Source organism: Dyadobacter sp. CY327, from assembly GCF_021390415.1.
GTDB lineage: Bacteria > Bacteroidota > Bacteroidia > Cytophagales > Spirosomataceae > Dyadobacter > Dyadobacter chenhuakuii.
Genome location: NZ_JAJUXJ010000005.1, coordinates 115344 through 173014 on the forward strand (window position 1 = coordinate 115344; position 57671 = coordinate 173014).

A 57671-nucleotide genomic window follows, 5' to 3' on the forward strand; every position below is an offset into this window, starting at 1 on the left:
AAGAGCCAGGAAGACGATATCATTTATGGTGACCTGTATATGATCACCCCGGATGACGAAGTGACAGAAATCCTGAAAACAACGTCATACAGCTTTGAATGCCAGATTTTGGAAGGAATGCAGATTCATAACCAAACGCTATTTTTCAAAAGGGCATTGGTAGAAAAATACGGCAAATTCGATGAATCTTACCGGTTTGCCTTCGACTATGAATTTATCACGCGTTACACATACCAGAAATCGACAAAAGTGCGAAAAGTGGAAGGCTTAGGCGGGGCATTGCGCGTGCACCCTGATGCAAAGTCATCTACGATCGCATCTGTTGGAAAAGAGGAACATGCCAAAATCCAGAAATTGTACATTTCAACGAACGGTTCAGCAGCTCTCAACAAAATAAGGTATCTTTGGTGCCGAGTTCGTAAAATTCTCTATTTCGCGGTGCGATTAGATTTACAATATATCCGTTTCAGATTTTCCAGATGAATTGGAGTCTACTAAACATAGCCACAAACTTTAATAATCTCAGATATTCCGTTGGCATCGCGATGATGTTCAACGGTTTTCCGCTGATATTTTTTATCCGCGATACACTGGGTATAGGGCCGGCAAGTAGCGTTTTCACCGCCATTTTCTTTTCATTGGCGCTCACGATGATGGTGCCTATGCACCTATTCAAAAGGCTTTACAAGCCAAATGTGATATTGTTTAATCTCGGTCTTGGCTTCCTGCTGCTTACATTATATTATTTCTTTTTTATTAATAAACAGGGGAAAGCGGTTGCGGATATTGGCAACTACGTGTTCATTTTCGGCTTTCTCGTTCTGCTGCTGCATGTTCCCAATGATGTCAAGGAAACTTTGGTAATGATCCTGTTTCTGATGTCATTATTTACCAATATAACCCTTGTCTACTCCATTTTGACGGACCCCAACTGGACGCCGGGAATGCGTGCTGCGGTAAATTTCGCCAACGAAGGAGCGCAACCCGGTGGAAATCCGCACATTACGGCCCGAAATGGCATCATTTGCATGTTAACCGGGATGGTCATGCTCAACCGGACACCGGGGATCATTACGAAATTATTTCTATTCTTTTCGGTCCTGTTTGGCCTTGGTGTTATTGTTATTTCACTTGCCAAATCCAGTTATCTGGCTGTCGGGCTGATGATAGGCGCTTATTTTGTTTTGCATTTCAAGATTTCCAATGTGTTTACTGCCATAGGAAGTGCCTTTAAGCTGCGGAATATGGCCTTCATTATCTTGATATTGATCGGGCTCAGGTATTTTTTAATCCGCTACGGCAACATTCTGGATATGCTCCTGGGTTATTGGGACATGTTCCAAAATAGGATTATGGACGTAATTTTTACTTCAACCGGGGTCCGGATAACGGATACAGCTGATACGGATGCTTCCGCAATGGGGCGCGTAGGCGGTTTTGCTGAGTTTACAGAAACATTCTTTTCCTGGGATGTTTTCCTCGGCCGGGGCTTTAAATCGGATTACCTGGATATTCCGCTTCTTGAATCCTGGGTTAGTCATGGGATTTTCGGGTTTGTATTTTTCGCAGGATTCAATTTCTTCCTGTTCATTTACGCCATGCGCGAAATCAAGAGATATACCAATCCGCTAACAACATTCCTGGCCTATTTCTTTCTGTCTTTAATGGTGCTGCTGTTCACCGGCGGGAGGCCTTTCGACATTGCATTCTGGTTTCCTTACCTGGTCATGATCCGTTTTTTGGGAATCAAATATCTCGACAGTATTTCCAGAAGGCCGGTTGCAGCCCAACTTACAACGGTTACCAGCTAATTCCCTTTTTTACAATAAATCGTCATGCTGCTTTTTCATAGCCATGTAACGAGAAACCCTGCTCATGAGAGACCGCGTTGAACAATTAGATGGATTAAGAGGCATTTTTTCTATTCTCGTAATCGCACACCATCACAATGCGTTCAAGGAATCGGTTTTTTACAACAACTTTTTTGTCATCAATTCCAGCCTTTTTGTTGACTTTTTCTTTGTATTAAGCGGTTTCGTGATTGCGATGAATTACGTGAACAGGATCAGCAATGCCAGAGACTGTGGCACATTCCTGAAAAAGCGATTTATAAGGCTCTTCCCGCTGCTGTTTTATACAGAGGTCATTTTTATAATCGCGAGTCTGATCGGCGAAAACAGCCCGATGAAAAATGTGGGCGAACTTGGCTTGCGTTATTACGCTTATACGGCCTTTGACACCCTTACTTTCATGGGTTCCGCACCTGTTTTCGGCTCCTGGGTCAGCAATAATTATCCCGCCTGGTCTATATCGTCCGAAATGATCTCCTATGCGGTATTTGGGCTGGTTATTCTGTTGTTACCAAAAATAAAATACCTCTCCTTTGCCGTAATCGCCTTGCTTTCGGGCCTTTTTATTATTTCAAAAGGTGAATATTTGCTGGCTTACGACTATGGCTTTGTCCGGGGATTGCTGTGTTTTTCGCTGGGCATCTTTACAAATCTGTTGCTTAGTAAGCGAACATTCAGCCTGTCTGCGTTCGAAATCCCCTTCCTGATATTCCTTATTGCTGCCATGTATTTGGTACATCATTGGGATTTGAATTTATGGAAGCTTGTTTTTCCTTTCATATTCGCCATCGGCATCATTATTTTCGCGAGCTCCAAAGGCGTTGTTACGCAAGTGCTTAAAAGTGAGCCATTTCAGTATTTGGGTAAAATATCCTATTCCATTTATCTCAACCACGCCATTGTACTAATTCTCGTGAATGTAGTGCTTTTTCGGGCACTGAAATCGCCCGTTAATGAGGGCATGATCGCCATTTCACTAGTGACCTCTATTTCCCTGACGATCCTTTATTCTCACTTTACATATGAATTTATCGAGAAAAGGGCTGGGAAACTTTTGAAGAAAATCCTGGAATGAAAATTGATGACGGCAGGTAAACCTTTCATGCTATTGAATGGTTATTCTAACAAACCAAAGCAGAAATCATGGCCACATTTTCAGAACTTATCCAAGGTAACAAGCCTGTATTAGTCGATTTTTCAGCCGAATGGTGCGGACCTTGTAAAATGATGAAGCCGATTTTAGAAAAGGTGAAATCAGAACTCGGCGATTCCGCAACGATCATTAAAGTGGACGTTGATAAGAACAAATCAGCCGCTAATGCTTACAAAATCCAGGGCGTTCCTACATTGATCGTTTTCAAACATGGCAAACCCATGTGGAGACAATCGGGCGTTGTTCAGGCAGACCAGCTGAAATCCATTATCCAGAAATACATTTAGTTATTAACCCAACTCCGCAAGATTTTGAGAGGCAGTAATTTAGAAGTCATTGAAAACAAAGATTTCAGCATTGAAGAATTAACTGAAACCAGTTATGAACAAGTCAAATTCCTCAACTGCACATTCTCCGATCTTTCAGGCATAGACTTTATTGATTGCGTTTTTCAGGATTGCAATATGAGCAATGCAGGCGTTAAAAACTGCAAGATCTCTGACATTGAATTTATTAACTGCAAGTTGTTGGGAATCAATTTTTCAGAATCCAAAGATTTTGCCTTTGCAGCTAAATTTGAAAGCTGCATCCTGGATTATGCGATTTTTGAACAAAAGAAATTGAACAAATCCGCGTTCAGCAATTGCAAAATACACGGTGCAGATTTCACGCAAGCCGACCTTTCAAAATCAAAATTCCATAATTGCGACTTCTGGGACGCTGTTTTTGCCAACACCAATCTGGCAGGCGTCGACTTTTCCAGCAGCAAGAATTTTACCATTGACCCAACCAGCAACAACATTCGCAAAGCCAAGTTCCTTTCCTCCGATCTGGCTGGCTTGCTAACCAAATTTGACATTATTATTAAGTAGCATTTTGACCGCCTGAGCATTTTTTGTTTCTTGACGCTTCAAAATGACCCTTAACATTATGTCACTTCAATTGTTTGCCGAAACCGTTTACACCGGCCAGGAAATCCTAAGAAACCAGCTTATACAAATCCTCGACGGCCAGATTGCCGGCATGGAATACGCAGAACCAGACCCGGCCATCACACGCGTCGCCAACCTGGCACCCGGCCTTTTCGACAGTCACATTAACGGCGGGGAAAAATTCTATTTCACCGAACGTGCTGACGAAGAGACGATTGACGACATTTACCAAGCCAGCGTCAAAACCGGAACGGCCTATGTCCTGCCAACGCTCATCACATCGCCTCAGAATAATATCTTAAAAGGAATCGAAGCCACCAGAAATTACATCGCTAAAAACCCGACTTCCGGCGTTTTGGGGATGCATTTGGAAGGCCCGTTCCTGAATCCAATCAAACGCGGCGCGCATTTGGCTGGCTACGTGCGCAAACCCACGGACAATGATTTACAGGAGATTATCACCCACGGAAAGGACATTATCAAGCTCATCACGATCGCGCCTGAAATGTTCACGACAGATCAGATCCAAATGTTGCTGGAATCCGGCATAACCGTCTCTGCGGGCCATTCCAATGCCACTTATGACGAAGCTACGGCTGCATTTAACCAGGGAATTCAGTTGGTAACACATTTATACAATGCGATGTCAGCATTCGGTCACCGCGCACCTGGTTTGGTAGGCGCTACATTTGACAACGAGAATGTATACGCCCCATTAATTATCGATGGCGTGCATTGCGATTTCGGCGCGGCGAGTGTAGCCTATAAGATTAAGAAAGACAAGCTGTTCCTGATTTCGGACGCATTGTTTCTAGGAGAAAAAGTGACCGAATTCAAGTGGGGTGAATTTGATGCCTATTTGAAAGATGGCCGCTATACAAATTCGGACGGTAACCTGGCAGGAGCCACCATTTCACTGCCGGATGCAGTTCGTAATGCAGTGAATGTGATTGGAATCCCCTTGCAGGAAGCAATTGAAATGGCCACAATCAGGCCAGCGCGTGCATTGGGATTGGAAAAGCAGATTGGCAGCATTGCCATCGGTTACCCCGCAACATTCACAACATTTGACAACAATCTCGAAAATTTCTCGGTTTTGAAAATGTAATGTTACAAAACCAGCATGCCACCGGCGCGAAGCTGCGTCCAGGTCATGGAAATCATAAATTCCTCGAAGCTGCCCAATCCGGCGGCTTCGAAATCATTTCTCAATCGCTCCAATGGGTAAGCTTCTGCATTGCAAGACAGTAGCTTAGGCATCATTTCCACCAGCCACTCTCCTATCGCCACGTCGGTTTCAACGGCCCATTCTTTTTTCTTATTATAGAAAATCAATTCAGCGATCTCGTAAACCTTTTTGCCTTTTTTCTCCTCAAAAACAGACATTTCAGGCAGGCTTCCCAGCCAGGTAACTACGGCATTGGGCCTGTTTGCCAGGTCAGGCAGCTCCCTAATGCTCTTTTCAATGTAATTGGGCGGAATGGAAGTGGGCGGCACTTTGAAATCGAACCACCGGGAATGTGGAAAATCAAGGCAGACGCCGTGCATATAATTGAACAGCGATTTCCGCAAACCCTCGCCAAACAAATCGTGGTTCGCGCCCGAAGGATTATCGTGTTCCAAATCATTATTCGCGAAATCACCAACATTCGGCCCGATCCGCATGACATCAAAGGCCTCCGGGTGCAGTCCCACAGGACTATGCGCCGTCATCGCAAACCGATGCCAAAAGCCTGATTGCACGATGCCCGCCTGAAATAACTGTCGCACCATTTCCAGCGAATCAATCGTTTCCTGCGCCGTTTGCGTCGGAAAACCATACATTAAATATGCATGCACCATAATCCCCGCCTGCGTAAACGCATCCGCCACGCGCGCAACCTGCGCAACGGTAACGCCCTTCTTCATGCGCTCCAAAAGCCGGTCAGAAGCCACTTCAAGCCCGCCGGAAATGGCAATGCAGCCCGAAGCTTTTAACAGCAGACAAAGGTCGTGGGTAAAATTCTTTTCAAAGCGAATGTTCGTCCACCAGACAACGGTGAGTTTCCGTCTGATAATTTCCAAGGCCAGATCCCGCAGCAATGCCGGCGGCGCGGCTTCGTCTACAAAATGAAAGCCATTTTGCTGCGTTTGCGCAATGATCTCTTCGATCCGATCGCAGAGTAAAGCGGCCGTCATGGGTTCGTAACGTCTGATGTAATCGAGTGATATGTCGCAAAACGAGCATTTGCCCCAGTAACAACCATGCGCCAATGTCAGCTTGTTCCAGCGCCCATCGCTCCAAAGCCTGTGCATGGGATTAACAATTTCAATCACCGACAAGTAATCGTGCAGAGGCAGATCGCTGTAATCCGGCGTGCCCGTATCGCGCTGCGGCACATCCTTTTCCTTCGCGCCATTATGATAAACGACCACGCCATCGACGCGCGAATAAACACGTTTCAGCTGCGAAATTTCCCTTTCACCATCCAGATATTCCAGCAGCGAAAGCAAAGGCGCTTCACCGTCATCAAGACATATAAAATCGATGTAATTAAAAACCCGGGGTTCTTTCAATGTGCGCAGTTCCGTGTTCGGAAAGCCGCCGCCCATAACGATTTTAATGTTGGGATAATGCTTTTTTAAGTATTGCCCACATTTAAAACCACCGTATAAGTTTCCCGGAAAAGGCACAGAAATGCAGACAATGTCAGGCTGGTATTTTTGTATTTTCTGTTCCAGAACATCGGTTAAGGTCCTGGACAACAGCGTATCCGGCGATTCTAATGCCGCTTCCATTTCATCAAAACTCGTTGCAGACCTCCCCAACCGCTCTGCATATCGGCTGAAACCAAAATGCGGATCAACAGCTTCCTGGATCAGATCGCCGAGATCTTCGAGATATAATGTTGCAAAATGCCGCGCCTTATCATGGATTCCCATCGTCCCAAATGCCCAATCCATATCTTCCAATTGCTGAAAACGGCCCGCTTCCGGCAAATAACTGCGGTCACAAATGCTGTGGGCTAATGTTGGGTTTTGGTTTTTGAGAAAGCGGATGACGGGATCAATGGTTGTGATATAATCATCTTTCAGCGAATAAATCCGGAAACTATTCTCCGTAAGCGCTATGTCCGAATCATCGAGCTGCGCAAAAAGCGTCTTTAACCCCTTCGAAGAAAACAACTCTAGAATCACATCAATCCCCAGATCCGCCTGATACGACTCCCTACCCAAAGTGTTCAAAAACCCTTTCAGATAAGCCGTAGCCGGATAAGGCGTATTCAACTGCGTAAATGGCGGCGTGACAAAAAGCGTTTTCTGCTGCAAGGTGACTTTTAGTTATTAAGCGGTGCAAAGGTACGACTGTAAAAGAAAAATCGCACCTTCCTGGATTAGTTGCGCATCCCTGATAGTTTCAGTAAGTTCGGCCCTCAATGGCGCAACGACTTATGGAGATTTTATCTGATGTTCTATTCCAACAATATCTTGATCAAAATAAATCTGATCTGGATCATGATTTAGAGGCCATTACCAACACGCCTTTCACAACAAGCGCATTTGATTTTTACACTTCCGTTGCCGTTATATCGTCATCCAAGATCGAAGGGGAACAACTTGAAGTGGACAGTTACGTCAAGCACAAAATCCAGCACATTGAATATTTGCCTGAACTGACTCAAAAACCGAACGATTTATTTCGCGCCTATCAGTTTGCCAAAGAGAACAGATTGACCCGTGCCAACTTTCTCGAAAGCCACAAACTTATTTCCGAACATTTGTTGCCTGAGCAATGGCGTGGCGTTTTAAGGCAAAATAATATGCTTGTGATGGAGCATAACACTGGTAAGATTCAATTTGAAGCTGTGCATTTCGAGCAAGTGGAGGAAGAAATGGATAAGTTATGGTCTGACATTAAATTACTTGCACAAAAGACGTTGACGGTTGCTGAAACGTTTTACTATGCATCATTTATTCACATGGTTTTTGTCGCCATACATCCTTTTAATGATGGGAATGGGAGAGCAGGAAGGTTGTTGGAAAAATGGTTTTTGGCGGAAAATTTAGGAGAAACAGCGTGGTTCATTCAATCTGAAAAATATTACTATCAGCATGTTGACCAATATTATAAAAACCTGAATCGCCTCGGTGTCTTCTATGATCAGCTGGATTATGGTCAGGCAATGCCATTTCTATCCATGCTGCCTCAGGCAATCAAATTGTAATAGCCTGATTTTGTCGCCCCCGAGTAATTTAAGTATCTCAACCATTCATATTTCACATGCGTGCCGTTTTTTCAAGCTCATTCGCCGGATTCTTCTTACTTATTTTAATCAGCACCAATTCCACCCTTTTCGCCCAGAAAAACAAAACATACCCTCCATCCCCTTTCCCTGACCGTGTTATCCTGGGCTATAAGGGTGCCCCGGCAACTTCGCAGGCTGTGAACTGGCGGACGGATTCGACGGTTGCGAAGGGAATTGCGGCGATTCATGAGGCGGATCCTTCACCGGATTTTGTGCCAAATGCAAAGATTGTGAATGCGCTGACTCAGGCAGTTAAGTTGGATGGAAAGCTCGTGCATTATCATGAGGTGAATTTTACGGATTTGAAGCCTTCTACACAATATGTTTACCGCGTTGGCGATGGGGAGAATTGGAGTGAATGGTTTCATTTTACGACGGCTTCGGATAAAGATGAGCCAGTTTCCTTCCTTTATTTTGGAGATGCACAAACGGAAGTGCGCTCGCTATGGTCACGTGCCATTCGCGGGGCTTACTCGACACTGCCGAAAGCGGATTTTATGATACATGCGGGTGATTTGATCAACCGATCCAATGAAGATCACGAGTGGGGCGAGTGGTTTGAGGCAGGTGGCTGGATCAATGGCATGATTCCCAACCTTTCGACGCCCGGAAATCATGAATATTTTAAAGATACAGATCATGATTTGAAAGTCTCCAAGCATTGGCGTCCGCAATTTGCCTTGCCCGAAAATGGGCCGGAAGGAATGATTGAAACTGCATATTACATTGATTATCAAAATAACAGATTCATTTTCCTCAACTCCGAAGAAGCTGATAACAGCATTCGCGCGATGAACCGGCAAGCGGAATGGTTCGAGGAAGTTGTAAAAACCAATCCAAACCGCTGGACCGTTGTTGTACACCACCATCCCGTTTATTCCACCAAACAAGGCCGCAGTAACGACCGCTGGCGCAGGAAAATGGAGCCGCTTTATAAGAAATACAATGTCGATATCGTGCTGCAAGGGCACGATCACAGTTATGGTCGTGGCCTGAATATGCCCGTGGGCGAAAGCCGCCAGACACCGGATGGACCGATTTACGTCGTTTCCGTCAGCGGACCGAAAATGTACGACATTGGTTTGCAGGACTGGATGGACCGCGCGGCTTCCAACACGCAATTATATCAGGTAATCACCATCGATTCGGCCAAATTGGCCTTTAAAGCATTCACTGTCAATGGTGATCTGTACGATTCATTTGAGCTGAATAAAGATGATAAGGGCAAAAATACGCTCGTGGAATTAGAAGGCACATTGCAAATGAAGGAAAGACTGGAACTGCCGGAGCGTTATATGAAGACATTCAAAGAGGCTGATCTGAAGCATTATAACGAGCGGTTCCAGGAATACAAAAAGAGAAAAGCATTGAGGTGAGAGATTGGCATATTGATGTTTGCTAACCGGAATTTTGAAGCTATTTCTTGACAGCCCAGAAAATGGCATTCTTGAAAATAGTTTTATAAACAACACTTTCAAACAAAACCGGCGAATGTCCCATGAAGATGTAAACATTCTTCGCCTTCACTTTTGTATTAGACCAAATGACCGGATGGTCGCCCATTTTGACCTTTGAATCAGGCGAATAGGTGGATTCATCAACGCTCGCGAGCACATCCACATTTGGCCGCGGGCTTTTGTCATAAATGTACCACTCCTCCTTTTTAACCAAAAAAGACGCCGGAACGTCTTTCATAACCGGATGATTTCTCTTCTCAATATTCACAGTTCCTGCCGCAAAATCGGCAATGTAATTTTTGTAACGAATGCCGCCCATAAAATCTGAAAACCAAGGCCATATTTTATAACCATCAAACTCACCAAGTAATGTGGCATGATGAAACCCGATCCAGCCCCCTTTTCCTTCATTGATATATTTTTCAAACGCCGTGGAAGCTTCCGGTTTCCAGGCATAAGGAACATAATCGAGTTGAATAATTAATTGATAGTTAGCAAGATAGGCCTCGTTGATAGGATCTGTTTTATCAATGTAATCAATAGTAAAATTCTCCTTGGCAGCCAATGAATCCAGCCAGATCCGCGCCCGTTTCGAATATTCAATGTGATGTCCACCCGGCTCAGCCATGGCTAAAACCCTGAACTGCGCCTTTTTCGTTTGTGCAAAAGCTGCCGTGGATGCGACGAAAAGCAGGCACGCGATCAGATATGCGGGAAATTTCCCGTTGAAAATTTTCATGATTTAAAGGTGTTTAGGAATCAAAACCGTCCTTATTTCAAGACGGGCAATGAGATGCTGCTGCTGTATTGTGCGTTATGGTGAATCGTAATTTTTGATTTTTGAAAATCCGACTCATTGGCTTCAAAAATGTTCAAGAATTTCTGTGGGTTCCTGTCTACCAGCGGAAACCAGCTGCTCTGGATCTGCACCATAATGCGGTGGCCTTTTTTAAATGTGTGCGCCGTTTCGTTGAGCTTTACCGTCACTTTTTCCACTTTGTCTTTTGTAAAAGGCTCCGGTTTTGAAAAGCTGTTGCGAAATTTCCCACGAAGCACTTCTGCCCGCACCATTTGCTGGTAACCGCTCATATCCACTGCCTTATCACCCTCTTTAGCACCAGGAACCGAAGTGTTGGCGGGCCATACATCAATCACTTTTACAATAAAATCCGCGTCAGAGCCAGTTATCGAAACCATTAAATTGGCAATGATCTCGCCGGTTAATGTCACATCTGATGTCAAAAAATCTGTTTGAAAGCTAAGCACGTCCGGCCGTTTGGAGGCAAATCGCTGATCTTCGGCCATATATGCATTATTCCTGCGGCTGCCCGCCACGCTTGTGTAGGGAACCGGGTTGGCAGGATCGCTTTCATAAGCCGTTTCACCTTTTTTTGCATTTGGCTTAGCTGTTGTTAGTGAACCTTTTGCATTCAAATAATAGGGCGTCGGCTCACTATTCTTCGGTGGCCAGACATCATAATTTTTCCATTGATTTGAACCCGTTTCGTAAACCGTCACCTCGGGCTGATCAAAGCTGCCTTTTCCTTTGAGATAAAAATCAAAAAACTTCGTCTCAATCTCTTCCTGGAAATATTTGTTCAAATCGCCGCCAAAATCATATTGCGCAAACGACTTCCATTGCGGCGCAGCCCAGCCGCCATGCGTCCAGGGGCCCATCACGAGGCGATTATTGTTGCCCGGCGTCTGCTTTTCGATGGCCGCATAAGTCTTCAAGGCACCATATAAATCCTCCGCATCAAACCAGCCGCCAACAACGAGCACAGCAGGTTTAATGTTTTTCAAATGCTTCTTAATGTTCCGGCTTTCCCAAAATTCGTCATAAACGGGATGTGCCACCGTTTGCCGCCAAATGCTGTTGGGATCCGAAAAATAGGCGTCTGTATTGGCTTTTTTCAAAGGACCGAAGTCGAGAAAATATTTGTAGGCATCCTTATATTCCGCATTGAAAAACGACTTATAATTTTCACCATCCGCGCTTTTTGGACCATCGAAACCACTATAAAAACCGAAGTTATCCATCAGGAAAAATGCGCCATTGTGATAGCAGTCATCGCCGATAAACTCATCAGACATAGGCGCTTGCGGAGAAACAGCTTTCAATGCAGGGTGCGCATCGGGCAAGGCGGCAGAAGAATAAAACCCAGGGAAGGAAATGCCTGATTGACCCACCTTACCATTGTTTTTGGTGTTTTTCAAAAGCCATTCAATCGTGTCATATGTGTCGCTCGACTCGTCAACATCCTTATTGCCCGATTTCTTCTCAATGGCAGGCGTCATTTCCCGGAAGGTGCCTTCGCTTTTGTAACGGCCACGCGCATCCTGGTACACGAAAATGTATTTTTCACGCATTAAATAAACGTTCGGGCCGAGGCTGCGGCGATATTTATTCACGCCATAAGGCCGCACCGAATAAGGCGTCCGCTGCATGAGGATCGGGTAAGTCTGGGACGAATCCCTGGGCGCATAAATAGCCGTAAAAAGCTTCACGCCATCACGCATGGCGATGTATTGCTCAGTTTTAATGTAACTTTCACGGATCCAATTTGTATCGGGAACCGCCTGATTTTGAGCCTGACAAAAGCAGGTGGAAAGCAGCAAAATGAGCAGCAGAAAACGTTTATGCATGGCTGGCTGTTAATGATGAAAATATAGTGACCAAAAATACAGAAGAAAGTGTTTGTCAAACATAAAACTTTTTACCTTCCCGTATATTTGCATTTCCCCCGTCGATGATCCGAATTCTTAAAAAATCCCTTATGATATTATTTATTTTGCTGGCGTTGCTGGTCTTTGCCGGTTACATTTTTATGGAGCGGCCGCAGTTTGGCCGACAACCCTCCGGCACGCGTTTGGAGCTGATCAGAAAATCCCCGAATTATAAGGATGGTAAGTTTCAAAATGAGAGTTACACGCCTGATTTGGCAGAAGGTTCCAGTTATTCCAAAGTGCTCATCAAGTTCTTTTTTGGCAAAAGCAAATACAACATTCCGGGCGCAACCATTCCTTCCCAAAAGACTGATTTACTGCATTTAGATCCTGCTGAGAACGTTTTAGTATGGTTTGGACATTCTTCCTACTTCATGCAGATCGATGGGAAAACATTCCTAGTCGACCCTGTTTTCAGCGGCAGCGCCTCCCCCGTCCATTTCACAACGCCCAGCTTTAAAGGCACCGATGTGTATGATGTTGAGGATTTCCCGAACATAGATTACCTGATGATTTCGCACGATCACTGGGATCATTTGGATTATCCGACCATTTTAAAACTGAAAGCCAAGGTTAAAACAGTCATTACAGGCCTCGGCACAGGCGAACATTTCGAGCGTTGGGGTTATAAAACAAGCACGCTGATTGAAAAAGATTGGAACCAGGGCGCTGATCTGGGCGGCGGGTTCCGGGTTGACATTACGCCGGGAAGACACTTTTCAGGCCGCGGCCTAAGCCGTAACAAGGCACTTTGGGTCTCATTTGTACTGCAAACCCCAACAATGAAAATCTTCATCGGCGGCGACTCCGGCTATGACCAGCATTTCAAAAGAATCGGCGACAAATTCGGTCCATTCGACCTCGCCATACTCGAATGCGGCCAATACAACGAAGCCTGGAAATACATCCACATGATGCCCGAAGAAACCGTAACGGCAGCCCGCGAGCTGAAAGCTACCAAACTAATGCCCGTCCACTGGTCCAAATTCTCCCTCGCCCTTCACGACTGGAACGAACCCATCCAAAGAGCCTCAACCGAAGCAAAAAAACAAAACATACCGCTGATAACGCCCATGATCGGACAGAAAGTGAATTTGAAAGGGGACAATGTCTTCACGGAATGGTGGAAACAAGCCGCGCTACAACCGGAGGATTAACCAGCTCTGCCGCAGGGACAATATAGTTGTGAATGTTGTAATCAAGCCAGAACAACCTCTTTCAACTTCTCACCCAGATCATGAATAGCATCTTCTAATTTCTTTGCTTGCTGTTCAGAAGGGAATTTTGTTCCTGCGACATAGTGTCTTACTAATGATGGATTAAGGCCCGCTCGCTTTGCTAATGCCCCAACTTTGATGTCATCAAACAATACGAAAAATGCACTCAAATCGTAGGCATAATCGAATGTAAAATCGGATTTCTTAAGATTTTGCCAATCGGCATTTGATTTGCCTTCGTGTTGAATAAAGTCTTCAAGTAGATCTCTCAGATTGTCGGTAATCTCATCCACTGTGCTTCCGCTGGTGACAGGCAAATAGTCTGGCACATTCTCTATGCGTCCCCATAATTCATTATCGCCTTTTTCTATGATGATTGTCAGTTTCATGTTTCAATTATTTAAGGCCTGCTTGTTTCAAAATTTTCTTTAATGTCCCAATTGGGATATCCTTATGGCCGTGAAAAGCAACAGGGATTGTTTCGTCACTGGCTGGATGCTTAAAAATTCGATGACTTCCGCGGCTTCTGACTTCCATCCATCCACGCTGTTCCAGCAAGCGGATCAATTCTTTTGCATCCATTGTGTAGTGTGTTAAAAAAACAAAGGTCGCAAATTTGCGACCTTTGTCAAATATCTAGGTAATTTTTTTCGGGAACCACAATCTCATTGTGACATAGAAACTACTACGGCGCCTTCACCATTCACAAAATGCCTGATATTCTCCCTGCTAACATTCTTTTCCGCTTGCCACAGATCGTAATTTTTTTGCAAGTTCAACCATAGCTCAGCACTTGTATTGAACCCTTCGGAAAGCTTAACTGCCATTTCGGAACTTACTGACGCCTTTTGATTCAATATCGCTGAAAGCGTGCTTCTGCTAATCCCCAGCCCCGCAGCAATTTCAGTGATAGTAAAAGTCCTGCCCGACTCCTCGCGCAAACCTTCTATCATCCCCGCCAAAATCGCACCCGGATGAGACGGGCGCATTCCTCTCTTTAACATATGAATACTCTTAATGATAGTCAAGATAGTTTACATCAAACACATTTCCATCAACGAACCGAAAAATGATCCGATAGTTTCCGCTTACTCTTATTGAATAGAAGTCTTTGAATTCACCGGTTAATTTATGCAACCTGTATCCTGAAACGTTCAACTGCTCAATTGTGTCAGCCACGTCTAACAATTTCCCGAATTCGTTCCACCAGGTGTGGAGGCAATTTTGACGAGTTATCATCTTCAAATAGAAGACGTAAACCCTTATGCTGAATGCTTTCGATCATCTTAACACTGCCAAACCTTCAGACAAAATCCTAAAGTCAACAATGCTGTGCACATCTTAGTAGTTTCTGTTTTCATATTATCTAGTGTGTTTATTCGGTAATATCGTCATTCGTTTTGTAATCTCTTAACCTCCCTCTCCAACTCCCGAATCCTATCCTCCTGCCGCAGAGCCTTCCGCTGCAATTCGATGAACTCGTCTTTGGTGATTGTTATTTGATTTGATAATTCGGATTGTTTTGTAAAGATTGGTTCTTCACCACCTTCTCCAAATAACAGCCAATAAGGGTTTACCTCAAATGCCTTTATAATGTCCGCAATAGCATTAGCAGTTAAATTACCCGTCCCCTTTTCTATCCTATTATAAGTTGCTTGCGGAACATTAGCCTTTTTGGCAAACTGAACCGCATTGATTTTTAAATCTTCCCGAAGCTTTTTAACCCTGTCAACCAATGACATTTATTGATTTGATTATAAATATAATCGCATTGATAAACTTATTATATCAAATTGACTATATTTGTGAAACACCATCTGTTAAACGCAAATTACACATATTATGGAAATGGAAACAATTACCAAGCGCTTGCCAGCGATGACAATCAAGCAACGATTACTTATTCGATTTCGTAAGGCCAAGGAAATGGCTGGACCGAAATGGAAAGACAAGCTTGCTAGCCATGATGCGTTTTTCGATACGCGAACCGGAGAAGGCTATATGCGTTCTGTTGCCCAGGCCCTTTCAGATCCGAGGCGTGGTGATGTAGACAGGATCGAATGTGTCACTTTGGCGTTGGAGGAAATTATGGGGATTGTTAATGTGCATATTTGATTGATCGTCCAGATTAGCAGTTTGGGACAAGCCTACTTCTCTGACCATTCCAAACCCAAGCAATATAACAACAAAAAAACCGCCCTAAAATAGGACGGTTTTTGAAGTTTCTGAAAGCGCATTCCGCGCGGTTATGTGACCCATAGGGGAATCGAACCCCTGTTTCAACCGTGAAAGGGTCGTGTCCTAACCGCTAGACGAATGGGCCGACTGGTCTCCTACTTCGCGCGTTTTTTAAGCACTTTCTTTCACTTTTCGTTTCCGTTTTCCGAAATCGTGGTGCAAAGATGCACGACCGGTTTTTAAATTCCAAACTTACAGGAGAAATAAAACGAAGTTATTTTACACTGTCCTGATTTCCAGAACATTCAATCCAAAACTTTTTTTTATTCAATATCCCATGCCGTTAAATTGAGGTAACTTTCTAATTTTGGAATCCTCGTTTTCCATTTCATTTCCTTCAATATATGTTAAAACGTTTCTGCTGGTCATTGCTGCTGCTTTTTTCCCAATTCGCAGTGGCGCAAAATAAAACGCCGGACGAATTCCTGGGTTTCCCGCTCGGCTCCAAGTTCGCATTTCATCACCAGATCGTTGATTACATTAAGTTATTGCAATCGCAAAATGCGGACCGGGTGAAAATCGTCCAATATGGCAGCAGCAACGAAGGCAGGCCGTTGATGGTGGCGTTTATTTCCTCGCCGGAGAACCTTGCGAATCTGGAAAAGATCCGCACAAACCATTTAAAGAGCATTAAACTCCTGGATGGCAAACCGGATGCCGCCACGCCTCCGATCGTTTGGATGAGTTATAATGTGCATGGAAATGAGTCGGTTTCGGCGAATACGAGCATGAAAGTGGTTTATGAGCTGCTGAATAAACAGAATACGCTGACACAGGATTTTCTGAAAAATATGGTCGTGATGATCGATCCTTGCATTAATCCGGATGGGTATGACCGCTATTCGCAATGGTATAACCGCGTGCAGAATGCGACACCGGATGTGACGCCATTTGGGCTGGAACATGACGAACCTTGGCCTGGCGGTCGTTTTAACCACTATTTGTTTGACCTCAACCGCGATTGGGCGTGGCAAACGCAGAAGGAAACGAAGGAACGCATTGCGCTTTACAATCAATGGATGCCGCACTTCCACGCCGATTTCCATGAAATGGGCCACACCAGAAGTTACTATTTCCCTCCTGCTGCCCGTCCATTTCACAAGGACGTAACTGCCTGGCAGAGGCAGTTTAATGATTTGATCGGGGAATATTGCCGCAAATATTTTGATAAAAACAACTGGGCCTATTTCACCCGATATAATTACGATCTCTTTTACCCAAGTTATGGCGACACCTGGCCTACGGTCAATGGCGCAATTGGCGTGACTTATGAGCAAGGCGGCGGAGGAAGGGCCGGTTTAGGCATTGAGCGCAAAGATGAACATGATACATTGACGCTCGCCAGCCGCATTTCCCATCATTATGCGACGAGTCTGGCCACGTTGGAAGCGGTGCTTTCACAAAAGGAACGTATTGTTTCTGAGATGATTAAGTTTCATGAAGATGCCGTAAATGCGCCTGCAGGTTCTTTCAAAACCTACATTGTGAAGGCCAAAGGAAACGAAGAGCGGATTCGTTCTTTCAGCGAATGGATGACGCGCCAGGGCTTTGTTTATGGCATTGCTGGTAAATCTGCATCCACAAAAGGCACGGAGTTGACGACATTGAGCGAGCAGCCCGTAAAAATTGAGAATAATGATTTGCTGATCAGCGCTTATCAGCCTAAATCGAACTTGCTAAGGATTCTCTTTGAGCCCAAACCGGTGCTGGAAGACTCTGTGACTTACGATGTTACGAGCTGGGGACTTGCTTATTTGTATGGTTTGAAAGCTTATGGATTGAAGGAAAAACTGGCTCCGGCAGCGTATCAGTCAGAGAAAATTGAAAATCCGATTCCGTCGACTCCACCTTACGCTTATCTGGCCCAATGGTCTGAGGTTGAGCACGCTGCGTTTCTTGCAGAGTTGCTGAAGAATGGAATTTTGGTCAAAAGCTCGAATATTCCGTTTGAGATGAATAAGTCGAATTTTGAGGCTGGCACATTGATTATTCCTAAAAAAGGAAACGAAAACCTGACTTTTGATAAACTGGTCACTTCTATTGCAAACAAACATTTTGTAAAGCTTACGCCTGTGCAGACGGGTTATGTGAGCAGCGGCGCTGATTTTGGAAGCGATTACATTGTGTCGCTTAAAGCGCCAAAGGTCGTTGCTGTGACGGGTGAAGGCATTAGTCCGACTGCTGTCGGCGCTGTGTGGCATTATTTCGAGCAGCAGATCGGTTATCCGGTGACGATGGTGAATGGTTCGCGGCTTTCCACATTGCCCTGGAATGAGATCGATGTGCTGATCCTTCCTGACGGCCGTTATAGTGACATTATCAATGACAAACAGCTGGAAGCATTACAAAACTGGATCCGGAATGGTGGAAAACTCATTGCTATGGAGCGCGCAACTGATGTTTTTGTTGGGAAATCGGGTTTTAATCTGACCAAAAAAATGTCGGACAGAAAGAAAGATTCCGACACATTTAAAAAATACGGCGATCAGGAAAGAGAAGACGCTGGCGACACTTCGCCGGGCAGCATGTTCCAGGTGACGATGGACACAACGCATCCGCTGGCATTCGGCTGCGGAAAGGAATATTTCACCCTCGTGCGGGACGCCTACGAAATGGATTACCTGAAAGACGGCTGGAATGTGGGTTACCTCACCGAAACGGGCTACAAAGCAGGTTTTGTAGGCAACAAAATGACTGGAAAGCTCAAAAACACATTGGTCATGGGCGTGCAGGACATGGGCCGCGGCCACGTGGTTTACCTCATGGACGACCCCGTTTTCCGCTCCATGCTGTATAGCGGGAAGATTCTGTTTAGCAATGCGGTGTTTAGGTAATTAGAAATAGCGAACCGCCAGTTCATAACCCCGAAGCCCCAGCCCACAAATCATCCCCTTACAACGCGACGTCAAATAGCTGTGGTGACGAAAGGACTCCCGGGCGTGGATGTTGGAAATGTGGACTTCTACGGCTGGTGTGGTTACGGCGGAAAGGGCATCTGCCAGTGCGATGGATGTGTGCGTGTAGCCGCCAGCATTGATCACGATGCCGTCGAATGTGAAACCGACTTCGTGGATTTTATCTATTAATTCTCCTTCGTGATTGGATTGAAAATAATGCAGTTCAATGTCCGGAAAAAGACCTTTCAGTGTTTCGAAATAATCCTCAAATGATTGGTTACCATAAACGCCGGGTTCGCGTTTGCCTAAAAGATTCAAATTAGGGCCGTTCAGGATCAGGATCTTTTTCATTCAATAATCAGATTAACAGTTCTTCTATGTGGCAAAGCTACATCAAACATTTTAAAAATTATCTTCGGCTGGAACGCTCACTATCGGGCAATTCAGTGGAGGCTTATGTGCGGGATGTTGAGAAACTGGAAGAATATCTTGAATTGGCAAAAATCGATTTGCCCCCTGCGAAGATTACGGAGGAACATTTAGCGGCTTTTCTGAAATATCTGTCCGAGCTCGGCCTGGCGGCACATTCTCAGGCGAGGATGCTTTCGGGCATTAAAGCTTTTTTCAAATATTTATTATTGGAAAATGAGATTACAGAAGATCCAACCGAACTTTTAGAGTCCCCTCGCCTGCCTCGCAAACTGCCCGACGTGCTTTCCTATGAAGAAATTGAAACAATGCTTTCCGCGATCGACCATTCTACGCCGGAAGGAACGCGAAATCGGGCGATCATTGAAGTGTTGTACAGTTCGGGGTTACGAGTTTCAGAATTGACTGGCTTGCAGCTTACACATTGTTACTTCGACATTGGCTTTCTGCGGATTTTAGGAAAAGGCGATAAGGTAAGACTGGTCCCGATTGGCAAAGAAGCCATTAAATACACCCAGATTTACCTCGAACACGTCCGTAATGACATTGCACCGGCCAAGGATGCAGAGGACATTGTTTTCCTGAACAGAAGAGGCGGTCAGCTTTCTCGTGTGATGATTTTTATAATGATCAAGGACATTGTGGAAAAGGCAGGAATCCACAAAAATGTGAGCCCGCACACATTCCGGCATTCATTTGCGACACATTTGATCGAAGGTGGCGCGAGCTTGCGCGCAGTGCAGGAAATGCTTGGGCATGAGTCAATTACGACCACGGAAATCTATACGCACCTGGATCGCGATTATCTCCGGCAGGTTATTACGGAATTTCACCCGCGGGGTTGATTACTTCACTTCTTCCAGCAGCGAATCCAATAAAAGCGAATCAGCGTCCGGCGTGGCGCCTGGTAATGCGCGGTTCAGTTGCTTGGGCTTGTTCCAGGGAGCGGTTGTACGGCTCGACATGTCGTAGGAAATGTATACGAAAAGCGCAATAAAAAAGACGGTTATGGCAATGAAAATGCTGCGGTTCTTGTTTGGTTTGTCCATTTTACTCAGCTTCGCTCACTTGTTTTGGTGTTTTGTATAAAGTCAGCTGCCCGGTCTTTGCCGAAAGCTCTTCCCATTTGAGCCCTTCAAATTCAATGATGGCAACGCTTCCTTTCTTCATCGAACCTAAATCTGCTCCCGACACATATTCCGCAAAATGGCTGATATCAGGATTATGGCCAAATAGCATCAGCTTTGAAAAGCTTTCCGAAACAGAATTCACTGCGTTTAAATAAGCTTTCGGCCCGCCATCGTAAAGGTCTCTGTCAGAGATCAGCTGATCCGCATTCAAGCCCAACTTTTCCGCGATAATTTCGGCAGTCTGATAAGCTCTGGGAGCCGGACTTGACACAAAAATATCAGCACTAATATTAGCCGTGGCAAGCCATTCTCCCATCGTCGCTGACTCGACCAGTCCCTTGTCATTAAGTTTTCTGTCAAAATCCTTGATCAAAAAACTATGGTCCTCAGCGGTGGCGTGGCGAACGAGAATAAGCGTCTTTTTCATTTTTCTTTTTTTTCCAAAATTACAGATATCCTGCATTTAAACCACTTTGCAGGGACACGAAAATCAGCCTGATTTTTTTGCCACTTAGCGAGCTCATACAACCTTTCGACATTAATTATTCTACAATCCGCGACAATTAATCTGTATTTTTGTTTCTTACATACCTATGAAATAAAACCCACTAGCAAGCATCTCATGTTACAATTCTTTAAATATGTCCTGGCCACTTTTGTCGGCATAATCATTTTTCTTTTTGCTTCCTTTTTCATCCTTGTGGGTATTGGTTCCATGCTTTCGTCAGATGACGAGGTCGTTATAGCAGAAAAATCTGTCCTTAAATTAGACCTTAACAAACCGATACAGGAAGTAGGCGTCGAAAACCCTTTTGCTGAAATCGGCGGCCCGTTTGGTGGCAATGAAAATGCGGTCGGACTGAAAGACATTATCGAAGCCTTAAAAAGCGCTCAGAAAGACGATAACATCAAAGGCATTTACCTGAAAACAGAAGGACCAGAAGCCGGATGGGCAACATTGGAGGAGATCCGGAACCAGCTTTTGGAATTTAAAAAATCAAAAAAATTCATCGTTACTTACGGCGAATCTTACTCCGAAAAAGGCTATTACATTGCTTCATTAGCCGATAAAATTTACCTGAATCCTGCGGGCGGCATGGAATGGAACGGACTTTCTGCCGAATACAGCTTCTTTAAGGGCACTTTTGACAAGCTGGACATCAAGCCATTGGTATTCCGGGTAGGCGAGTTCAAAAGCGCGATCGAGATGTTCTCGCGTCAGGATATGAGCGATTCGAGTAAAAAGCAGTCCATCGAATTAATTACAGCCATTAATGGCAATTTTCTTAAAAATATATCTGCTTCCCGTAAAATTCCGGTTGCTGAGTTAAAAGGACTTGCCGATTCCCTTGCCGTTGACAATCCGAAAGCTGCATTGAAATACAAATTTGTGACAGACCTGGGTTACCAGGATGAATTGGAGTCCTATCTGAAAAGGGATTTGAAAATAGAGGATAAGAAAAAAATCACTTATGTGGGTGTAGATAAATATCTGAAAGGCGGCAGCAAGGTTGATGAGGGTGATTTTAACAAACGCATTGGCGTGCTGGTAGCTGAGGGAGAAATTACTTCCGGCGATGGCGGCGACGACAATATCGGCTCTGACAAATTTGTAAAAGAACTGAAAGAGATTCGTGAAAATGACAAAATCAAAGCGGTCGTGATTCGGATCAATTCCCCTGGCGGAAGCGCGCTGGCCTCTGATGTCATGTGGCGCGAAATACAAATTACAGCCAAAAAGAAGCCTGTTATTGCTTCGATGTCAGATGTGGCAGCTTCCGGCGGATATTATATGGCTATGGGTTGCGACAAAATTGTGGCTCAGCCGAACACCATAACGGGTTCAATCGGGATATTTGGCTTGATTTTCAATGTTTCGGATTTCATGAATAACAAGCTTGGGGTAACATTTGACGGCGTGGGCACCAGTCCGCATGCTGACTGGCCTACTGCAACACGCGACATGACGGAATTCGAAAAATCAATGATCCAAAAGAGTGTCAACGAAGGTTACGAGACATTCACCAAAAAAGCAGCAGCTGGCAGAAAAATGTCTGTTGAAAAACTAAAAAGCCTGGCACAAGGACGCGTTTGGTCTGGTGTTGAAGCCAAGGAAAACGGCCTTGTAGATGTTTTGGGCGGTGTGGATGATGCCATCAAAATTGCTGCAAAAGCGGCGAAATTGGGTGAAGGCGATTATCGTGTGCGTTATTATCCTGAAAAGAAAAAGCCATTTGACGAGCTGGTAACCAAAATGATGGGCGATGAGGAAGAAAAAGCATCGACAAAGGCACTTGGTGAACTTGCTCCTTATGTCAAAATGTATAAAAAGCTCTTGAACATGGGCGGGACACAAACCAGAATGCCTTTCGAACTTGTAATTCGCTAAGCGTTCCTGTTAATCGACGATCAGCTCACCCGTTTCTTCATCAATTTCTTTTCTGACAATCAGTACGGCGTGTTTATTAGGAGCAATTCCGACGCCGTCCTGTTTGGCATAAACCTTCGTAAATTCTGCTCCAAAATAAAGAATAATAGAAGAATAGTAAATCCATGTCAGCAGGATTACGATGGAAGCCGAAGTACCATATGCTGCACCAAGGTCAGACTGACCCAGATAAAAGCTGATCACAAACTTGCCTATAAGGAACAGAATAGCCGTAAAAGTTGCCCCTACCATACACTCCTTCCATCTCAGCTCGCCATCCGGTAACACTTTGAAGATCACTGTAAACAGCGCAGTAATAATGGTCAAAACAAGGGCCAGGTTTACAATGTAGAAAAGCACAACAGAACCTTCCGAAAAGTATCTTTCCAACTGATTACTCAATACATCCACCAACGCACTTGCACCCAGCGATACAACCAGCAGGAAGCCGAGCGTAAGGATCAGTGAAAAAGATATGAGTCTATTTTTAAGATATTGAAGCCAGCCTTTTTTGGGTTTGGATTTGATAGCCCAGATGTAATTGATCGAATCCTGCATTTCCGCAAAAACCCCCGTTGCACCGATCAGCAAGGTTCCAATCCCAATCGCCGCAGCCACACCCGATTTGTTGGAAAGCTCTGCGTTTTTAAGAATTTCCTGCAATTGCTGAGCTGCACTCGCGCCTACCAATCCTCTGATCTGGTCAAACAACTCACCTTGAATGGCATCCCGCCCGAAAAAAATGCTGAACACCGAAATGATGACCAGAAGCATGGGAGCCAGGGAAAATATCGTGTAGTAGGAAAGAGCTGCACTCAGTTTCAGCCCGTTATCATTCATAAATTCACTGAAACTTTCTTTGAGGATGGAGAAATACAGCTTTACGTTTTTCATACGATGTTTTACTAATTCAATATTACTTTCGAATCAGCAAACAAAAATATCCATGCCAAAGCAGCAATCTGAACGGGCTTATAACAGCAAGCCGGCAAGCGTTGCCGACATGTAGGAAGCCAATGTTCCGCAAATGAGTGCTTTAAATCCCAGCCTTGCCAGGTCGGCGCGGCGTGACGGTGCAAGTTCTCCGATCCCTCCTACCTGAATGGCAATGGAGCTGAAATTTGCAAAACCGCACAATGCAAAACTGGTGATTACAATGGTTTTATGATCCAGCGTCTCCTTCATTTTCACGAGATCAAGATAGGCCACAAACTCGTTGATAACCATTTTTGTCCCCATTAACGAGCCAGCAGCCTCGATATCCTTCCCGGGAACGCCCATGGCCCACGCAAAAACGGAGAAAACTTTACCAAGCACAAAGTTGAAACTCAACTGTGGAAAAGCAAACAAACCGCCAATCAAACCCAGCAGATAATCGAGCAAGGCAACCAATGCGATGAAGCCGATCAGCATGGCTATGACATTAAAACCAACTTTCAAGCCCTCACCTGCTCCCGCTGCGATGGCATCCAGCAAGTTTGCGTGCGTTTTCTGGATTTCCAGCTTTACGACGCCTTTTGTGTTTGAAGTCTCCGTTTCAGGAAAAACGATTTTTGATATAACCAATGCACCCGGAGCAGCCATTAAACTGGCAGCGATAAGATAAGGAGCCGGAACGCCCAATGAAATATAAACAGCCATTACACCGCCCGCTATACACGCGAAACTTCCTGTCATAGAAGCCATTAACTCGGAGTTGGTCATGTTTTTCAAATAAGGCTTAATCATAATCTGCGCCTCCACCTGACCTACGAATGTGCTGGCAACATTGGAAAGTGCTTCTGCACCACTTACACCCATAAGCCAGTAGACGCCGCGCGCAATGACAGAGACCACGCGTTGCATAATGCCCAAATGGTAGAGCATATTCACCAGAACGGCAACAAAGATGATAGTAGGAATTACTTTAAAGAAGAAAACGAAGTCATTTCCAGGACCAAATGCACGTTGCATTAAATCGGGGCGAACGAGCGTTCCGAATACAAAATCGGCGCCCCTGTCGGAGAATGAGAGTAATTTTTGAACTTTATCACCCAGCCATTGAAAGATCCGCTGGCCGGTTTCGGTACGAAGAATAAATACAGCCAAGCCAAATTGAAGTCCCAACCCCACGCCTACTGTCCGGTAATTAATCGCCTTTCTGTTATTCGACATTGCGAATGCAATGCCCAGGATCAATATGATACCCAGCAGTCCCGTAAATCTTTCCATAAATTGTTAAGTCGCCCTTTGCCAAAAGGTGCAAAATAACAACAAATTAATTGGAAGATGCGAAATGTGTAAAATATACAGGATTATGCCGGAGATTATTTGGCAGCGATAATGGCCTCTGCCGGCATGGCCAATTTATCGGATTGACGATGTACGATTTTCCACTCATTATTTTCCCGGCGGAAAACAATCGTAACATTCATGTCGACTTTAATGCCATCTTGGAGGGTGTAATGCTCTTTTTGAAGAACATATCCCTGCTCAGGGCCAGCTTGACTCGCTATTTTTTCTAATTTGAAATTGCTATTACCAGCCATTTTCTGAGCAAAGGAATCCAGACTTTTTTCGACCGATTCCCAACCTTTGTATTCCTGTCCATCCATTGCACAAAAATTGCTTACATCTTCCGAGTGCGACCAAAGCGATTTGTAGATTGAAGCCCGGCCCTTAGCAAGCTCCTGGTTGCCTTCCTGTAATTTCAGCACGGCTTTATCGAATGCGCCGGATTCCTGACTTATATTTTTAACTGAATGAACCTGGGCGGGGTTTAATGTTGAAACTTGCCCGCGTGTTTTGGTTCTGTATTTAAATGAGGAGGCAATAAGGATAAGTAAGATGAAAACGGCGATATTACGATTCATGGCTAACAGACTTTAATTCTAACTCGAATTATAAGACAAATATTCACTGTAGAAAACTAAGAAAATAGCGTATTAATACCTGTTTCCAGCACTTCATGCTCCTTAATTACGTGATTTGTTCAAAAAAAGTATACAGCGGACAAATAAAATAGGAGAGCAGGTTACCCCACTCTCCCAATCGAACCTAAACATTAAACTTTTTAGTATCCCAAAACAGGAGATAGCCACTTTTCAATTTCTTCCAGAGGCATATCTTTTCTCCTTGCATAATCCTCAACCTGGTCTTTAAATATCTTACCAACAGGGAAATAACGGCTGTCCGGATGCGAAAAATACCAGCCGCTCACGCTGCTTGCGGGATACATAGCATAGCTTTCCGTCAATGTAATGCCGAGCTGTTCTGCGTCTAAAAGATCGAATAGCATCCGCTTTTCTGTGTGGTCCGGGCAGGCTGGATATCCGGGTGCAGGACGAATGCCCATGTAGCTTTCCTTAATGAGGTCTTCGTTGCTAAATGTTTCATTTTTGGCATAACCCCAAATCTCCTTCCGAACGCGTTCATGCATTAATTCCGCCAATGCTTCCACCAAGCGATCCGCCAGCGCCTTCACCATAATGCTGTTGTAGTCATCGTGGTCCTTTTCATATTTATCCAAAAGCGCTTCGATGCCGATGCCTGCAGTAACTGCAAATCCGCCTATATAATCGGTTTTTCCGGTTTCAAGTGGTGCGACAAAATCTGATAAGCAATAATTGGCCAGATTAGACGCTTTTTGCGACTGCTGACGCAAATGATGCAAAACCGCCGCCGTATCCGCAACGAGCTCCCCTGCATTGAGATTCTCCGTTGCCTGTTGACTGATCAGATATTCGATATACTGGTGTGAGCCATGCCTTTCGCAAGACACTTCGCGGGTTTGCTCTTCAAAATGATGTAAAACAATATCATCTTGAATTGAATTGGCTGGCCAGAAACCGATTACCGCCTTCGCTTTAAGCGTTTTATCCCGGATGATTTCGCCTAGCAGCACCGCAGCATCCTCGTACAATTTAACTGCTTCTACTCCAACAACTTTGTCTTCAAAAATCTTGGGAAACTTGCCGTGTAACTGCCACGTCTGGAAGAATGGTGTCCAGTCGATGTATTTGGCAATGTCATTCAAATCATAGTCATCATAAACCCTTGTTCCCAAAAATTGCGGCTTGGTCGCCTGGAAGCTGGTCCAGTCGATTTTTGCTTTATTTTCTCTTGCTTTTGCAATGGGGACATGCGCTTTTTCTCCGCCGCGTTTGGCATGGTCGACTCTCAGCTTGGCGTATTCAGCCTTAATGTCTGACAATACATCAGCCTGACTCTGATCACTTTGGATCAGTTTACCAGCAACCGGAACAGATCTGGAAGCATCGAGAACATGAATGACCGCACCGGAATAATTCGGGTCTATTTTAACTGCTGTGTGTATACGCGAAGTTGTTGCACCTCCGATCAAAAGCGGCATTTTGAAGTTTCTGCGCTCCATTTCTTTGGCCACACCAACCATTTCGTCGAGCGAAGGCGTGATTAATCCCGAAAGACCAATAATGTCCACATTATGCTCAATAGCGGCGGCGAGGATCTTATCCGTAGGCACCATTACGCCCAAGTCGATAATTTCGTAATTGTTACAGCCCAGCACCACGCCCACAATGTTTTTGCCAATGTCGTGAACATCGCCTTTTACTGTGGCGAGCAATATTTTTCCGGCTGAATTGTTGCCTTCACTTTTTTCCGCCTCAATGTAAGGTTGCAGATAAGCAACCGCTTTTTTCATTACACGAGCTGATTTCACAACCTGCGGCAGGAACATTTTTCCTTCGCCAAAAAGATCACCCACAATGCTCATTCCGTCCATTAACGGCCCTTCTATCACTTCCAATGGTCTGGCAAACAAGTGTCTGCATTCCTCCGTATCCTCATCAATATAATCCGAAATCCCTTTTACCAAAGAATGCGAAATGCGCTCTTTAACCGGCAATTCTCTCCATGAAAGATCAGGACCGCTTTGTGTTTTTCCTTTGTCTTTTACTGTCTCTGCATAAGCAACAAGGCGTTCGGTTGAATCGGCGCGACGGTTAAGCAGCACGTCTTCGACCAGTTCGAGCACATCTTTCGGGATTTCATCATAAATGCCGATTTGCGCAGCATTTACAATTCCCATATCCATTCCGGCGCGGATTGCGTGGTATAGAAATGCCGTGTGAATGGCTTCACGCACTGGTTCATTTCCCCTGAAACTGAAAGAAACATTAGATACACCACCCGAAACTTTCGCATGCGGCAGGTTTTCCTTGATCCAACGAACGGCATTGATAAAGTCAACCGCGTAGTTATTATGCTCTTCCATTCCGGTTGCAACCGTCAGAATGTTCGGATCAAAGATGATGTCCTCAGCTGGGAAACCAACTTCTTCTGTCAAAATGCGGTAAGCCCTCGAACAAATTTCAATGCGCCGTTCCAGGTTATCAGCCTGGCCTTGCTCGTCAAATGCCATCACAACAGCCGCCGCGCCGTAGCGAAGCACCGTTCTTGCGGATTCCTTGAATTTCTCCTCGCCTTCTTTCAAAGAGATCGAGTTCACGATCGACTTGCCCTGCACACATTTCAATCCCGATTCAATCACTTCCCATTTCGAAGAGTCGATCATTAAGGGCACTTTGGAAATATCGGGCTCGGATACAATGAGGTTAACAAAGGTTTTCATTGCCTCCACGCCGTCGATCATCCCTTCGTCGAGGTTGACATCGATCACCTGCGCACCGCTTTCGACCTGTTCGCGGGCGATGGCAAGTGCTTCGTCGTATTTGCCTTCACGCACGAGCCTGGCGAATTTTTTTGAACCCGTTACATTGCAACGCTCCCCAATGTTCACAAAATTGCTCAGCTTATTGATCTTAACCGGCTCTAAACCAGATAATTTCATGACTGTTTCGCTTGGCGGCAATGTTCTTGGGCTATATTTTACAGACAAGTCCGCAATTACTCGGATGTGGTCTGGAGTCGTTCCACAGCAGCCACCGATGATATTGACCAGATTATCTCTTAAAAACCCATCAACCACTTCGCCCATCTGCTCGGGAGACTCGTCATACTCACCCATTTCGTTCGGCAAACCTGCATTCGGGTGCGCCGATGTGAAAAACGGAGCCTCTTTCGCCAGAATTTGTACATATGGACGCATCAAATCGGCTCCTAATGCGCAGTTCAAGCCTACTGAAAGCAATGGTAAGTGGGATACAGAAGTCAGAAATGCTTCTGTCGTCTGCCCTGATAATGTTCTTCCGGAAGCGTCGGTAATTGTTCCCGATATCATGATCGGCAATGCTTCGCCTGGTTTATTTCTCCATGAATCGAGGCGCTCTATTTTACCATTTTTGGCATCAACGAAAAATTGATCGATAGCAAAAAGTGCAGCTTTCGCATTCAATGTATCAAATATTGTTTCAACGAGCAGCAGATCGCAGCCGCCGTCCGTAAGACCTTTAATTTGCTCATAATAAGCTTCCACCAGCTGATCAAAGCTGATCGCCCGGTAACCGGGATTGTTAACGTCCGGCGAAAGTGACGCGGTCCGGTTCGTAGGCCCGATAGATCCCGCAACGAAACGCGGCTTGTCCGGATCTTTTTCTGTGAACTCATCCGCAACCTCCCTCGCAAGGCGCGCAGACTCAAAATTCAGTTCATAAACCAATTCCTCCATGCCATAGTCGGCCATGGCAATGGTGGTTCCTGAGAATGTATTGGTTTCGGCAATGTCTGCCCCTGCCTCGAAATACGCAGCGTGAATGGCTTTGATAATGTCAGGGCGTGTTAGTGAAAGCAGGTCATTATTCCCTTTTACATCACGCGGCCAGTCCTTGAAACGCTCGCCCCTGTAATCGTGATCTTCCAGCTTATACCGCTGGATCATCGTTCCCATCGCACCGTCCAGTACAAGGATACGGCTTTTCAGGATTTCACGGATGTCTGCGTTTTGCGTTGCTACCATTGTGTTGTATTTCTATTAGCTGAATAATTTTAAGCGGAAGGATTCCAATGTCAACTGGAAAGCAAATTTAACCTAATAGATGTTTTGTTCAAAAAAATCAAAAAGTTCAGACTAATAGTCTACGTCCATTCCAATCGACAAATTATTTATCTATATTCGATCAGTTCAAAAAGTAATTAAAGATATTCTATCTATGTATAATCCCGACGAAACAGATGCTAAAATCCTGCATTATCTGCAACAGGACGCGACCTTGAAAACAAGGGAATTGTCGGAAAAGTTGAATCTATCTTATACGCCTGTCTATGAACGGGTTAGGAGACTGGAAAAGGAAGGGATTATTAAGAAATATGTTGCACTTGTAGATCGCGAAAAGGTAGGCAAGAAGTTGATGGCTTTCTGCAACATTGCTTTAAAAGAACATTCCAAATCGATGGGGGAAAAATTTGTAAAAGCTGTTGTGGCCATGCCCGAAGTGATGGAATGCTTCAACATTTCGGGTGATTACGATTTTTTGCTTAAAGTCGTGGTGGATGATATGTCGCAGTATCAGCAGTTTTTAATGCAAAAACTGGGTTCGCTTGAAAATATCGGGAGCACGCACAGCCTGTTTGTCATGGGCGAAATCAAGAATTCCTCCGCTTTGGAAATGCACATCCAGAAAAAATAAATACGGCTCCAGAAATTCCAGGCCGTATTCCAACTCACCCCTAACAAATTTTTTAATGTCTTTTGAATGTAAGGACATTCTCTAACTATTTACGTTCCTCACAAAGCAGCTGTTGCAAAATTTGCCACTTTTTTCGCCAGGAAAAGGGCTTTAACATTTTTTAAGAATCGTCACAAATTTAAATGCTCAACTTTTGCAACAGAATTACGGCAATATCCGTAATCCTAATTAAGCAATCAATCCCTGACAATCTGATCCTCTAACTTTGCTCTTCGGACGAAAAATATCTTTTAACGAAAACGACTTTGAGACCGTCGTTGCTGCGTGCATTGCTGGTAACAACCAGGCGCAGAGACATCTCTATAAACAGTTTTTTGGCTATTCGAAAAGCATTTGCCTGCGTTACACATCGACAACCGAAGAGGCTGAGGAAGTTTTGAACGAAGGCTTTTTGAAGGTTTTCAATAATTTGGGTAAATATGATTCCAATCACCCGTTCAAGGCCTGGCTGAGAACGATCATGGTGAACACGGCGATCAGCTATTACCGCAAGCATAAGAAGCATAATGAAGATATGGTTTCGCTGGAAGACGCTCCATATCCGAAATTTGATGAAGATATCATCGGGCAAATCACCGCAGATGAGATCCTGGAACTGATCCAGAAAATTAAGCCGGTTTACAAGAATGTGTTTTTACTTTATGTAGTCGACGGCTACAACCACCGCGAAATTGCAGATTTACTACAAATAAATGAAGCCACTGTACGCTCGCATTATGTGCGTGCAAGAGCGCGTTTGCAGCATTTGATTACACAATATTACCCAAATCTCTATCCAAGCGATTGGGCCGTAAAGTCATTAAGAGGAAATGAAAACTAATAGATTTGAAGATACTATACGCCGGAAATTAGAAAGTATAGAACCAGACTTTCAAGAGAAGGATTGGGCTAAAATGCAAAATTACATGCAAGCCCACAACCCTCCCACTTTTTGGCAGCAGCACAGTTCCTGGATCGGTTACGCCGCCGCAGCTTCGGTTTCGACGGTGATGGCTTTTATGTATGTGAGCCAGCGCACGCAAAACTACAATCTGACGGCAGACGTCAAAAATCTCCAACACCAGATCGAGGCGATCAAAAATATACCTTCTGAAAAAACAGACACGGTGTATTTAATGCAAAAGGCAGGTGATTCTGGTGAGTTGGTCGCGGTTTCGAAAGAAAATCTGACTCAGCAAAGCCAGGTCGATGCCAGGCTTGCCGCCGAGCCTGAAGACATGCAGCAGCGACTTGCAGAGCATAAAATTTTAGTCAAACCAAATGCGGTTTTTGCAAAGCGTCAATCAGTAATTGCTAAAAATGCATCGGTTGCCGACAACACAGTTATTGCAGACAATGAACTGGTTACCAACCATGCGAATGGAGGAAACGGATCCGTAACTGATCAGCTGACGGTTCCATTCGAAGCACCGTTGGATATGCAGCGTGCCATCGCATTCAGTAACGGCAGCTCGCAGGCTTATAAAATGAAGTATAACCTGGTAAACCGCATTTCTTCGCGCCAGTACAAACAGGCGCTTCTTGCCCGTAATGCGAACACATTGCCTGTCGCTAATGCAGCGAAAGGCACCGAACAGGTGGCGCAAGCCGAAACGGTCATCCCAAAACTCGACCTGAAAGTGCCTTACAGATTCGGTGTAGGCTTTCAAACAGATCGCGTCGGTAAGGCGAAAAGCGTTTCAGGAGAAATTCTGGTCGGAAGAAAATTCTCGATTTCTGCCGGGATAAGCTGGCTGAAAGTGAAGCCGATGGAGTTTTTCAATGAGAAATTATTCCGGGAAAAAAGCCGCCGCGATTTCCGCGAAAGCCTTCCCGGCGAAGTGCCGGCGGCATTGCACGTCTATAACATTAAGGTTGATCCTACGGTTGTACAAATTCCCTTAACCGTTGCCTTCCGGAACAACATGAAAGACAACTGGGCCTATTATGCGGGCGCAGGCACCAACATTACCGTTTCTGCAAAAGAGAAGATTTCATTCGACGCCAAGTCGCCAAACCTTGCGTACCTGAACCAGCATTTCGAAGCCAAGTCGGATGTACCATTGATTAATTCTGTGAATCTAACGATGGGCGTTGAGAAAGCCTGGTATCCGATCGTTGTGCAGGCTGAGGGATATTTGTACACTTACTTTAACCAGCTCAACCCTTCGAGCCAGTCCGCGGGGCCGGGCGTGAAAGTCAAGCTGATGTATCAGATAGGAGGAAAAATGTAAATAAGCCTCTTCAACTTTCAGGAACAATAAATAGATTCTTGTTCCTGAAAGTCCTATTTTTGGCTTTTATTTACTCCCCTATTATACCTGACTTTTGAAATTCGCTGCAATAGATATTGGATCCAACGGTGCCCGCATGCAAATCTCTTCGGTGTTGCATGACGAGGGAATTTCCCGTTTTAAGAAGGTTGAATATGTCCGTTTTCCGCTAAGACTTGGCCATGATGTTTTTACAGAAGGCCGGATAAGTCCTAACAGCGAAGACCGGATGATGAAGCTTATGCTTGCTTATCAACTTTTGATGGAACTGCATGAAGTGGATGATTACATGGCTTGCTCAACTTCGGCCATGCGCGAAGCAGACAATGGTTATGAGGTCCGCGAACACATTCAGCAGCGCACCGGCATCCACATTCAGATCATCGACGGCCAGAAAGAAGCAGAGCTGGTTAATAATGTTGTTGTTAAATCGCTGAGCGACGGCCAGTATATCCACATTGACGTAGGCGGCGGCAGCACGGAGCTGAATGTCTATAAAGACAGGCAAAAAATTGCTGCCAAATCGTTCAAATTGGGCTCAGTAAGACTTCTGGAAGGGAAAGAGTCTAAAAGCTCCTGGCTTAAAATCAAGGAATGGATCAATCAGTATGTTGACTATTCCCTGCCCATCGAGGCCGTTGGAACAGGTGGTAACATTAACAAATTATTCGATCTTTCATCAAAACTTTCCGAAAGCTCAACCAGCCTGGACGAGATCGAAAGAATGCGTGACTACATTGCCTCTTTCACATTAGAAGAGCGAATTAATAAACTACAACTTAACCCGGACCGTGCGGATGTAATTGTTCCTGCGGGCGACATTTACACATCTGCAATGAAATGGGCGGGTGCTAATGTCATTCACGTGCCTGACGTGGGCCTGAAAGACGGCATGCTGCAATTACTTTACGATCGGGCGTGCCGCAAAAAAAAGCCCGAGGTTAAGCCCGGGCCTTTGTCAGCGTAGTGTTTATCAGGTTACCAAACCTGTTCAAGATCCTTTGCGGAATATTTGTGATTTCTCTCAACAAAAACAGAGTCTTTCGCTTCGCGTTTCAATGCTAGCGGGTTTTTCTTGCCTAATTTGGCGATAGCCGCAACCGGGAAAAGGATCACGAAAAAAACCAGGGATAACAATATCCGGCCATTAATCGCACCCAAAATCTCTGCAATCTTGTACCATCCTTTTACGATCAGGTCTCCTGCCGCGGGGATTGCGATACTTAATACGCCAACAGCCGCCGCTGCCATAAGAAGATACGGATACTTAGAGCCGAAAATAAAGTAGAAAACGACTAAGCCTGTAACGATGACCAATTGCGCTTTGGCCTTATCTGATTCACTCATTTGATATTTGGGATAATTTAAATGCAGTGGCTCTGAAAACCACTGCATCAATTTTTAAAAGTCTAACTGATCGGATATACTAGAACAGGGTGTAGATGAAAGGAGCAACCGCTGAACCTCCACCGATAACAATCAGGACACCGATAAGCAGTAAAACGACAATCACAGGAGCCAACCACCATTTCTTACGCTCCTTCATAAAGGCAAACAAGTCTGTCAAAAAATCCATTTCTTTCGTTGTTTTTATTTCAAAGATAAATATTTCAATATTTTATAATACTATTTTCCAATTATATTATTGTTAAGGCTTCTTCATCGCGTCTGTAAGCCTGTCTGCGATAAGTTTGTTTAATGTTGCGCTGCCGTGTCCGTCGTTCTTACCTACGACACGTTCCTTTTCCGGAATCTTCAAAACGCCATCATTAATGCCTACAACAGTCACGCCTTTTGAGCGCAGATAATCTTCTACAGGCTTGGTATAACCAGCACTTTTATCAACCTGAAAAAGGAACGGTATGAAAACCGCATACATTTTAGCACCTGTGCTGTCCCGGTAATCGATCATTTTGGAAAGATCTCTCAGGTGTGCATTGAGCACGGTTGTATCGGTGTAGGCGGTTTGAACAAATTTTTCGAATGTACTGAAACCGGTGTGAGGCAATTGCCAATAGATGAAGTTGGGCAGATAAAAACGCTTTACCAATGTCGCCATAGGGCCTTTCAAATCAGCATAAGGTTCTGCGCCTGAAAGGGAAAGCCCTTTTTCACGGCCTACTTTCTCAATGTCGTTGGGAAAATATTCCAGGACAATTACGTCAGGCTTTACTGGAAACTCTTCAAGCCTTTTGGCTTCATCTCGAGTGTCAGCACCAGACATTCCTAAGTTATAAACAGAATGTTTGTCTGCACCTAACGAAACTTCCAACTGGTTGGAAAAACGCTCATTCACATCTTTCAGACCGTGACCCGCCGCAAACGAATCCCCAATAACGAGGATCTGTTTTTTGCCTGGCTCTTTCGTGATTTCCTTATCGTGGTAACCCAGTGAATTGATTGGTTTCCAATACTTTTCCCACCATATCTGCGAAGCTTTGGAAAGCACACCCTCATGGCTTTGCGGAATGTACATGAAAATGATCTCGAGGAAGATAAGCGTTACAAGCAGCGGGACGGTGATGGTGACAATGTTTGCCAAAAGTCCTTTTGCCTTGCTTTTTACAACGCCGTAATAGAAAATCCTGAGTATCTCAATAATGAGCAAAAACCAGAATGCAAACTTTGCCAGGCGAACATACCAGCTGTCCGCTTGCGGAAATCCGGGATAATCAAATTTTATCTGAAACTTATCAGGATAGAATAAGAAAATGAATAATAAGCCAAGAAATATGATGCGGATAACGCTGGTAACTATTTTAGAAGCCATTTGTGTATGTTATTGATATTCAAGGAAATTAATCAAGAACAAATTCTTCTTTCCAGTTATCTTTTTCAAGCCATTCAGGCTGTTGTTTTTTATCAAAAATGAAATTGCCGACTACGAGGTAATCCATTTCTGTCCGCATGAAACAGCGATATGCATCATTGGGTGTACACACAATAGGCTCGCCGCGAACATTGAAACTTGTGTTCACGATAACCGCATAACCTGTAAGCGCTTTGAATGAATCGATCAGCTCATAGTAGCGCGGATTGGTTTCTTTATGGACAGTCTGGATCCGTGCCGAATAATCAATGTGCGTAATGGAAGGAAGGTCTGAACGCTCAAAATAAAGCTTTTCCCTGAGGTCCATAGCACCATAATTCGCAGGAACCGGCTTGCGTCTTCCTTCTGCAACCGGGTGAACGAGAAGCATATATGGAGAAATTCCGTCGTAATCGAAATACTCGGCACAATCTTCTGCCAAAACCGAAGGCGCAAATGGCCTGAACGATTCGCGGTATTTAATTTTCAGGTTCAGTTTTTTCTGCATCTCGGCATTCCGGGGATCGCCCAGGATACTTCTTCCGCCCAAAGCGCGCGGCCCAAACTCCATCCTGCCCTGAATCCAGCCTACTACATTTCCTTCGGAAAGCAATTTGGCTGCATCACCGGCCAGGTCTTTGAAATTTTCGTAATGCGTGTAAACGGCTTTATATTTTTTAGCCGTCAATGCCACGTCCAGGTCTGAGAATGTTGGTCCGAGGTAAGATCCTCTCATCGCATCCGCCTTCCAGGTAATCTTTCTCTCCTGACCGAAGAAAATATGATAAGCAGCCTGCGCCGCTCCCAATGCACCACCGGCGTCACCGGCAGCTGGCTGGATAAAAATATCTTTGAAAATATTGGCTTTCTGCAACTTACCGTTCGAAACGCAGTTCAATGCGACACCACCCGCCATACACAGGTAATCCGCACCAGTAAGGCGTTTAGCTTCCTTTGCCATCCTGATAACCGCTTCTTCGGTAATGTTCTGAATAGCAAGTCCCAGGTTGCAATGGACCGGTTCAAGTGCGTCTTCCGGCCTTCTGGTTTTGAAGCCAAAAAGCGCTTCCCATTTGTCCTCATTCACCATTTTCAAGCCAGTAGCATAATCAAAATAGTCTTGATTCAGCCAAACGGAGCCGTCTTCTTTCAGTTCAATGAGGTCTTTGAGAATGATATCTTCGTACTTTTTGATATCAGGGGAAGTTGGGTTGCCATAAGGAGCCAGACCCATTAATTTATACTCACCGGAATTGACCCGGAAGCCAAGGAAATACGTAAATGCGGAATACAGAAGCCCCAATGAATGTGGAAATCTCAGTTCCTTTAAAATGCTGATATCTTTTCCTTCTCCCAAGCAAATGGAAGCTGTTGCCCATTCACCCACGCCATCAATGGTAAGAATGGCAGATTTTTCATACGGTGACGGATAGTAAGCGCTGGCCGCATGAGAAAGGTGATGTTCAGGAAAAAGCAGTTTCACTTTTTTCTTTTTATCATAACCCAATTTCACCAGCTCTTCATTGATCAGACGCTTTAAAAACATCTTCTCTTTAATCCAAACCGGCATTGCAGTTAAAAATGACCTCACTCCTTTCGGCGCAAATGCGTAATAGGTTTCGAGAAGTCGTTCGAATTTCAGAAGTGGTTTATCGTAAAAAACGATGGCATCCAGTTCATTCAGGGTTAACCCGCCATATTCCAGGCAAAACTTCACTGCCTCAGAAGGAAATCCCGGATCATGTTTTTTTCGGGTGAAGCGCTCTTCCTGCGCTGCTGCAACAATTTCTCCGTTATCAATTAGGGCTGCCGCCGAATCATGATAAAAAGCTGAAATACCTAAAATTTTCATTTACCTATTTAAAATTTTCCACTACAAACGCTTCCGGAGATATTTAAACCAGATGGCAATAGCGTGTTTTCCTGAACGAATGCACTATATGCTTAAATTGACGACAAAGCTAGCAAAAGTTGACACAAGTTAGGTATTATAGATTTTTTGACAAATAAGAATAATCCAACGGCAACCTTTTCGCCGCCGCCTAATCCGAATGTTCCAGTAACCGGGAATCGATCAGATGCCCGGCCAGTTTGGAGGCAAAATTTTGTGCTCCCAGCTCGCTGACATGGCATACGTCGCAAAAAAAACGCCCATCCTGAGGCATATTCGCTGCCATATCAAAAAAATGTGTTTGCTTTCTTTTAGCCAGATCTGTCAATATCTGATTATGCGACTGGATGCCTTTTTTCACATTATCGGCCTGCCCCCAGATTGTTACGGGCGAGGCATAATGGCAACCTGCAAAATGATCCATATCTTTTTGGTCGCCGGTCAGCTTCACTCCTTCCGGGAAATAGGACGCGTATTTCATCAATAGCAACGCATCCCCGCGCTTGTTCGATATGTTAATTATGTTGGTGAGGTTTTCCCGGTACGGCAGGGCAGTTTTAATGTTGCTGCCGAATTTTGCAAAACCAGGATCTACCATATCCTGGCTCACATAAACCTTACGGGTAACTTTATCCCGCACACCCCTGATGACCAGCGCACATACATAAGGAATAACTGTAAAATTAATTTCCGGGTGGGCTTGAAGCAGATAAATGTCGCTATACCATTTAATGTGCGCATAATCGGAACGAAAATCTTTGTCGGGGATGCAATTTGCGCGGTTCTCGTTAATCGCCTCGTAGTAAATGACCAGGTCAAACCGCTTGTCTGCCAGAAGTTTGTATTTAATAAGGTTATCGAGCGAAGTGTGGCCGGCTGCGGCTGTATTATAGAAGGCAAACTTTTTTGATTTGCCATATTTCTTTTGAAGGATCGTATCAAGCCGCATCTCCATATTAGACCACGGTGTACTGATTACCGAACCACCAAGGATGAGAATGTCCTGAACTTCGTCGTCACTCCTGATGTCCTTCCCAATCATCTCTTTGAGTGTCGGATAAAACCCTGTGTACAAGTAATCGCCTGGCTTCCAAAATGGATAACCATAGCATACCAGCGCAATTCTGAGGATTATTTCAGTAGCGACGAAAAGGATTACAAAGAATATTAACGAAAAGAGGAACGAACGCCAAGCCATTCTGATAGTATATCGGCACAAAACCTTAGCCGAAAAAGGAAAAATTACCCTCCAACCATCCCGACCTGCCTATATACGAACAGAAATTACTTTTGGATCACTACGTAATAATTTTAGTTGGTTTATGCTGCTCGTCGAGCGCTACGAAAGTGAATATACCCGTTACTGCTTTTTCACGGCCTTCTTCATACATTTTCTCCACAAAAATATCCACACGCACCTTCATACTCGTATTTCCGACCGTTTCCACACGCCCGATAAGCTCAATAATGGTCCCTGCGGGAATAGCATGCGTGAAGTCAATGCGGTCGGTTGAGACTGTAACACAGCGCAATCTGGAAAAACGGGTGGCGGCAATGAATGCCACTTCGTCCATCATCGACAATGCGGTCCCTCCGAAAAGGGTGTCGTAATGATTGGTGTTATTAGGAAACACCGTTTTAAAAACGCGTGCTTCGGAGGCAATGATCCTTTCTTCTAATGTCAAAACAGAAATATTTTAATTTTGGCAAAGGTAAAAAAGAGTCACGCTAACAGCGCCTAATCTGCTATTAGTTTTGCCGCCTCCGAATCCAGCAGAAATTCTGCGTTCATATGGTTTTGCAAAACAGTTGCAGGAAAAGCCGTCGTTACCGGGAATGCCATTGCACGCTGTATCACAGGCGCTTTCTCACTTCCTGCTGCTATCAGAATCGCGGTTTTTGCTTCCATAATGTGCCGGATCCCGATGGTAATTCCCTTGGTGATCGTGGTCGGTTGCTGAAAATATTTTTGTCCAACCTCTCTGGTCACGTTTTCAAGCTCCGTAACATGGGCATAGCTATCCCACGGCGTTCCGGGTTCATTTAAGGCCAGATGTCCGTTCATTCCCACGCCCAGAATGATCATATCCAATCCACCCAGGTTTTCCAGAACCTTGTTAACCCGCTTGCATTCTTCTTCGGGATCCATGGCTTTTCCATCAAAAAACACGATCTGATCTGCCCGTAAGCCAATTGGTTTTAAAAAGTCCTTATTAAGTAAATTCCGGCAGCCGCCATCATCTTCCGCTCCAAAACCTACCCATTCATCCAAACCGATAAAAACACACCGGGAAAAATCTGTCATGCCCTTTTGATTGGCAGACACCAGGATTTCAAACATGCCCAGCGGCGTGCTGCCGGAGGGCAAACAGATAACAGCAGAAGGTTTTTTGGCCAGTAATGTCATTACACGCTCCGCAGCGGCGAGGCTCATGGCTTTATAATCGGGGTAAATGTTCAGTTTTGGTTTCATTGTTGAAATAAAATGTAGTTAAAAATGGCCTTGAACAGATTCTTTTCACCTAAGAAACATTTATCCTTGAAAAACACCAAAAACTGAAAGTCCAATCCTAACTTTACCGCAATAAACCTGATTGTTCATTCTCACTAAATTAAAAATGGAATACCGTATAGAAAAAGATACCATGGGTGAAGTGCAGGTGCCGGCTCATGTATACTGGGGCGCACAAACACAACGTTCGATCCAGAACTTTCCTATTGCTCAGGATATTAATAAAATGCCGAAGGAAATCATCAAGGCATTTGCATATTTGAAAAAAGCCGCAGCCATTACCAATTACGAGGCCGGCATTCTTCCAAAAGAAAAGAGCGATCTGATCGGACAGGTTTGTGACGAAATCCTAACGGAAAAGCTCGACGACCAGTTTCCGCTTGTGGTGTGGCAAACAGGCTCAGGAACGCAATCCAATATGAATTGCAATGAAGTGATCGCTTACAGAGGTCATGTGTTGCAAGGTGGCCAGCTGGCTGACAAAACAAAATTCCTTCATCCGAATGATGATGTGAACAAGTCACAGTCTTCCAACGACACTTATCCTACGGCCATGCACATCGCTGCCTACAAGATCCTGATCGATGTCACCATCCCAGGCATCATCAAGCTCAGGGACACATTGAAAGCCAAATCCGAAGCTTTCAGAAACGTGGTAAAAATCGGTCGTACGCACTTTATGGATGCGACCCCGCTTACATTAGGACAGGAATTTTCGGGTTATGCATCACAATTAGACCATGGCCTGCGTGCGATTTATAACACATTGGCGCATCTTTCCGAGCTTGCATTGGGCGGAACGGCCGTTGGGACAGGCATTAACACGCCCGAAGGTTATTCTGAAAACGTGGCCCGTCACATTGCATCATTAACAGGCCTGCCATTTATCACTGCTGAAAACAAATTCGAAGCATTAGCAGCACACGACGCGATTGTTGAAGCACACGGCGCATTGAAAACGGTTGCTGTAAGTTTGATGAAAATTGGTAACGACATTCGTATGTTATCATCCGGCCCGCGCTCCGGGATTGGCGAGATCCATATTCCTGATAATGAGCCTGGAAGCTCCATTATGCCGGGTAAGGTGAACCCTACGCAATGTGAAGCCATGACAATGGTGGCAGCGCAGGTAATGGGTAACGACGTTGCGATAGGCATCGGCGGTTCCAACGGCCATTTTGAGCTGAATGTTTTCAAACCTTTAATGGCTTACAACTTCCTGCATTCAGCGCGCCTGATCGGGGATGTATGCGTTTCCTTTAATGATAACTGCGCGGTGGGCATCGAACCTTTGCATGAGAACATTAAGAAACACGTAAACAACTCGCTGATGCTGGTTACTGCGCTGAATACAAAAATTGGTTACTACAAAGCAGCAGAAATAGCGCAAACGGCGCATAAAAACGGCTCAACGCTGAAAGAAACAGCTGTGGGACTGGGTTACCTGACGCCCGAGGAGTTCGACGCCTGGGTGAAACCGGAAGAAATGGTTGGTGACAATAAATAGTTTCAGATAAATATTTAACAAATGCTCTGCCAGACCCGGCGGAGCATTTGTTTTGATAAACGGCTACGCTGATGAATATCCGCAGCACATTACTGGCAGATCCTATACAATCCAAACGGCGTGCAACGGAAGTAGCCGCTTATGCCTGCATCGATAGTACGCATTTTCAGGAACTGATGGACTGCTTCGTGGCCAACGATTACAGGCTGGCACAAAGGGCCGCGCAAAGCGTAAGCATTGCCGTAAGCGAGCGCCCCGACCTGATCGCACCGCATATGGGCTCGCTCGTGGACCAGCTCACAAGACCGGGCGTTCATGACGCGGTGATCCGCAACAGCGTACGCATTATGCAGGAAACAGAAATCCCCGTTGAGCTGCACGGAAAGGTTATGGACGCCTGTTTTAATTTTATTCAAAACAGGCAAATTGCAATCGCTATCAGGGCTTTTTCGCTTACCGTGCTTTACAATTTTTCAAAAATTTATCCCGAGATCAAAAATGAACTGGGCATAATTATTGAGGAGGCGATGGAATTCGAAACGCCTGCATTCAGGGCGAGAGGAAAGAAAATTCTGGCTAACATTAAAAAGCAAAAGCATCCTTAACACAGGTAAAAGTCTTTACTTTACTTCTTTAAAACAAAAAAGCAAATGATCATATACTGCTATTCCATGCTGGATGAGTCACTGAGAAACAACCTTAGTGAAGCACTGCAACCCCACCATACAGTTCATTTCAGGACCGAAACGTCCAGTGAGGAAGAAAGCCTGGCAGCATTTCGTACAGCAGATTATATCTTGGGCAATCCGCCTGTCGGCTGGTTTTCGGAACCGACTGACAAGCTGCAGTTCTGGCAGCTGGATTCCGCCGGATTTGACCAGTATGCTTCTGTAAACATTAAAGAAAGCGTCAAAACAGCCAACATGGGTGACTGGTTTGCACGTCCCTGCGCCGAATCCATCGTAGGCGGCGTTTTGGCATTGTATCGTGGCATCGACACATTAACCCTGCTGAAACAAAAATCAGAATGGATCGGCTCGAAGCTGAGAGGTGAGTTGAAGATCCTTTACAAGCAGAATGTGATCATTCTGGGTGCCGGGACCATTGGATTGTCGGTGAATACGATTCTCAAAGGCTTTGGCTGCACAACACACTTAATGGCACGCACTTCGCCAGAGGCAGACCTGCATTCACAGGAAGAATTATTTGTAGAACTGCCATTCGCGGATCTGGTAATCAACACGCTTCCCGGAACTGCCCAGCATTTTGTTGACCAGACCTTCTTTTCCAAAATGAAAGAACGCAGCGTCTATGCAAGCGTCGGCAGGGGCAGCACCACAGACGAGGATGCGCTGATCGACGTGCTGCAATCTGGTTATCTGGATGGAGCTGTTCTGGATGTGACGGAAGTTGAGCCATTACCGGAAAACAGTCCGTTGTGGAAAATGGAAAATGTTATTCTCACGCAGCACACCGGCGGCGGGCATAGCAACGAGCATATCGGCAAGGTTGATTTGTTCCTTAATAACATCTTCGCAATCGAAAATGGTGGAAATATTGTCAACGAAGTAAACCTGCGCAGGGGTTATTAATTAAATATCAGACTAGTATTTTAAATGCGAGATTCAGAAATAGTCAATAAAATAAAGGAAAAGTATTTCCAAAAATTCGGTCAGTCCTCAAAGCCGGAGCAAGTTAGGGTGTTTCGTTCTCCGGGAAGGATCAACCTGATCGGTGAGCATACCGACTATAATAATGGCTTCGTACTGCCGGCAAGCGTAGATAAGGCCGTTTATTTCGTCATTGAGCCAAGGGAAGACGACCAGGTGATCCTGCACGCAGCGGATCTGGATGAAACTTATTCATTTTCAGTAGAAGATCTTTCAAAACCAGCGCAATCCTGGGCACATTACCAGCTGGGCATTATTGAGCAGATTTATAAAAAGGGATTAAAAATCGGAGGTTTCCAAACAACCTTCGGCGGGGACGTTCCGGTTGGCGCGGGCTTATCCTCTTCTGCGGCGTTGGAATGCTGCCTGCTTTTTGCTTTGAACGAATTATACGGCCTGAATCTAGACCGGTTCAGCATTGTAAAAATGTCACAAAAGGCCGAAAACGAATATGTAGGCGTGCAATGTGGCATTATGGATCAGTTCGCGTCCGCATTTGGCAAAGAAGAATCCGTAATCCGCCTCGATTGCCGCTCATTGGAATACGAATATTTCCCTTTCCCCATGCAGGATTATCTGCTCGTGCTTTGCGACACCAGTGTGAAACATTCACTTGCCAGCTCCGAATACAACACACGCCGCCTGGAATGCGAAAAGGGAATCACTATACTGCAAAAATATTATCCCGAAGTGCAGAGCCTGAGGGATGCAACGCCTGAAATGGTTGAGACACATAAAGATGAACTGGGCGACATTGTTTACCGGCGTTGCAAGTTTATAACCGAAGAGATCCAGCGTGTTCAGGATGCTTGCGATCTGCTTGTGGAAGGAAATCTGGTTGATTTTGGCAAAAAAATGTACGCAACCCATCAGGGATTGCAGCACGAATACGAAGTGAGCTGCCCCGAACTCGACTTTTTGGTTGATCAGACATTATCTGATCCTAACGTGCTTGGGGCCCGGATGATGGGTGGAGGTTTTGGCGGTTGCACCATTAATCTTGTTAAAAAAGAGGCCGTCGATGCTTTTGAACAAAAAATGAAGGCAGCATATCAGGAACAATATCAGATTGACCTGCCTTGCTATAAAGTGAAAATCACCGCCGGCACAGGAGAGATCATTTGAAACAAATTGCTAAATATCCAGACAAACCTTTAACCTTTCGTATGAAAAAAATATTCGTTTTACTCACCGCGCTGACGGGTTTTTATCTTTTCAGCTGCTCCAAATCAAACAAAGAAGAAATGATCAGTACGATTTCGAAAGAGTCATTTGGCAAACTCCCCGACGGCCAGGAAGCAGATTTGTACACGCTCACCAATGCCAAAGGCATGACCGTAAACATTACCAATTACGGCGGCATTATCACCAAAATCATGGCTCCGGACAAAAAAGGAGAGTTTGCGGATGTGGTGCTGGGCTTTGATTCACTTGCTCCTTACTTAAAGGAAAACCCATTTTTCGGCGCCTTAGTAGGTCGTTATGGCAACCGGATCGCGAAAGGAAAGTTCACACTGGAAGGCAAAGAGTATAACCTGGCCATAAACAACGGACCGAATTCCCTGCACGGAGGCAAAAAAGGGTTTGACAAAGTATTATGGAAAGCGACAGAGATCAATCAGGACTCGGTTGTGGGCCTTCAACTGGAATATGTCAGCAAGGATATGGAAGAAGGTTATCCCGGAAACCTGACGGTGAAAGTGGTTTACACATTGGATAATGACAATGCATTGAGCATCGCCTACACAGCCACAACGGACAAGCCTACGGTCCTCAACTTGACTAACCACTCCTATTTTAACCTCACTGGCCTGAAAAGGGACATTCTGGATCATGAGATGATGATCGAGTCAGACAGCATTGTGCCGGTAGACGCTTCACTGATCCCAACCGGAAAGCTGCGTGCGGTAGAAGGAACGCCATTTGATTTCAGAAAATCTACAAAAATCAATGCTGGCATTAATAAAACAGAAGACGAGCAGATTAAAAACGGTGGCGGTTACGACCACTGCTGGGTCCTGAAACGCTCTGAGCCTGGACTCATGCATTTCGCTACGGCAAAAGATCCTGAAAGTGGCAGGATTCTGGAAGCATTCACAACAGAGCCAGCCGTTCAGTTTTACAGCGGCAATTTCCTGGACGGGTCACTTAAAGGCAAAAACGCAACATACACGAAGCGTTTCGGATTCTGTCTCGAAACAGAACATTACCCCGACTCCCCAAACCAACCCCAATTCCCCTCCACGGAACTAAAACCAGGAGAAACTTACCAAAGCACAACCAAATACCGGTTTTCGGCTAAGTAATAAACGGCATTTGAAAAAAGCGAATCACTGGGGAAGTTGTCCTTCGGTGATTCGCTTTTTCGTTTTGTCCTTTTTGGCTAAATTTGATCAATAATTATCAAATCATCAACGACACATCCCTACAATGCTTACCAGAACAGTAAAAATCAGCAATGTTACTAATTTGTCCGATGCGCGTTATTGTGCGGGGATGGGTGTTGAAATGCTTGGTTTTTCTATTGACGAAGATTCTCCCAATTATATTTCCCCCAAAAAATTCGAAGACATTTGTTCCTGGCTGGCCGGCGTGAACCTTATTGCGGAAACTGCGCAAACGGATCCTGCCAAGATCATTGAAGCACTGGCGCTGTATCCCGTACATTCTGTGCAAGTGGAATCACCCGGGCTTTTAAATTATCTCAAAAGCGAGCTGAACCTGCCGCTGCTCCTCCGAATCAGCGTAGACCTTTACGAAGCAGGCGAAATCAGTTCTATACTAAGCCGTTACGAGGGAGAAGTTTCCCATTTCCTGCTCGAAAGCGACAACGAAGCCGAATTAACAGAAAACTGGATGCAAGTGCTTGGCAACCTGGCGGGTGAATATCCGATCCTGATCGGCTTTGGCCTGGATAATGAATATACCGTAAGCGCATTAACCGAACTTTTCCCAAACATTGGCATTGCATTGCGCGGAAGCGAAGAAATCCGTCCGGGTTACAAAGATTTCGGTTCCATGATGGACATTCTGGAAGCTTTGGAAGAACAATAAGTCGCTAAAAAGTCCACCTATAAGCCAATAATTAAAAGCTTTCCTTAAAAAAACCCGCTCAACACGCTCTCCCGCCGATAATAATTTTCCGATTTGCAGTATCTTGCATTACCTACTACCTTTGATTACAAATAAACGCTAAGCTAATCATGGAAAAGAAATTGCATCGCATACCTGACCAGGCAGTTTTAGGAGGAGTTGCTTCCGGAATTGCTCAATATTTTAATATTGACGTTGTAATAGTACGAGTATTGCTTGTTGTAATGCTACTGCTCCCTATTCCACCCACATTCGGAATGACCGCATTTATATACATCATTCTCTGGGCAGTGCTGCCAACAGGACCGGCCGGGACAATCTACACAACCAATACGTCATTCGATCCAACGCCTAACACGCCTTCCGACCCGGTTTGGGACAAGAAGAAATCCGATCAGACTGTGATGGTTCTGGGTGGTGTGCTGATCTTTTTCGGGGCTGTGATGCTGGTGGACGATTTCCCGCTTTGGTATCAGTTTAAACAATATTTCTGGCCCATCGTTCTGATCGCAATCGGCGCGTTTCTGATCCTTCGACAACGCGATAAAGAGCATCATGGAAATACAACGGTGTATCCTACAACGCCTCCACCGCCGGTTGATCCCATTGCGCCAGATCCTGAGCCACAGCCTTATACACCTTTTACACCATCATCCACAACAACCACGACCACCACGCATTTTCCGGAAGATCCTGAGGCCAGGAAACCGGATGACGAGGATGATCAGGTGATTAAAGTGAACTAGTGTATTGAGCTTAATATTCTTCGATTTAACACCATTAACCATACATAGCCATGAACTTTCGAAACATTTTTTGGGGTGTTATCCTCATCATTGCCGGATCTCTTTTCTTAATTGAAGAACTGACTGCATTTGATTTTGGCCGCTTTTTCTGGCCCATTATCCTCATCACGACCGGCGCTCTTTTGCTTTTGCGTAATTATTTGAGTTCTGATATTTCCAACCGTTCAAACATTTAAGACGATGAAAAATTCACGTGGTATAGTTTGGGGTGGATTGCTGGTCATATTTGGAATGCTCTGGCTGCTTCGGAATATGAATCTGCTGAACGTTAATTGGGACGAGATTCTGCCTTATTGGCCTGTTTTGCTAATCATTGCAGGTGCACTACTGATCGCCAAGGGCAATGAAGACAGAGGATTAGGAGGACTGATCGGCCTGTTGATCACGCTCGCAGTGTTTGGAGGCATTGTTAACAAAACAGACAAAGCCTTTGACCGGCACGCCGACAATTGGGATTGGAACTGGAACGACGACGACGATGATGACCGGAATTTTGGTTATAACGACAATGACAACAATGATCATGAGAACGATAATCACGAAGATCGGGACGAAGGTTATGAAAATGACCGTGATAACCGGGATGGCAAAAAGCCGATAAATGGCAGTTACAAGTATGAAATGGAGGATTTTATTCAAAAAGCCAATTTTCATCTTGAAGGCGGCGCCGGATCTTTCACATTGAACGGTAACACCCAGAAACTTTTCGAAGCCAAAACGAAGAGCACATTTGTTGGTTTTTTGTCAAACACATCCATTAACAAGCTTGATAACTCTGCGACTGTCAACCTTAAAATGGAAGAAGGCAATGTAAAGATCAAGGAAGGGGAAATCTCAAATCAGGCAAACATTCATCTGAATGAGCGCCCGGTATGGAATATTGACCTGGGCATTGGCGCCGGAAAAGGCGATTTTGATTTCAGCAATTACAAAGTTGAAAAACTGAAAGTAAGTACCGGCGTCGCCGATATGGACATTAAAATGGGCGACAAAATGACCACTTCCAACATTGATATCGAAGCAGGCGTCGCTTCCGTCACTTTGGAACTGCCTCGTTCGGTCGGTTGCGAAATGCATATGGATGGTGCTTTGAATGCAAAAAATATGGATGATCTGGATAAAATCAGCAACGGACTTTACCGTTCTCCGGATTTCGAAAGCGCCTCCAAAAAGATCATTATCCACTTCGAAGGCGGTCTGACCAGCGTTAACATCAAGCGCTACTAAAACGTCCAGAAGTATAGAAATGAATATCTTTGCAGCCTATCGCAACGATATTCATTTTTTTATGCTTATTAAAATCACTTGCTCTCTGCTCATTTCGCTTCTCATATCTGGTCAAAGCTTTGCGCAAAAAGCAGAAAAAGAATCAGTTAAGAACGTAAAAATTCCTGCTATTGAGCAGAAAATGATCGAGCAGGGCTTGGTGGACATTCAAAAACTGGATCCGAACATTAAAGTTGAGCTGAAATATTCGACCACAGATAATTTTGTAGGAAAAGACGTGTATGGAGACCTGAACCGTGCTTACCTGCAACCAGAAATGGCCAGGAGCCTCGTTAAGGCCAATGCGCTAATAAAAAAAAAACATCCGGATTACACATTGCTTGTTTACGACGCAGCGCGCCCCAATTCCGTGCAATATGCATTATGGGACGCATTGGACAAACTGAAAATTCCTGCCAAAAATAAGAAAATGTATGTCGCAGATCCCAAGATCGGCTCCAATCATAACTTTGGCTGCGCGGTGGACTTGACAGTGGTTGACGGAAAAGGAAAACCATTGGATATGGGGACCAAATATGATTTCTTTGGCCCCCTGGCCTATCCCCGCTCCGAGCAGGAAATGTTGCAAAAAGGGAAGCTGACCCAACAGCAGATCAGCAACCGGCAGATTTTAAGAACCGCAATGAACCAGGCCGGTTTCAAAACGAATACAACGGAATGGTGGCATTTTGATGGCATGTCCAAAGCCCAGGCGCGTGCCAAATATGGCATGATCAAATAAGCTATTCCTGCCTGACTGTGCTGCCGCCCGACGTTTTCTTGTCCACATTCGGATTGCCTTTGTAGCGCACATTGCTGGCGCCGCTCGCATCTACTTTCAGAAATTCTGAAACGCAAACCCGGGCCGAGCTCGCTCCGGACAATTCCAGGTCTGACTCCTGGGTAATGAGCTCAAATGCATCCAGCTGCGAGGCCCCCGAAAGATCGCCATCAAGATATTTTCCTTCGCCAACCAGAAAAAGCTGAGAAGCACCCGAAAGATCAAACTTAAATTCACGGCCGGAGCCTTCAAATTCCACCTTCGACGCACCTGATAATTCAAAATCCAGACCCGGGAGATTTTCAAACCCAACCAATTTGGCCTTTACTGCGCCCGAGAAATTGACGGATTGAATGTCCGGCATTGTAATGTCAATGTACATCGGCTCGCGGCGGTTGCGATATCCATTTTTGTAACGCGCATGCAATTTCCCGTCTTCCACAAATAAATCAAGATCGTCCAGATCATTAAGCTCGCCTTTTGCCGAAACAGAAAATGAACTTCCGGCAATCACATTTACGCGAAAAGCATCGCCCATTTCCAGCTCGTCAAAATTACGGAAATCGTAAGTCCTGGTGCCTTCGCCGCGTGGAGGAATGTCGTCTTGGGAGTCCACATAAACACAGGATTGGAAAACAAATGCAATGAGCGCAAGCGTGATGGAAAAAAATAATTGTTTCATGGCTAATAAATAAAATTTAAGAATATGGCTAATAGACGTTCATTGGCGTCTTTTATCCATGACATGTGACTTCTTGATTCCCCCTATCCAGAAAAAAAATAATTTGAAATAGGGGAAATCAGGCGGTTGGTTGTCTCAGTGAAAAGCGACTTAAACTTGGCAGCGACCGCTCTTCTTTATCGGAAACCATCAATCGACGGAGATTTTTTATTTTTGACCGAAAATCAAAAATACAATTTGGTGTACGCTACCGACCCGGATATTGTCCAAGCCATAAGGCGGGGCGATGAACAAGCTTTTGAGCAGACTTTCCGACAATATTATCAGCGGCTCTGCAACTATGCCTGCACCCTTCTCAAAGATGAAGAAGAGTCGGAGGAAGTTGTGCAGACGGTTTTTCTGACGATTTGGGAAAAAAGGGAAGATCTTGAAATTACATTATCATTGAAATCCTACCTCTATCGTGCTGTTCACAACCATTGCCTCAACCGCTTCAAGCATGCGTCGGTGCGGCAGGTGCATAAGGAACACACATTGAATTTCGGGGCTCAATCCTATGAATCGGTAACAGAAGTGATCCACGCAAATGAACTGGAAGAACGAATTGAAAAAGCAGTGAGCACATTACCGGAACAATGTCAGAAAGCATTCAGGCTTAGTCGCTTTGAAGAACTGAAATACCACGAAATAGCGGAACAACTGGGCATTTCGATCAAAACGGTTGAAAACCAGATTGGTAAGGCGCTTAAAATTTTACGCATTGAACTTGCAGATTATCTGCCCGGAATGCTTTGGCCGGTCTATTTTATTGTTGAACAGCTAACCAGATCGTAACCATGAACTTATCTCATGACAACATTTCGGAGGAGCTGTTAGCACGTTACCTGGCTGAAACCGCATCCGAACAAGAAATAGAACAAGTGAATGCCTGGCTGGCGCAATCGCCTGATAACGAACGCGAACTGGCCACTTACAGGCTCATCTGGGACCATTCCGCTCACGCTGCGAAAACCAGCTTCCCGGTCAATACGGATGCAGCCTGGAACAAGATGAAGGCGAAAATGACCAAGCCTGCGCCAGCCGTTTCGCCGGAAATTCCAAAACCGGAAGCTCGTGAAATTGAATTTATTCCTGCACATTCCAAACGAAAATTCCCGGTAACCATGTGGGCTGCTGCAATGATCGCTTTGGCATTGCTGGCATTTGGATGGTTTCATTTCCAATCCACTAAATCCGCTAAAACGCAGCGCATTGCCACCACCAACAACACCAGCGACAGCGTGTTGCCCGATGGAACCAGGGTTTTCTTAAACTATAATTCTTCCCTGACTTATCCCGCCGATTTCGATGGCGATTTGCGGACCGTTTCCTTGGAGGGAGAAGCATTTTTTAATGTAAAGCCCGATGCCGCACATCCATTCGTAATCAATGCAAACGGAACGGAAATCCGTGTTTTGGGAACATCATTTAATGTGAAAGCTTATAAAGAAGCGCCTGTCCGCGTGGATGTTTCGACTGGGAAAGTGGAAGTTAGCAAGGCTTCCAGGAAAATCCGGCTAATAAAAGGGCAAGGCGCCGAAGTGCTTGATGACACGATCAGAAGTATGGAAGCAAATAGGAATATGATGAGTTATCATACGCAGGTTTATGATTTCAATGCGGCTGATCTCAACGAGGTAATCAATTCTATCCGTGACGGTTACCATGTGGATGTACGCCTTTCCAATCAGCAGATCGCGCAATGCAGACTGACGATCCGTTTTGAAAAAGAGCCTTTGGATGCAACGCTTTCGGTTATTGCGGAAACATTGGATCTTGATCTGAGAAAAGAGGGAAAAACTTACTGGCTTGACGGAAATGGCTGCCAATAGTTTTTTAAAACATAAAGCAAGCATTGCATTAGCCTGGCTTTTGCTGCTGGCAGGTGCCGCCACAGCTCAGGAATTACTCGAAAAAAAGATCTCGCTGAATGTTATCAACCGTCCGCTGGACGAAACGTTGCAAAAAATCGGCGACCTCGGCGGTTTCAGCTTTTCGTACAGCCCGGATATGATAGACGTTAAGGGAAGGGTTTCTATCCAGGCCAATAACCTTAGTGTCAGGGAAATTCTGACGGCTATTTTCAAAAATAAAGTCTCATTCAGAGAACGTCGCAGATACATTATTCTTCAAAAAGTCGAAGCGCCAAAAGACGAAAAGCCCGAAAACTTCAATCTGAACGGCTACATTATCGACAATAAAACGGGCAGAAAGCTGGCTAATGCGAGTATTTATGAGTCCGCAACATTAGCTTCCGCCGTCAGTAATCAATATGGTTATTACAAAATCCGGCTCCCGGTTTCATTGTCGGCCGTTCGGCTGGAAGTCAGGAAAGAGGATTACATTGGAAAAACCATTTCAATTGCGAGCAGGGAGGATAAATATTTACAAATCAAGCTTAATCCAGACACATTAAAGCCGCTCTCAGGAAAGGCGGCACGCGCAGTTACAATGATGGATTCGCTGCATCATAAGGTTGCAATCCCGCAGTTTGAGATCGTTTCGGAATCCAATTTCGAGCCAGACACGGTTAAAGAACAAGTTACCGCCAGCCGGCCAGAATTCAATCTTGCCAGGGAATCCGAGAAGCTTAAAACCACTTACCGCAAAGTTCAGAGCAGTTTTGTAAGTGCATTCGCCTCTGCCAAGCAGGCCATTCATACGCGCAACATTCAGGATACATTATATCGTCCTTTTCAGGCGTCGATCTTACCGTTTCTGGGGACAAATCATGAGCTGAGCGGAAACATTATCAACGATTATTCTATTAACCTGATCGCCGGTTATTCGCTGGGTGTGAACAAGTTGGAAGTCGGAAGTTTACTGAATGTTGTTCGGGGCAATGTAAATGGATTTCAGTTGGCTGGCGTAAGCAACATTGTAGGCAAGGATGTGAGCGGCTTCCAATATGCCAACTTTTTGAACATTACACTAGGAAGCATTCATGGTTTTCAGGGAACAAATTTCATTAATTACATCGGCCGAAATCTGAGAGGTTTTCAGGTTGCCGGCGTGGGTAATGTGGTCGTTGGATCATTAGAAGGATACCAGCTTTCCGCAGGCTATAATTATGTGCATACCGTCCGCAGCGGCCACCAGATCGGCTTTGTAAATTATGCGGATTCATCTGCCACGACGCCTTTCGGGATTTTCAGCTATGTCCGCACCAATGGTTACCGGCGCTACGAATTCTCAACGGATGAATTCAACTATTTCAACACTGCCTTTAAAACCGGCGTCAGTTCGTTTTACAATATTTTCAGCCTGGGAACCAACGGATTTGCTAATGACAAGCCGCTCTTAACACTAGGCTACGGATTCGGAACAGCCCAAAACCTGGGCAAAGGCTGGGGCATCAACGCAGACCTGACCGCAAACCTGGTCCTATTCAAAGACGAGCCGCTGGAAGACGTCGAAACAGGCCTTTTTAAAGCAAGTATTGCCGTTGAAAAAAAGCTAGGGAGGAAGTTTGCGTTATTTGCAGGCCCGTCCGTTAACCTGCTTACCAGCAAGCATTCCGGCATCATGGACACAGAAAAATCAAGAGGCCTCAGCCCAATCTGGCTCGGCGGGAGACCAGACGACTCCCGCAAAACCTATGGCTGGGTCGGCGTGCAAGCAGGGATCCGGTTTTGTAATTAATTAAAAACCAATCCGCTTTCTGCCGTTCTGAATGGCCGCGCCGCCGACAAACTCGCGCAGTTCCGCCAGTTCTTTTTCAAAACCACCAGATAAGATCGGAAAGCGGCACCAGCTCCTTGGGTCCAGATTCAGATCATCCAAATGGAATGACGGCGCATAACGCTCACGTTTCCACTGATTCCGGCTCCAAAGCTTGAAGAAGCGCTCGGTCCAGGCCAGCAGCTGCTCCGTAGAATAAATCCCTTTATAACGCACCTGCAAATTACGATAGGCCTCCAAAGGCGATTTTTTGTCTCTAATAGCCAGTTTTTCCAACGCATTCAAGAATTCATAAGGCATCAGGTCGACCTCATCGGTTTGCGTTTGAGCAAGCGGCCTCAGCTCGGCGGTGGGCTGTAAGCTGTTCACTTTTTTCAACCCTTCGATCTTAATGTGCTTGCCCTTCACCTCACAACCAGCTGTTTCCAGCCAGCGCAGCCATTGGCGCAAATAATGTTTGTCGATCCCGGCCAGCGGACTAATGCTGCCTGCCGTATCGCCATCCATAGTAGCATAACCCACCGCCGCTTCGGAGCGATTGGATGTGGATAAGAGCAAATGATTCGTCAGATTGGTCAGCAGCCACACGCTCGGAGCACGCACGCGCGCCTGAATGTTCTGCAACGCAATGTCATCCTGCTCCCAGGTTAACTTCCTGCCAATCTGATCTTCAATCAAGCCTTTGTACGTTTCGACAAGGCCATTGATATGAATATTATAAAAAGTAGAACCAATGGATTCCGCCAGCGACTGCGCCGATTCCAGCGTATCCGTAGAGCTGTTCTCGGTTCCCTGGTAAATGTTATGAATTAAAGCCAAAGCCAGATCTTCCTCTGTTTTAGCTGATTGAATTTCTTTGATATAGCCTAATTTCTCCTTAAACCGCTCCATACCAATGCTTTCGTCGGCCAACCGGATCATGAGTCCGCACAAGGCCGTGCAAGCGCAGGAATCCGCTCCGCCGGAAAGCGAGATTGTAAAACCATTGGAACGGCTTTTCCGCAGATAATCAAACAAAGCCAGGCAAACGGCTCGTGCAAACTCTTCTTCCTTGATCGCGCCGCCCTTTTCAAAAGGCTCAATGTCAGGAACCTGTGGTAACACCGGCTCAATTTCAGGAAAATCAAAACGCCCCGCCACACGCCATGTACGGTCTTTGTTAGCAACCGCAATTTTGCTCTGAACCTGGCTCAGTCGCGTATATTCTGTGTCAATGACCGCCGTTGTGATCAGGAAATCTTCATAGCTGAACCGCGGGCTCGATGCCAGCAGATCACCATTGGAAGCGATCATCGCATCTCCATCATAAATGGCCCTACCCGCCTCATTACCAAGCAAATTGGTATAAATATAACTGCAAGAAAATGCCCTCGAAGCATCCACAACTAGCTTTTCACGCGTCATGAATTTGTTGAATGCAAAGTGGCTTGCGCTTGGGTTCAGGATAATGTCCACGCCCCTTTCGTAATGCCTGCGTGCGGGGCGGTTGGAAACCCAGCCGTCCTCACAGATCTCAAAAGCCACTTTTACGCTGTTCGAGCCACCCAGGATCGGGCCCATAACGAGATCAAAAACAATGTCGCCGATCGGATACAGCATCTGGTTCACCTCAATGCTCTCCACAATGCCCGGCTGCCACGGCCGAAACCAGCGTGCTTCGTAATGGATGCCGTTATTGGCCAAAAATTGCTTGCAGTAAAAACCCTGGATCTGCTTGTTGGCGATCAGACAAGCCGCGTTGTAAATGCTGCCGTTATGCCGCACCGGCAAGCCCACCGCCACGACCATTCCGGCCGTTTCCTGTACGATTTCCAGCAGACATTCCTTGGCCTGCTCCACCAGGTCGGGGGCGAAAAAATAGTCCTCACAACCATAGCCCGAAATACACAATTCCGGCAGACAAAGCAGGCTTACCTGCTGCTTTCTGGCTTCATTTATGGCATTTATAATGTTCTTCGTGTTCCCCTCCCACGCCATCGGCGTCTGATTCACTACTCCGGAAGCTACTTTGATCAATGGCATAAAAACGATTCTGGTTTGTGCCGGCAACTTAATAAAATTGCTTGTGCGTACCGGCAAATGTTTTTCCCTATTTTTGCCAAACATAAAAATTAACCGGTAGATTCCTCTTGCAATTCCCCTCATTCATCGCAAAACGCATCCGTCACAACGAAGCAGGCTCTTTTTCTGCGACCGTTTCGCGCATCGGCGTTGCCAGTATTGCCATCGGGATTTCGGTCGGGATCATTGCATTTGCCGTGTTACTGGGTTTTAAGCAAACCATTCGGCAGAAGATATTTTTGTTTGGTGCGCATATCAATATTTCCTCATTTGCTGTCGGCAACACTTACGAAGAAGCCCCGCTTTTTGTCAAAAACCCCATTACCGAAGCATTACCTAAAATCCCCGAAATACTTCGCTGGCAAGGCGTTGCGCATAAATCCGGCATTCTTAAAACAACCGACGAGATCAAAGGGGTGATACTCAAAGGGGTTGGCCAGGATTATGACTGGAAAACATTCAAACAAAACCTGATTGCGGGAAAATTAATTACCAATAAAGACTCGACATCGATTAAATACGGCTATTCTTCGGAAATCCTGATCAGCCATAAAATCGCTACGCAGCTGCGGCTGAAATCGGGTGACAATGTGATCATGTATTCCATGCAAAATCCTCCACGCCCGCGAAAGCTGACCGTCGTGGGCATTTATGACACGCAAATGGAGGAATTTGACAACAACCTTATCCTGGGCGACATTAGTCTCGTGCAGCGGCTCAACGGCTGGGGGAAAGATTCCGTGGGGACTTATGAGGTGTATTTAAAGGATTTTGACAAACTGGACGAAGTCGCGGCGGTGCTCAGAAGGACGCTTCCGCCATCCATTTATCTGCAACGCGTCACCAGTATTTTTCCTCAGATTTTCGACTGGCTTTTGCTGCTGGATCGTAATACGGCCGTTTTTCTGACATTGATCCTTTTCGTCGCCTGCTTCAACATGATCTCGATTTTACTGGTCATGATCATGGAAAGGACACCTTTGATCGGTCTTTTGAAAACATTAGGAAGCCCGAATAAACAGATCCGGATGGTTTTTTTCCGCGTAGGGCTTCATATGGTGCGTAAGGGCATCATCATCGGAAACATTGCAGGGCTGCTTATTTGCTGGATCCAATATCAATTCAAAGTCATTGCCCTCGACCCTGTCAATTATTATATGGACACTGTGCCCATTGTCTTTGACTGGCCTATTTTCTTCATGGTCAATGTCATCACCATTGTCATCTCCGGCCTCATTTTGCTGATCCCAACATTAATCATCTCCCAGATCACACCGATTAAGGCGCTTTTATTTAAGAAATAGTGCTCTGAAAGGTTGTCTTGTTTTTTACTAAATCGCTTTCCCAAGCAGTTCCGCTGCCCTCAAAAGCGTATCATCATTTTTGGCAAAACAAAAGCGCAGCGTCTTGTAACTGGTCAGTTCATTGTAAAAAACAGAAACCGGGATCGACGCCACACCTGCTTCAATGGTAAGCCGCTCGGCGAGTTCGCGATCATTCTGCTGTGTCAGATTTTCGTATGAAACATTCTGAAAAAAGCTTCCCTCGGATGGCCGGAAAGTGAATCCTATGCCCTGGATAGCGTCATTAAACAGGTCTCTTTTTTGTTGGTAAAAAGCCGAAAGGCTCAGATAATGCTCGGGATTTTCCAGATATTCCGCCATAGCGAACTGAATGGGCGTTACCACGCTGAAAACCAGGAACTGATGAATCTTTCTGAATTCTGTTGTCAATGCTTTTGGGGCAAGGCAATAACCTATTTTCCAGCCCGTGGTGTGAAATGTTTTGCCAAAAGAGCCGCACAGGAAAGTCCGTTCCGCCAGCGCAGGAATGGAAGCCGTGGAAATGTGTGCCCGGCCGTCGAAGATAATGTGCTCATACACTTCATCGCTGATCACCATTAGATCATGTTTTTCGGCAGTGTCTGCAAGCTGTTGCAAATCAGCCAGTTTCCAGACATTTCCCGTTGGGTTATGCGGCGTGTTGATGACAATCGCCTTTGTATTCGGGCTAATTTTTGATTTAACATCCTGCCAGTCAATGGCTTCGTATTGCGGATGTAATGTTATAAAAACCGGAATGCCGCCGTTCAGCTCGATTGCCGGAACGTAGCTGTCATAAGCTGGTTCAAAAACGATCACCTCATCGCCCGGGTGCACGACCGTCGATAAGGCTACATATAATGCTTCGGTCGCACCGCTGGTGATGGTAATTTCTGTTTCGGGATGATATTCTTTGCCGGTTGCGGCGAACACTTTTTGCGAGATTGC

At 45.2% G+C, this 57671-nt stretch carries 56 protein-coding genes and 1 tRNA gene (2 of these 57 cut by a window edge); 31 read left to right on the forward strand and 26 right to left on the reverse strand.

What is annotated here, in order from left to right:
- From LZG74_RS13995 to nagA, 6 genes are all read left to right on the forward strand, one after another.
- A protein-coding gene (locus LZG74_RS13995) for a glycosyltransferase family 2 protein (protein WP_233797187.1) crosses the window boundary here: on the forward strand, window positions 1-483 show its 3' portion. It extends 405 nt beyond the left edge of the window; the window shows 483 of its 888 coding nt (coding positions 406-888); the start codon falls outside the window, past its left edge; the stop codon is at window positions 481-483.
- A complete protein-coding gene (locus LZG74_RS14000; protein ID WP_233797188.1) occupies window positions 480-1811 on the forward strand; it encodes a hypothetical protein in 1332 nt (443 codons plus the stop codon). The genes LZG74_RS13995 and LZG74_RS14000 overlap by 4 nt, the downstream gene beginning before the upstream one ends.
- Window positions 1812-1875: 64 nt before the next feature.
- Window positions 1876-2925 carry an acyltransferase gene (locus tag LZG74_RS14005; protein ID WP_233797189.1) on the forward strand — a complete coding sequence of 350 codons (1050 nt, stop codon included), beginning with the start codon at window positions 1876-1878 and terminating at the stop codon, window positions 2923-2925.
- A 68-nt stretch (window positions 2926-2993) separates the two neighbouring features.
- Entirely contained in the window at window positions 2994-3290 is a 297-nt protein-coding gene (trxA, locus tag LZG74_RS14010) for a thioredoxin (RefSeq protein ID WP_026628332.1), read from the forward strand.
- A gap of 24 nt (window positions 3291-3314) precedes the next feature.
- Entirely contained in the window at window positions 3315-3875 is a 561-nt protein-coding gene (locus LZG74_RS14015) for a pentapeptide repeat-containing protein (RefSeq protein ID WP_233797190.1), read from the forward strand.
- A gap of 58 nt (window positions 3876-3933) precedes the next feature.
- Complete coding sequence (gene nagA / locus LZG74_RS14020; protein WP_233797191.1) at window positions 3934-5043, forward strand: N-acetylglucosamine-6-phosphate deacetylase; 1110 nt, start codon at window positions 3934-3936, stop codon at window positions 5041-5043.
- Window positions 5044-5045: 2 nt separating this feature from the next.
- Here nagA and LZG74_RS14025 read toward each other — a convergent pair whose 3' ends face one another.
- On the reverse strand, window positions 5046-7244 hold the full coding sequence (locus LZG74_RS14025) for a radical SAM protein (RefSeq protein ID WP_233797192.1): 2199 nt from the start codon (window positions 7242-7244) through the stop codon (window positions 5046-5048).
- Between the two features lie 122 nt (window positions 7245-7366).
- On the opposite strand from LZG74_RS14025, the gene LZG74_RS14030 reads away from it, so the two are divergent.
- Together LZG74_RS14030 and LZG74_RS14035 are read left to right on the forward strand one after the other, a co-directional pair.
- Window positions 7367-8140, forward strand: a complete 774-nt coding sequence (locus tag LZG74_RS14030; protein ID WP_233797193.1) for a Fic family protein — start codon at window positions 7367-7369, stop codon at window positions 8138-8140.
- A 56-nt stretch (window positions 8141-8196) separates the two neighbouring features.
- Window positions 8197-9597 carry an FN3 domain-containing metallophosphoesterase family protein gene (locus LZG74_RS14035; protein ID WP_233797194.1) on the forward strand — a complete coding sequence of 467 codons (1401 nt, stop codon included), beginning with the start codon at window positions 8197-8199 and terminating at the stop codon, window positions 9595-9597.
- A gap of 40 nt (window positions 9598-9637) precedes the next feature.
- Here the strand turns inward: LZG74_RS14035 and LZG74_RS14040 are convergent, their stop codons facing one another.
- The gene (locus LZG74_RS14040) at window positions 9638-10417 is read right to left on the reverse strand and encodes a ThuA domain-containing protein (protein WP_233797195.1); all 780 of its coding nucleotides are present in this window, start codon (window positions 10415-10417) and stop codon (window positions 9638-9640) included.
- 32 nt (window positions 10418-10449) lie between these two features.
- Complete coding sequence (locus LZG74_RS14045; RefSeq protein WP_233797196.1) at window positions 10450-12324, reverse strand: CocE/NonD family hydrolase; 1875 nt, start codon at window positions 12322-12324, stop codon at window positions 10450-10452.
- 131 nt (window positions 12325-12455) lie between these two features.
- Here LZG74_RS14045 and LZG74_RS14050 point away from each other — a divergent pair, with 131 nt between their 5' ends.
- The gene (locus tag LZG74_RS14050; RefSeq protein WP_233797197.1) at window positions 12456-13562 is read left to right on the forward strand and encodes an MBL fold metallo-hydrolase; all 1107 of its coding nucleotides are present in this window, start codon (window positions 12456-12458) and stop codon (window positions 13560-13562) included.
- A gap of 41 nt (window positions 13563-13603) precedes the next feature.
- Here the strand turns inward: LZG74_RS14050 and LZG74_RS14055 are convergent, their stop codons facing one another.
- From LZG74_RS14055 to LZG74_RS14075, 5 genes are all read right to left on the reverse strand, one after another.
- Window positions 13604-14011 carry a helix-turn-helix transcriptional regulator gene (locus LZG74_RS14055; protein WP_233797198.1) on the reverse strand — a complete coding sequence of 136 codons (408 nt, stop codon included), beginning with the start codon at window positions 14009-14011 and terminating at the stop codon, window positions 13604-13606.
- 7 nt (window positions 14012-14018) lie between these two features.
- Window positions 14019-14204 carry a type II toxin-antitoxin system HicA family toxin gene (locus tag LZG74_RS14060; protein WP_233797199.1) on the reverse strand — a complete coding sequence of 62 codons (186 nt, stop codon included), beginning with the start codon at window positions 14202-14204 and terminating at the stop codon, window positions 14019-14021.
- Window positions 14205-14287: 83 nt separating this feature from the next.
- Window positions 14288-14626, reverse strand: coding sequence for a HigA family addiction module antitoxin (locus LZG74_RS14065; RefSeq protein WP_233797200.1), 339 nt, complete (start codon window positions 14624-14626; stop codon window positions 14288-14290).
- Between the two features lie 10 nt (window positions 14627-14636).
- A complete protein-coding gene (locus tag LZG74_RS14070) occupies window positions 14637-14861 on the reverse strand; it encodes a type II toxin-antitoxin system RelE/ParE family toxin (protein WP_233797201.1) in 225 nt (74 codons plus the stop codon).
- Window positions 14862-15013: 152 nt separating this feature from the next.
- Complete coding sequence (locus tag LZG74_RS14075) at window positions 15014-15364, reverse strand: helix-turn-helix domain-containing protein (protein WP_233797202.1); 351 nt, start codon at window positions 15362-15364, stop codon at window positions 15014-15016.
- 100 nt (window positions 15365-15464) lie between these two features.
- Between LZG74_RS14075 and LZG74_RS14080 the strand changes: the two genes are divergently transcribed.
- On the forward strand, window positions 15465-15737 hold the full coding sequence (locus tag LZG74_RS14080; RefSeq protein ID WP_233797203.1) for a hypothetical protein: 273 nt from the start codon (window positions 15465-15467) through the stop codon (window positions 15735-15737).
- 136 nt (window positions 15738-15873) lie between these two features.
- Here LZG74_RS14080 and LZG74_RS14085 read toward each other — a convergent pair.
- Window positions 15874-15945: transfer RNA gene (locus tag LZG74_RS14085), tRNA-Glu, on the reverse strand.
- A 259-nt stretch (window positions 15946-16204) separates the two neighbouring features.
- Between LZG74_RS14085 and LZG74_RS14090 the strand changes: the two genes are divergently transcribed.
- Window positions 16205-18694: a M14 family zinc carboxypeptidase gene (locus tag LZG74_RS14090; RefSeq protein ID WP_233797204.1), complete on the forward strand. Its 2490-nt coding sequence runs from the start codon at window positions 16205-16207 to the stop codon at window positions 18692-18694.
- Here LZG74_RS14090 and aroQ read toward each other — a convergent pair whose 3' ends face one another.
- Complete coding sequence (aroQ, locus tag LZG74_RS14095; protein WP_233797205.1) at window positions 18695-19108, reverse strand: type II 3-dehydroquinate dehydratase; 414 nt, start codon at window positions 19106-19108, stop codon at window positions 18695-18697.
- Window positions 19109-19134: 26 nt separating this feature from the next.
- Between aroQ and xerD the strand changes: the two genes are divergently transcribed.
- Entirely contained in the window at window positions 19135-20031 is an 897-nt protein-coding gene (gene xerD, locus LZG74_RS14100; protein ID WP_233797206.1) for a site-specific tyrosine recombinase XerD, read from the forward strand.
- Here the strand turns inward: xerD and LZG74_RS14105 are convergent, their stop codons facing one another.
- Complete coding sequence (locus tag LZG74_RS14105) at window positions 20032-20235, reverse strand: hypothetical protein (protein WP_035360193.1); 204 nt, start codon at window positions 20233-20235, stop codon at window positions 20032-20034.
- A gap of 1 nt (window position 20236) precedes the next feature.
- Window positions 20237-20743, reverse strand: coding sequence for a histidine phosphatase family protein (locus LZG74_RS14110; RefSeq protein WP_233797207.1), 507 nt, complete (start codon window positions 20741-20743; stop codon window positions 20237-20239).
- A gap of 195 nt (window positions 20744-20938) precedes the next feature.
- Here LZG74_RS14110 and sppA point away from each other — a divergent pair, with 195 nt between their 5' ends.
- Complete coding sequence (sppA, locus tag LZG74_RS14115; RefSeq protein WP_233797208.1) at window positions 20939-22705, forward strand: signal peptide peptidase SppA; 1767 nt, start codon at window positions 20939-20941, stop codon at window positions 22703-22705.
- 9 nt (window positions 22706-22714) lie between these two features.
- Here the strand turns inward: sppA and LZG74_RS14120 are convergent, their stop codons facing one another.
- The 4 genes from LZG74_RS14120 to metH all read right to left on the reverse strand — a co-directional run bounded on the left by LZG74_RS14120 (window position 22715) and on the right by metH (window position 29621).
- A complete protein-coding gene (locus LZG74_RS14120; protein WP_233797209.1) occupies window positions 22715-23638 on the reverse strand; it encodes a YihY/virulence factor BrkB family protein in 924 nt (307 codons plus the stop codon).
- Window positions 23639-23716: 78 nt separating this feature from the next.
- Complete coding sequence (locus tag LZG74_RS14125; RefSeq protein ID WP_233797210.1) at window positions 23717-24955, reverse strand: NupC/NupG family nucleoside CNT transporter; 1239 nt, start codon at window positions 24953-24955, stop codon at window positions 23717-23719.
- A 95-nt stretch (window positions 24956-25050) separates the two neighbouring features.
- Complete coding sequence (locus tag LZG74_RS14130; protein ID WP_233797211.1) at window positions 25051-25596, reverse strand: nuclear transport factor 2 family protein; 546 nt, start codon at window positions 25594-25596, stop codon at window positions 25051-25053.
- 200 nt (window positions 25597-25796) lie between these two features.
- Window positions 25797-29621: a methionine synthase gene (metH, locus tag LZG74_RS14135; RefSeq protein WP_233797212.1), complete on the reverse strand. Its 3825-nt coding sequence runs from the start codon at window positions 29619-29621 to the stop codon at window positions 25797-25799.
- A 193-nt stretch (window positions 29622-29814) separates the two neighbouring features.
- Between metH and LZG74_RS14140 the strand changes: the two genes are divergently transcribed.
- From LZG74_RS14140 to LZG74_RS14155, 4 genes are all read left to right on the forward strand, one after another.
- Window positions 29815-30291 (forward strand): Lrp/AsnC family transcriptional regulator, encoded by a 477-nt coding sequence (locus tag LZG74_RS14140; protein WP_233797213.1) that lies wholly within the window; start codon window positions 29815-29817, stop codon window positions 30289-30291.
- Between the two features lie 265 nt (window positions 30292-30556).
- The gene (locus LZG74_RS14145; protein ID WP_233797214.1) at window positions 30557-31171 is read left to right on the forward strand and encodes an RNA polymerase sigma factor; all 615 of its coding nucleotides are present in this window, start codon (window positions 30557-30559) and stop codon (window positions 31169-31171) included.
- Between the two features lie 85 nt (window positions 31172-31256).
- The gene (locus LZG74_RS14150) at window positions 31257-32564 is read left to right on the forward strand and encodes a hypothetical protein (RefSeq protein ID WP_233797215.1); all 1308 of its coding nucleotides are present in this window, start codon (window positions 31257-31259) and stop codon (window positions 32562-32564) included.
- A gap of 94 nt (window positions 32565-32658) precedes the next feature.
- Window positions 32659-33570, forward strand: a complete 912-nt coding sequence (locus LZG74_RS14155) for a Ppx/GppA phosphatase family protein (RefSeq protein WP_026628356.1) — start codon at window positions 32659-32661, stop codon at window positions 33568-33570.
- A gap of 11 nt (window positions 33571-33581) precedes the next feature.
- Here LZG74_RS14155 and LZG74_RS14160 read toward each other — a convergent pair whose 3' ends face one another.
- From LZG74_RS14160 to LZG74_RS14190, 7 genes are all read right to left on the reverse strand, one after another.
- The gene (locus LZG74_RS14160; protein ID WP_026628357.1) at window positions 33582-33950 is read right to left on the reverse strand and encodes an SxtJ family membrane protein; all 369 of its coding nucleotides are present in this window, start codon (window positions 33948-33950) and stop codon (window positions 33582-33584) included.
- A gap of 79 nt (window positions 33951-34029) precedes the next feature.
- Window positions 34030-34179 (reverse strand): DUF5989 family protein, encoded by a 150-nt coding sequence (locus LZG74_RS14165; protein WP_169719989.1) that lies wholly within the window; start codon window positions 34177-34179, stop codon window positions 34030-34032.
- Between the two features lie 72 nt (window positions 34180-34251).
- A complete protein-coding gene (locus LZG74_RS14170; RefSeq protein WP_233797216.1) occupies window positions 34252-35373 on the reverse strand; it encodes an SGNH/GDSL hydrolase family protein in 1122 nt (373 codons plus the stop codon).
- A gap of 28 nt (window positions 35374-35401) precedes the next feature.
- Window positions 35402-37264 (reverse strand): carbamoyltransferase, encoded by a 1863-nt coding sequence (locus LZG74_RS14175; RefSeq protein ID WP_026628359.1) that lies wholly within the window; start codon window positions 37262-37264, stop codon window positions 35402-35404.
- A 190-nt stretch (window positions 37265-37454) separates the two neighbouring features.
- Window positions 37455-38501, reverse strand: a complete 1047-nt coding sequence (locus LZG74_RS14180; RefSeq protein WP_233797217.1) for a hypothetical protein — start codon at window positions 38499-38501, stop codon at window positions 37455-37457.
- Window positions 38502-38601: 100 nt separating this feature from the next.
- Window positions 38602-38988, reverse strand: coding sequence for an acyl-CoA thioesterase (locus LZG74_RS14185; RefSeq protein WP_233797218.1), 387 nt, complete (start codon window positions 38986-38988; stop codon window positions 38602-38604).
- Window positions 38989-39041: 53 nt separating this feature from the next.
- A complete protein-coding gene (locus tag LZG74_RS14190) occupies window positions 39042-39776 on the reverse strand; it encodes a 6-phosphogluconolactonase (RefSeq protein ID WP_233797219.1) in 735 nt (244 codons plus the stop codon).
- Window positions 39777-39921: 145 nt separating this feature from the next.
- Here LZG74_RS14190 and fumC point away from each other — a divergent pair, with 145 nt between their 5' ends.
- From fumC to LZG74_RS14240, 10 genes are all read left to right on the forward strand, one after another.
- Window positions 39922-41322, forward strand: coding sequence for a class II fumarate hydratase (gene fumC, locus LZG74_RS14195; protein WP_233797220.1), 1401 nt, complete (start codon window positions 39922-39924; stop codon window positions 41320-41322).
- Between the two features lie 71 nt (window positions 41323-41393).
- Entirely contained in the window at window positions 41394-41927 is a 534-nt protein-coding gene (locus LZG74_RS14200) for a hypothetical protein (protein ID WP_233797221.1), read from the forward strand.
- A 45-nt stretch (window positions 41928-41972) separates the two neighbouring features.
- Entirely contained in the window at window positions 41973-42914 is a 942-nt protein-coding gene (locus tag LZG74_RS14205; RefSeq protein WP_233797222.1) for a D-2-hydroxyacid dehydrogenase, read from the forward strand.
- 24 nt (window positions 42915-42938) lie between these two features.
- Complete coding sequence (locus tag LZG74_RS14210) at window positions 42939-44117, forward strand: galactokinase (protein WP_233797223.1); 1179 nt, start codon at window positions 42939-42941, stop codon at window positions 44115-44117.
- 41 nt (window positions 44118-44158) lie between these two features.
- Entirely contained in the window at window positions 44159-45298 is a 1140-nt protein-coding gene (locus LZG74_RS14215; RefSeq protein ID WP_233797224.1) for an aldose epimerase family protein, read from the forward strand.
- 124 nt (window positions 45299-45422) lie between these two features.
- A complete protein-coding gene (locus tag LZG74_RS14220; protein WP_026628368.1) occupies window positions 45423-46046 on the forward strand; it encodes a hypothetical protein in 624 nt (207 codons plus the stop codon).
- 149 nt (window positions 46047-46195) lie between these two features.
- A complete protein-coding gene (locus tag LZG74_RS14225; RefSeq protein ID WP_233797225.1) occupies window positions 46196-46831 on the forward strand; it encodes a PspC domain-containing protein in 636 nt (211 codons plus the stop codon).
- 50 nt (window positions 46832-46881) lie between these two features.
- Window positions 46882-47067, forward strand: a complete 186-nt coding sequence (locus LZG74_RS14230; RefSeq protein ID WP_026628370.1) for a LiaI-LiaF-like domain-containing protein — start codon at window positions 46882-46884, stop codon at window positions 47065-47067.
- A 4-nt stretch (window positions 47068-47071) separates the two neighbouring features.
- Window positions 47072-48118, forward strand: a complete 1047-nt coding sequence (locus LZG74_RS14235) for a LiaF transmembrane domain-containing protein (protein WP_233797226.1) — start codon at window positions 47072-47074, stop codon at window positions 48116-48118.
- 19 nt (window positions 48119-48137) lie between these two features.
- Complete coding sequence (locus tag LZG74_RS14240; RefSeq protein WP_233797227.1) at window positions 48138-48899, forward strand: M15 family metallopeptidase; 762 nt, start codon at window positions 48138-48140, stop codon at window positions 48897-48899.
- A 1-nt stretch (window position 48900) separates the two neighbouring features.
- Here LZG74_RS14240 and LZG74_RS14245 read toward each other — a convergent pair whose 3' ends face one another.
- A complete protein-coding gene (locus tag LZG74_RS14245; protein ID WP_233797228.1) occupies window positions 48901-49620 on the reverse strand; it encodes a head GIN domain-containing protein in 720 nt (239 codons plus the stop codon).
- A gap of 240 nt (window positions 49621-49860) precedes the next feature.
- Between LZG74_RS14245 and LZG74_RS14250 the strand changes: the two genes are divergently transcribed.
- Genes LZG74_RS14250 through LZG74_RS14260 form a run of 3 tightly spaced genes read left to right on the forward strand, consistent with a single transcriptional unit; the run spans window position 49861 to window position 53301 of the window.
- Window positions 49861-50454 (forward strand): RNA polymerase sigma-70 factor, encoded by a 594-nt coding sequence (locus LZG74_RS14250; protein WP_233797229.1) that lies wholly within the window; start codon window positions 49861-49863, stop codon window positions 50452-50454.
- 2 nt (window positions 50455-50456) lie between these two features.
- Window positions 50457-51491 carry a FecR family protein gene (locus LZG74_RS14255; protein ID WP_233797230.1) on the forward strand — a complete coding sequence of 345 codons (1035 nt, stop codon included), beginning with the start codon at window positions 50457-50459 and terminating at the stop codon, window positions 51489-51491.
- The gene (locus LZG74_RS14260; RefSeq protein WP_233797231.1) at window positions 51478-53301 is read left to right on the forward strand and encodes an STN and carboxypeptidase regulatory-like domain-containing protein; all 1824 of its coding nucleotides are present in this window, start codon (window positions 51478-51480) and stop codon (window positions 53299-53301) included. The genes LZG74_RS14255 and LZG74_RS14260 overlap by 14 nt, the downstream gene beginning before the upstream one ends.
- Here LZG74_RS14260 and nadE read toward each other — a convergent pair whose 3' ends face one another.
- The gene (nadE, locus tag LZG74_RS14265) at window positions 53302-55362 is read right to left on the reverse strand and encodes an NAD(+) synthase (RefSeq protein WP_233797232.1); all 2061 of its coding nucleotides are present in this window, start codon (window positions 55360-55362) and stop codon (window positions 53302-53304) included.
- Between the two features lie 107 nt (window positions 55363-55469).
- Here nadE and LZG74_RS14270 point away from each other — a divergent pair, with 107 nt between their 5' ends.
- The gene (locus LZG74_RS14270) at window positions 55470-56705 is read left to right on the forward strand and encodes an FtsX-like permease family protein (protein WP_233797233.1); all 1236 of its coding nucleotides are present in this window, start codon (window positions 55470-55472) and stop codon (window positions 56703-56705) included.
- A gap of 27 nt (window positions 56706-56732) precedes the next feature.
- Here the strand turns inward: LZG74_RS14270 and LZG74_RS14275 are convergent, their stop codons facing one another.
- Window positions 56733-57671 carry the 3' portion of a methionine aminotransferase gene (locus LZG74_RS14275; RefSeq protein WP_233797234.1) on the reverse strand. Its footprint extends 219 nt past the window's final position, so only the last 939 of its 1158 coding nucleotides appear in the window; the start codon falls outside the window, past its right edge — the gene reads right to left on this strand; its stop codon occupies window positions 56733-56735.

What these genes read in the sequence shown, in the direction of transcription:
- LZG74_RS14000 (WP_233797188.1), top strand. Translation starts at nt 480, where the DNA reads ATGAATTGGAGTCTACTAAACATAGCCACAAACTTTAATAATCTCAGA.
- LZG74_RS14005 (WP_233797189.1), top strand. Translation starts at nt 1,876, where the DNA reads ATGAGAGACCGCGTTGAACAATTAGATGGATTAAGAGGCATTTTTTCT.
- trxA (WP_026628332.1), top strand. Translation starts at nt 2,994, where the DNA reads ATGGCCACATTTTCAGAACTTATCCAAGGTAACAAGCCTGTATTAGTC.
- nagA (WP_233797191.1), top strand. Translation starts at nt 3,934, where the DNA reads ATGTCACTTCAATTGTTTGCCGAAACCGTTTACACCGGCCAGGAAATC.
- LZG74_RS14030 (WP_233797193.1), top strand. Translation starts at nt 7,367, where the DNA reads ATGGAGATTTTATCTGATGTTCTATTCCAACAATATCTTGATCAAAAT.
- LZG74_RS14035 (WP_233797194.1), top strand. Translation starts at nt 8,197, where the DNA reads ATGCGTGCCGTTTTTTCAAGCTCATTCGCCGGATTCTTCTTACTTATT.
- LZG74_RS14040 (WP_233797195.1), bottom strand. Translation starts at nt 10,417, where the DNA reads ATGAAAATTTTCAACGGGAAATTTCCCGCATATCTGATCGCGTGCCTG.
- LZG74_RS14045 (WP_233797196.1), bottom strand. Translation starts at nt 12,324, where the DNA reads ATGCATAAACGTTTTCTGCTGCTCATTTTGCTGCTTTCCACCTGCTTT.
- LZG74_RS14050 (WP_233797197.1), top strand. Translation starts at nt 12,456, where the DNA reads ATGATATTATTTATTTTGCTGGCGTTGCTGGTCTTTGCCGGTTACATT.
- LZG74_RS14055 (WP_233797198.1), bottom strand. Translation starts at nt 14,011, where the DNA reads ATGAAACTGACAATCATCATAGAAAAAGGCGATAATGAATTATGGGGA.
- LZG74_RS14060 (WP_233797199.1), bottom strand. Translation starts at nt 14,204, where the DNA reads ATGGATGCAAAAGAATTGATCCGCTTGCTGGAACAGCGTGGATGGATG.
- LZG74_RS14065 (WP_233797200.1), bottom strand. Translation starts at nt 14,626, where the DNA reads ATGTTAAAGAGAGGAATGCGCCCGTCTCATCCGGGTGCGATTTTGGCG.
- LZG74_RS14070 (WP_233797201.1), bottom strand. Translation starts at nt 14,861, where the DNA reads ATGATAACTCGTCAAAATTGCCTCCACACCTGGTGGAACGAATTCGGG.
- LZG74_RS14075 (WP_233797202.1), bottom strand. Translation starts at nt 15,364, where the DNA reads ATGTCATTGGTTGACAGGGTTAAAAAGCTTCGGGAAGATTTAAAAATC.
- LZG74_RS14080 (WP_233797203.1), top strand. Translation starts at nt 15,465, where the DNA reads ATGGAAATGGAAACAATTACCAAGCGCTTGCCAGCGATGACAATCAAG.
- LZG74_RS14090 (WP_233797204.1), top strand. Translation starts at nt 16,205, where the DNA reads ATGTTAAAACGTTTCTGCTGGTCATTGCTGCTGCTTTTTTCCCAATTC.
- aroQ (WP_233797205.1), bottom strand. Translation starts at nt 19,108, where the DNA reads ATGAAAAAGATCCTGATCCTGAACGGCCCTAATTTGAATCTTTTAGGC.
- xerD (WP_233797206.1), top strand. Translation starts at nt 19,135, where the DNA reads ATGTGGCAAAGCTACATCAAACATTTTAAAAATTATCTTCGGCTGGAA.
- LZG74_RS14105 (WP_035360193.1), bottom strand. Translation starts at nt 20,235, where the DNA reads ATGGACAAACCAAACAAGAACCGCAGCATTTTCATTGCCATAACCGTC.
- LZG74_RS14110 (WP_233797207.1), bottom strand. Translation starts at nt 20,743, where the DNA reads ATGAAAAAGACGCTTATTCTCGTTCGCCACGCCACCGCTGAGGACCAT.
- sppA (WP_233797208.1), top strand. Translation starts at nt 20,939, where the DNA reads ATGTTACAATTCTTTAAATATGTCCTGGCCACTTTTGTCGGCATAATC.
- LZG74_RS14120 (WP_233797209.1), bottom strand. Translation starts at nt 23,638, where the DNA reads ATGAAAAACGTAAAGCTGTATTTCTCCATCCTCAAAGAAAGTTTCAGT.
- LZG74_RS14125 (WP_233797210.1), bottom strand. Translation starts at nt 24,955, where the DNA reads ATGGAAAGATTTACGGGACTGCTGGGTATCATATTGATCCTGGGCATT.
- LZG74_RS14130 (WP_233797211.1), bottom strand. Translation starts at nt 25,596, where the DNA reads ATGAATCGTAATATCGCCGTTTTCATCTTACTTATCCTTATTGCCTCC.
- metH (WP_233797212.1), bottom strand. Translation starts at nt 29,621, where the DNA reads ATGGTAGCAACGCAAAACGCAGACATCCGTGAAATCCTGAAAAGCCGT.
- LZG74_RS14140 (WP_233797213.1), top strand. Translation starts at nt 29,815, where the DNA reads ATGTATAATCCCGACGAAACAGATGCTAAAATCCTGCATTATCTGCAA.
- LZG74_RS14150 (WP_233797215.1), top strand. Translation starts at nt 31,257, where the DNA reads ATGCAAGCCCACAACCCTCCCACTTTTTGGCAGCAGCACAGTTCCTGG.
- LZG74_RS14160 (WP_026628357.1), bottom strand. Translation starts at nt 33,950, where the DNA reads ATGAGTGAATCAGATAAGGCCAAAGCGCAATTGGTCATCGTTACAGGC.
- LZG74_RS14165 (WP_169719989.1), bottom strand. Translation starts at nt 34,179, where the DNA reads ATGGATTTTTTGACAGACTTGTTTGCCTTTATGAAGGAGCGTAAGAAA.
- LZG74_RS14170 (WP_233797216.1), bottom strand. Translation starts at nt 35,373, where the DNA reads ATGGCTTCTAAAATAGTTACCAGCGTTATCCGCATCATATTTCTTGGC.
- LZG74_RS14175 (WP_026628359.1), bottom strand. Translation starts at nt 37,264, where the DNA reads ATGAAAATTTTAGGTATTTCAGCTTTTTATCATGATTCGGCGGCAGCC.
- LZG74_RS14180 (WP_233797217.1), bottom strand. Translation starts at nt 38,501, where the DNA reads ATGGCTTGGCGTTCGTTCCTCTTTTCGTTAATATTCTTTGTAATCCTT.
- LZG74_RS14190 (WP_233797219.1), bottom strand. Translation starts at nt 39,776, where the DNA reads ATGAAACCAAAACTGAACATTTACCCCGATTATAAAGCCATGAGCCTC.
- fumC (WP_233797220.1), top strand. Translation starts at nt 39,922, where the DNA reads ATGGAATACCGTATAGAAAAAGATACCATGGGTGAAGTGCAGGTGCCG.
- LZG74_RS14200 (WP_233797221.1), top strand. Translation starts at nt 41,394, where the DNA reads ATGAATATCCGCAGCACATTACTGGCAGATCCTATACAATCCAAACGG.
- LZG74_RS14205 (WP_233797222.1), top strand. Translation starts at nt 41,973, where the DNA reads ATGATCATATACTGCTATTCCATGCTGGATGAGTCACTGAGAAACAAC.
- LZG74_RS14210 (WP_233797223.1), top strand. Translation starts at nt 42,939, where the DNA reads ATGCGAGATTCAGAAATAGTCAATAAAATAAAGGAAAAGTATTTCCAA.
- LZG74_RS14215 (WP_233797224.1), top strand. Translation starts at nt 44,159, where the DNA reads ATGAAAAAAATATTCGTTTTACTCACCGCGCTGACGGGTTTTTATCTT.
- LZG74_RS14220 (WP_026628368.1), top strand. Translation starts at nt 45,423, where the DNA reads ATGCTTACCAGAACAGTAAAAATCAGCAATGTTACTAATTTGTCCGAT.
- LZG74_RS14225 (WP_233797225.1), top strand. Translation starts at nt 46,196, where the DNA reads ATGGAAAAGAAATTGCATCGCATACCTGACCAGGCAGTTTTAGGAGGA.
- LZG74_RS14230 (WP_026628370.1), top strand. Translation starts at nt 46,882, where the DNA reads ATGAACTTTCGAAACATTTTTTGGGGTGTTATCCTCATCATTGCCGGA.
- LZG74_RS14235 (WP_233797226.1), top strand. Translation starts at nt 47,072, where the DNA reads ATGAAAAATTCACGTGGTATAGTTTGGGGTGGATTGCTGGTCATATTT.
- LZG74_RS14240 (WP_233797227.1), top strand. Translation starts at nt 48,138, where the DNA reads ATGAATATCTTTGCAGCCTATCGCAACGATATTCATTTTTTTATGCTT.
- LZG74_RS14245 (WP_233797228.1), bottom strand. Translation starts at nt 49,620, where the DNA reads ATGAAACAATTATTTTTTTCCATCACGCTTGCGCTCATTGCATTTGTT.
- LZG74_RS14255 (WP_233797230.1), top strand. Translation starts at nt 50,457, where the DNA reads ATGAACTTATCTCATGACAACATTTCGGAGGAGCTGTTAGCACGTTAC.
- LZG74_RS14260 (WP_233797231.1), top strand. Translation starts at nt 51,478, where the DNA reads ATGGCTGCCAATAGTTTTTTAAAACATAAAGCAAGCATTGCATTAGCC.
- nadE (WP_233797232.1), bottom strand. Translation starts at nt 55,362, where the DNA reads ATGCCATTGATCAAAGTAGCTTCCGGAGTAGTGAATCAGACGCCGATG.